The organism is Vibrio sp. Sgm 5, assembly GCF_026241575.1.
Classification (GTDB): domain Bacteria; phylum Pseudomonadota; class Gammaproteobacteria; order Enterobacterales; family Vibrionaceae; genus Vibrio; species Vibrio jasicida.
In genome coordinates this window covers 1-57671 of record NZ_JAPHPY010000004.1, presented here as the reverse complement: position 1 = coordinate 57671, position 57671 = coordinate 1, and the positions used below count along the sequence as shown (strand labels likewise).

51 protein-coding genes and 2 pseudogenes (1 of these 53 running past the window's edge) are annotated in these 57671 nt (G+C 45.0%); 31 read left to right on the top strand and 22 right to left on the bottom strand.

Going from position 1 to position 57671, the window contains the following annotated elements; all coding sequences use genetic code 11:
- The 3 genes from OQJ86_RS03520 to OQJ86_RS03510 form a co-directional block, all read right to left on the bottom strand.
- A protein-coding gene (locus OQJ86_RS03520) for a U32 family peptidase (protein WP_265986361.1) crosses the window boundary here: on the bottom strand, positions 1-242 show its 5' portion. The gene continues 637 nt to the left of window position 1, outside the view; only the first 242 of its 879 coding nucleotides appear in the window; it begins with the start codon at positions 240-242; the stop codon falls past the left edge of the window.
- A 20-nt stretch (positions 243-262) separates the two neighbouring features.
- A complete protein-coding gene (gene ubiU / locus OQJ86_RS03515) occupies positions 263-1276 on the bottom strand; it encodes a ubiquinone anaerobic biosynthesis protein UbiU (RefSeq protein WP_038865894.1) in 1014 nt (337 codons plus the stop codon).
- Positions 1277-1425: 149 nt separating this feature from the next.
- On the bottom strand, positions 1426-3465 hold the full coding sequence (locus OQJ86_RS03510) for an EAL domain-containing protein (protein ID WP_038865896.1): 2040 nt from the start codon (positions 3463-3465) through the stop codon (positions 1426-1428).
- Positions 3466-3731: 266 nt separating this feature from the next.
- Here OQJ86_RS03510 and ubiT point away from each other — a divergent pair, with 266 nt between their 5' ends.
- Together ubiT and OQJ86_RS03500 are read left to right on the top strand one after the other, a co-directional pair.
- Positions 3732-4259, top strand: a complete 528-nt coding sequence (ubiT, locus tag OQJ86_RS03505; RefSeq protein ID WP_005431915.1) for a ubiquinone anaerobic biosynthesis accessory factor UbiT — start codon at positions 3732-3734, stop codon at positions 4257-4259.
- Positions 4243-4746, top strand: a complete 504-nt coding sequence (locus OQJ86_RS03500; RefSeq protein ID WP_038865898.1) for a GNAT family N-acetyltransferase — start codon at positions 4243-4245, stop codon at positions 4744-4746. The genes ubiT and OQJ86_RS03500 overlap by 17 nt, the downstream gene beginning before the upstream one ends.
- Positions 4747-4832: 86 nt before the next feature.
- Here the strand turns inward: OQJ86_RS03500 and OQJ86_RS03495 are convergent, their stop codons facing one another.
- Positions 4833-5285 carry a hypothetical protein gene (locus OQJ86_RS03495; RefSeq protein WP_038865900.1) on the bottom strand — a complete coding sequence of 151 codons (453 nt, stop codon included), beginning with the start codon at positions 5283-5285 and terminating at the stop codon, positions 4833-4835.
- A 63-nt stretch (positions 5286-5348) separates the two neighbouring features.
- Here OQJ86_RS03495 and OQJ86_RS03490 point away from each other — a divergent pair, with 63 nt between their 5' ends.
- The 10 genes from OQJ86_RS03490 to deoD all read left to right on the top strand — a co-directional run bounded on the left by OQJ86_RS03490 (position 5349) and on the right by deoD (position 15583).
- On the top strand, positions 5349-5747 hold the full coding sequence (locus tag OQJ86_RS03490; RefSeq protein ID WP_039976184.1) for a DNA polymerase III subunit psi: 399 nt from the start codon (positions 5349-5351) through the stop codon (positions 5745-5747).
- Between the two features lie 12 nt (positions 5748-5759).
- On the top strand, positions 5760-6215 hold the full coding sequence (gene rimI, locus OQJ86_RS03485) for a ribosomal protein S18-alanine N-acetyltransferase (protein WP_038865902.1): 456 nt from the start codon (positions 5760-5762) through the stop codon (positions 6213-6215).
- A 303-nt stretch (positions 6216-6518) separates the two neighbouring features.
- Positions 6519-8108: a peptide chain release factor 3 gene (prfC, locus tag OQJ86_RS03480; RefSeq protein ID WP_038865904.1), complete on the top strand. Its 1590-nt coding sequence runs from the start codon at positions 6519-6521 to the stop codon at positions 8106-8108.
- A gap of 120 nt (positions 8109-8228) precedes the next feature.
- Positions 8229-8396, top strand: coding sequence for a DUF5363 family protein (locus OQJ86_RS03475; RefSeq protein WP_157939363.1), 168 nt, complete (start codon positions 8229-8231; stop codon positions 8394-8396).
- Complete coding sequence (locus OQJ86_RS03470) at positions 8383-9156, top strand: TatD family hydrolase (protein ID WP_038878976.1); 774 nt, start codon at positions 8383-8385, stop codon at positions 9154-9156. The genes OQJ86_RS03475 and OQJ86_RS03470 overlap by 14 nt, the downstream gene beginning before the upstream one ends.
- Positions 9157-9360: 204 nt before the next feature.
- The gene (locus tag OQJ86_RS03465; RefSeq protein WP_038865906.1) at positions 9361-10644 is read left to right on the top strand and encodes a NupC/NupG family nucleoside CNT transporter; all 1284 of its coding nucleotides are present in this window, start codon (positions 9361-9363) and stop codon (positions 10642-10644) included.
- A gap of 580 nt (positions 10645-11224) precedes the next feature.
- Positions 11225-12001: a deoxyribose-phosphate aldolase gene (deoC, locus tag OQJ86_RS03460; protein ID WP_038865907.1), complete on the top strand. Its 777-nt coding sequence runs from the start codon at positions 11225-11227 to the stop codon at positions 11999-12001.
- Positions 12002-12100: 99 nt separating this feature from the next.
- Positions 12101-13429 (top strand): thymidine phosphorylase, encoded by a 1329-nt coding sequence (gene deoA / locus OQJ86_RS03455; protein ID WP_265986344.1) that lies wholly within the window; start codon positions 12101-12103, stop codon positions 13427-13429.
- 68 nt (positions 13430-13497) lie between these two features.
- Positions 13498-14718, top strand: coding sequence for a phosphopentomutase (locus tag OQJ86_RS03450; protein WP_265986342.1), 1221 nt, complete (start codon positions 13498-13500; stop codon positions 14716-14718).
- 145 nt (positions 14719-14863) lie between these two features.
- Complete coding sequence (gene deoD, locus OQJ86_RS03445; RefSeq protein WP_038865914.1) at positions 14864-15583, top strand: purine-nucleoside phosphorylase; 720 nt, start codon at positions 14864-14866, stop codon at positions 15581-15583.
- A 90-nt stretch (positions 15584-15673) separates the two neighbouring features.
- Here the strand turns inward: deoD and OQJ86_RS03440 are convergent, their stop codons facing one another.
- Entirely contained in the window at positions 15674-16279 is a 606-nt protein-coding gene (locus OQJ86_RS03440; protein WP_038866054.1) for a YtjB family periplasmic protein, read from the bottom strand.
- Positions 16280-16370: 91 nt separating this feature from the next.
- Between OQJ86_RS03440 and serB the strand changes: the two genes are divergently transcribed.
- Entirely contained in the window at positions 16371-17351 is a 981-nt protein-coding gene (gene serB, locus OQJ86_RS03435; RefSeq protein WP_039976178.1) for a phosphoserine phosphatase, read from the top strand.
- A 56-nt stretch (positions 17352-17407) separates the two neighbouring features.
- Here serB and OQJ86_RS03430 read toward each other — a convergent pair whose 3' ends face one another.
- Positions 17408-19756 (bottom strand): PilZ domain-containing protein, encoded by a 2349-nt coding sequence (locus tag OQJ86_RS03430; protein WP_265986339.1) that lies wholly within the window; start codon positions 19754-19756, stop codon positions 17408-17410.
- Between the two features lie 151 nt (positions 19757-19907).
- On the opposite strand from OQJ86_RS03430, the gene radA reads away from it, so the two are divergent.
- Positions 19908-21287 carry a DNA repair protein RadA gene (radA, locus tag OQJ86_RS03425; RefSeq protein WP_038865921.1) on the top strand — a complete coding sequence of 460 codons (1380 nt, stop codon included), beginning with the start codon at positions 19908-19910 and terminating at the stop codon, positions 21285-21287.
- Positions 21288-21504: 217 nt separating this feature from the next.
- Complete coding sequence (gene fusA, locus OQJ86_RS03420) at positions 21505-23592, top strand: elongation factor G (RefSeq protein WP_038878985.1); 2088 nt, start codon at positions 21505-21507, stop codon at positions 23590-23592.
- Between the two features lie 117 nt (positions 23593-23709).
- Here fusA and OQJ86_RS26585 read toward each other — a convergent pair.
- From OQJ86_RS26585 to OQJ86_RS03380, 9 genes and pseudogenes are all read right to left on the bottom strand, one after another.
- Positions 23710-23856 (bottom strand): annotated as a pseudogene (locus OQJ86_RS26585) (transcriptional regulator); the annotation flags it as partial.
- A 128-nt stretch (positions 23857-23984) separates the two neighbouring features.
- A complete protein-coding gene (locus tag OQJ86_RS03415) occupies positions 23985-24836 on the bottom strand; it encodes a hypothetical protein (protein WP_265986335.1) in 852 nt (283 codons plus the stop codon).
- Positions 24837-24839: 3 nt separating this feature from the next.
- Positions 24840-27230: a fimbria/pilus outer membrane usher protein gene (locus tag OQJ86_RS03410; protein WP_265986333.1), complete on the bottom strand. Its 2391-nt coding sequence runs from the start codon at positions 27228-27230 to the stop codon at positions 24840-24842.
- 10 nt (positions 27231-27240) lie between these two features.
- Positions 27241-27924, bottom strand: coding sequence for a molecular chaperone (locus OQJ86_RS03405; RefSeq protein ID WP_038865930.1), 684 nt, complete (start codon positions 27922-27924; stop codon positions 27241-27243).
- A 95-nt stretch (positions 27925-28019) separates the two neighbouring features.
- The gene (locus OQJ86_RS03400) at positions 28020-28613 is read right to left on the bottom strand and encodes a hypothetical protein (protein ID WP_038865931.1); all 594 of its coding nucleotides are present in this window, start codon (positions 28611-28613) and stop codon (positions 28020-28022) included.
- A 206-nt stretch (positions 28614-28819) separates the two neighbouring features.
- On the bottom strand, positions 28820-29455 hold the full coding sequence (locus OQJ86_RS03395) for a response regulator transcription factor (RefSeq protein WP_038865932.1): 636 nt from the start codon (positions 29453-29455) through the stop codon (positions 28820-28822).
- Positions 29456-29787: 332 nt separating this feature from the next.
- Positions 29788-31479, bottom strand: coding sequence for an AMP-binding protein (locus OQJ86_RS03390; protein ID WP_038865934.1), 1692 nt, complete (start codon positions 31477-31479; stop codon positions 29788-29790).
- Between the two features lie 153 nt (positions 31480-31632).
- Positions 31633-32448, bottom strand: coding sequence for a transglycosylase SLT domain-containing protein (locus tag OQJ86_RS03385; protein WP_045420994.1), 816 nt, complete (start codon positions 32446-32448; stop codon positions 31633-31635).
- Between the two features lie 11 nt (positions 32449-32459).
- A complete protein-coding gene (locus OQJ86_RS03380) occupies positions 32460-33323 on the bottom strand; it encodes a LysR family transcriptional regulator (RefSeq protein ID WP_038865937.1) in 864 nt (287 codons plus the stop codon).
- Between the two features lie 332 nt (positions 33324-33655).
- Between OQJ86_RS03380 and OQJ86_RS03375 the strand changes: the two genes are divergently transcribed.
- The 14 genes from OQJ86_RS03375 to OQJ86_RS03310 are packed head-to-tail and all read left to right on the top strand — an operon-like array spanning position 33656 to position 45204.
- Positions 33656-33859 (top strand): Flp family type IVb pilin, encoded by a 204-nt coding sequence (locus tag OQJ86_RS03375; RefSeq protein WP_038865939.1) that lies wholly within the window; start codon positions 33656-33658, stop codon positions 33857-33859.
- A 27-nt stretch (positions 33860-33886) separates the two neighbouring features.
- The gene (locus OQJ86_RS03370) at positions 33887-34330 is read left to right on the top strand and encodes an A24 family peptidase (protein ID WP_038865941.1); all 444 of its coding nucleotides are present in this window, start codon (positions 33887-33889) and stop codon (positions 34328-34330) included.
- 16 nt (positions 34331-34346) lie between these two features.
- Positions 34347-35192, top strand: a complete 846-nt coding sequence (cpaB, locus tag OQJ86_RS03365) for a Flp pilus assembly protein CpaB (protein WP_265986324.1) — start codon at positions 34347-34349, stop codon at positions 35190-35192.
- The gene (locus OQJ86_RS03360) at positions 35192-36541 is read left to right on the top strand and encodes a type II and III secretion system protein family protein (RefSeq protein WP_050566679.1); all 1350 of its coding nucleotides are present in this window, start codon (positions 35192-35194) and stop codon (positions 36539-36541) included. The genes cpaB and OQJ86_RS03360 overlap by 1 nt, the downstream gene beginning before the upstream one ends.
- Positions 36538-37014: a hypothetical protein gene (locus tag OQJ86_RS03355; RefSeq protein ID WP_038865944.1), complete on the top strand. Its 477-nt coding sequence runs from the start codon at positions 36538-36540 to the stop codon at positions 37012-37014. The genes OQJ86_RS03360 and OQJ86_RS03355 overlap by 4 nt, the downstream gene beginning before the upstream one ends.
- The gene (locus OQJ86_RS03350; RefSeq protein WP_038865945.1) at positions 37014-38249 is read left to right on the top strand and encodes a chromosome partitioning protein ParA; all 1236 of its coding nucleotides are present in this window, start codon (positions 37014-37016) and stop codon (positions 38247-38249) included. Before OQJ86_RS03355 ends, OQJ86_RS03350 begins: the two co-directional genes overlap by 1 nt.
- The gene (locus tag OQJ86_RS03345) at positions 38246-39523 is read left to right on the top strand and encodes a CpaF family protein (RefSeq protein WP_038879009.1); all 1278 of its coding nucleotides are present in this window, start codon (positions 38246-38248) and stop codon (positions 39521-39523) included. The genes OQJ86_RS03350 and OQJ86_RS03345 overlap by 4 nt, the downstream gene beginning before the upstream one ends.
- Positions 39523-40425 (top strand): type II secretion system F family protein, encoded by a 903-nt coding sequence (locus tag OQJ86_RS03340; protein ID WP_265986589.1) that lies wholly within the window; start codon positions 39523-39525, stop codon positions 40423-40425. Before OQJ86_RS03345 ends, OQJ86_RS03340 begins: the two co-directional genes overlap by 1 nt.
- The gene (locus tag OQJ86_RS03335) at positions 40422-41282 is read left to right on the top strand and encodes a type II secretion system F family protein (protein ID WP_265986320.1); all 861 of its coding nucleotides are present in this window, start codon (positions 40422-40424) and stop codon (positions 41280-41282) included. The genes OQJ86_RS03340 and OQJ86_RS03335 overlap by 4 nt, the downstream gene beginning before the upstream one ends.
- The gene (locus OQJ86_RS03330; RefSeq protein WP_265986319.1) at positions 41282-41980 is read left to right on the top strand and encodes a tetratricopeptide repeat protein; all 699 of its coding nucleotides are present in this window, start codon (positions 41282-41284) and stop codon (positions 41978-41980) included. Before OQJ86_RS03335 ends, OQJ86_RS03330 begins: the two co-directional genes overlap by 1 nt.
- 14 nt (positions 41981-41994) lie before the next feature.
- Positions 41995-42480, top strand: a complete 486-nt coding sequence (locus tag OQJ86_RS03325; RefSeq protein WP_038865950.1) for a TadE family protein — start codon at positions 41995-41997, stop codon at positions 42478-42480.
- 2 nt (positions 42481-42482) lie between these two features.
- Positions 42483-43004, top strand: coding sequence for a tight adherence pilus pseudopilin TadF (tadF, locus tag OQJ86_RS03320; RefSeq protein WP_227740519.1), 522 nt, complete (start codon positions 42483-42485; stop codon positions 43002-43004).
- A gap of 2 nt (positions 43005-43006) precedes the next feature.
- Positions 43007-44515, top strand: a complete 1509-nt coding sequence (locus OQJ86_RS03315) for a pilus assembly protein (RefSeq protein WP_265986314.1) — start codon at positions 43007-43009, stop codon at positions 44513-44515.
- Between the two features lie 5 nt (positions 44516-44520).
- Entirely contained in the window at positions 44521-45204 is a 684-nt protein-coding gene (locus OQJ86_RS03310; protein WP_045405540.1) for an OmpA family protein, read from the top strand.
- Positions 45205-45322: 118 nt separating this feature from the next.
- Here OQJ86_RS03310 and chrA read toward each other — a convergent pair whose 3' ends face one another.
- Entirely contained in the window at positions 45323-46462 is a 1140-nt protein-coding gene (chrA, locus tag OQJ86_RS03305; RefSeq protein ID WP_265986310.1) for a chromate efflux transporter, read from the bottom strand.
- A 112-nt stretch (positions 46463-46574) separates the two neighbouring features.
- On the opposite strand from chrA, the gene OQJ86_RS03300 reads away from it, so the two are divergent.
- On the top strand, positions 46575-47492 hold the full coding sequence (locus tag OQJ86_RS03300; RefSeq protein ID WP_265986309.1) for a LysR family transcriptional regulator: 918 nt from the start codon (positions 46575-46577) through the stop codon (positions 47490-47492).
- A 52-nt stretch (positions 47493-47544) separates the two neighbouring features.
- Here OQJ86_RS03300 and OQJ86_RS03295 read toward each other — a convergent pair whose 3' ends face one another.
- From OQJ86_RS03295 to mrdA, 5 genes are all read right to left on the bottom strand, one after another.
- Complete coding sequence (locus tag OQJ86_RS03295; protein ID WP_021017996.1) at positions 47545-48987, bottom strand: amino acid permease; 1443 nt, start codon at positions 48985-48987, stop codon at positions 47545-47547.
- Positions 48988-49190: 203 nt separating this feature from the next.
- Positions 49191-49640: a beta-galactosidase subunit beta gene (locus OQJ86_RS03290; protein ID WP_265986305.1), complete on the bottom strand. Its 450-nt coding sequence runs from the start codon at positions 49638-49640 to the stop codon at positions 49191-49193.
- Positions 49641-49643: 3 nt separating this feature from the next.
- A complete protein-coding gene (gene ebgA / locus OQJ86_RS03285; protein ID WP_265986303.1) occupies positions 49644-52742 on the bottom strand; it encodes a beta-galactosidase subunit alpha in 3099 nt (1032 codons plus the stop codon).
- Between the two features lie 341 nt (positions 52743-53083).
- Complete coding sequence (ebgR, locus tag OQJ86_RS03280; protein WP_265986302.1) at positions 53084-54070, bottom strand: transcriptional regulator EbgR; 987 nt, start codon at positions 54068-54070, stop codon at positions 53084-53086.
- A 241-nt stretch (positions 54071-54311) separates the two neighbouring features.
- Entirely contained in the window at positions 54312-56210 is a 1899-nt protein-coding gene (gene mrdA / locus OQJ86_RS03275) for a penicillin-binding protein 2 (RefSeq protein WP_265986300.1), read from the bottom strand.
- A 456-nt stretch (positions 56211-56666) separates the two neighbouring features.
- Here mrdA and OQJ86_RS03270 point away from each other — a divergent pair.
- Positions 56667-57032, top strand: a pseudogene (locus tag OQJ86_RS03270) (SDR family NAD(P)-dependent oxidoreductase); the annotation flags it as partial.
- An 11-nt stretch (positions 57033-57043) separates the two neighbouring features.
- Here OQJ86_RS03270 and OQJ86_RS03265 read toward each other — a convergent pair.
- The coding region (locus OQJ86_RS03265) for an IS982 family transposase (RefSeq protein WP_265986299.1) at positions 57044-57671 on the bottom strand (628 nt) is incomplete at its 5' end.

Below are 57671 nucleotides of genomic sequence, written 5' to 3'. Positions count from 1 at the left end.
ATGATGTTGACTTCACTTGGCGCTTCTAATAGTGCCATCGTTGAAAGCACCACTTGTTTACCAGATGTAGACAGTTCTTTCGCAATATCAAACCAGTGCGCAGGTTTCATCTCTCGACGTTTTGAACACACGGTTTCACCTAGATAGATGATGTCCGCAGAACTTGATTTTGCTTGCTCATAAAACGCTTCAATATCTTGCTTTGGCCAGAAGTACAACAGCGGACCAAGTGCGTATTTCATTGAGTTATCCATCTTAACCTCTACTGCCATTTACGGTGGTAAGCACCAAGTGTGGTTTGCGTACCTTCCGATACGTTTGCCAACGCTGCATCCCAAGCCGCTTCTACTTGGTAAGCCTCTGGGTTTGCTTGGTAACGATCAATCGCTGCACGCCATGTGCGCGTTACTTGTTCTACGTACGCAGGGCTACGTTGGCGGCCTTCAATTTTTACTGAAGCCACATTTGCCGCAAACAGCTCAGGTATCATAGAAAGGGTGTTTAAACTGGTTGGCTCTTCCAGTGCGTGGTAGCGTTTCTTCTCGCCTTCAATTTCAGCGTCGAAACGACCTTTACACAAGGTTGGGTAGCCCGCGTTTTCACCGGCGCTGTAGCGATCGATCAGGATGTCGTTAAGACGAGATTCCAGACCGTTTTCTGTTTCTTGCCAGCGAACGTATTTCGCTGGAGAACACGCACCCACGGTGTTTGGTGACTCGCCGGTCATGTAAGACGACAAGTAACAACGACCTTCTGACATGATGCACAAACTACCAAAAGCAAAGACTTCCAGCTCGACATCGCTGGTGATGTTGCGAGAAAGCTGTTTTACCTGATGGATAGACAATACGCGAGGCAGTACAACGCGCTTCACGTTGAAGTTTTGTTTGTAGAAATCAACAGCCGCAACGTTGGTCGCTGAGGCTTGCACAGATAAGTGCAATTCTAGTTCAGGGTATTTGCGAGCAGCGTATTCCAGAACCGCAATGTCAGCGACAATCAAAGCATCAACACCAAGAGCCGCTGCGTTATCGACGGCATTTGTCCAGCGATCAAAGCCATTTGGATGGGCAAAGGTGTTGAGCGCAACGTGGATCTTTTTGTTGCGGTCATGAACGTATTGCACCGCTTTTTCTAGCTTTTTGCCGTTAAAGTTAAGACCAGCAAAGTGACGAGCGTTGGTGTCGTCTTTAAAGCCGATATAGACGGCGTCTGCACCGCAATCAATCGCGGTTTTTAGCGCAGGCAAGTTACCCGCAGGACACAAGAGTTCCATATGCTCACAATTTTAGAGAATAAAAAGGTGCCCGCATTTTATGAAGAATTATGAATAGCGAAATTGACCTAAGTTAGGTTTAGCTCAATAAAGTTGAGATTTACCCCTTGAGAGTAAGGGGTAACACTCAGATTTTGTTGCAGTTGAGATCAGTTCTTATGACGGCGGTTTTGCGCAAACAACTCTTCCACCTCGTGTTTAGGTTGAGGACGGTAAAAATGGAAGCCCTGAATCGAGTTACATTGCAGGTTCGATAGCAGTGTTGCTTGTTGGTGGGTTTCCACACCTTCGGCGACCACGGTCAAATCCAATGATTTACCAAGGTTGATGATGTTCTCAATCACTGTTACTTGTTTCGGGAGCGTATCGATGTCGTTGATAAACGCGCGGTCGATTTTTAGTTCATCGATAGGGAAGCGAGCTAAGTAGGAAAGGGAAGAGTAACCCGTACCGAAGTCATCAATAGACAATGCGAAACCCAGCTTCTTGATCGCATTAAGCATTTGCAGCGTGTGTTCGCTGTCGCTCATTACCGCACTTTCTGTTAGCTCGAAGGTAATGCAGCTTGGGTCAAGTTCGGTAGTACGCAGTAGCTTCTCCATGTAGTCGATCAGCTGTGGGTTCCCAAACTGTTCTGGAGAGAGGTTGATCGCCACGCGTCCCGGTAGAATACCTTGCAGTTTCCAGCGTTTTACTGTGTTAAACACATCACGCATGACCACGCGACCAAGGTGTTCAATCAAGCCTGCACGCTCAGCGACAGGGATAAATGCGCCCGGGCTAATGTAACCTTCAACCGGATGCTTCCAACGTACTAACGCTTCGGCTCCGTTAATGCTGAAGTCGCGGGCGTTAACTTTCGGTTGGTACCAGACTTCCAAGCCGTTTTGCTGCAACGCTTTTTGTAGCTCGATCTCTAACCACAAACGCATCCGCGCTTCTTTGTTCATCTGATCGTTAAATTTAATCAAGCGGTTACGACCACGGTCCTTTGCTTCGTACATCGCGGTATCAGCGTTTTGTAGCAGAATGCGCGCGTCTTGCCCGTCTTCTGGGTAACGCACACTACCAATAGAACACGCAAGGCGCTTACTGAAATGGTGCAGATCGAAAGGTTGGTTAATCAGAGAAATAATGCGCTCAGATAAAATCTCCGCCATGCGAGTGTTTTCAGGCTCAGGCAGGATGATGCCAAACTCGTCGCCGCCTAAATGGCCAATAATTGCTTGGTTTGGCAAAGAACGCTTTAGACGAGCGGAAACCTCTTGAATCACTTTATCACCGATGTGATGGCCAAGTGAGTCATTGATATTCTTAAAGTTATCGATGTCGAGGTAGAAAACCAGCAACGGCGTCTGGCTCTTAATCAGTTGCTCTAATCGTTTAGTAAAGCCGAAGCGATTGTACAACTTGGTCAGCGAATCAATGTGCGCGTCTTCATTGGTGGCAGAAGAGAGTAGTTTTGGCGCATCATCAGCGTCTTGGATCAATATGATTTGGGACTCGCTACCAAGAATTGCCGTAGTATCCGCATGCAATTGGACTTTACGTTCAAATCCACAACGTGCGCTGGTTAAACAAACAAAGGGCTTTTCTGATAACAGCGTGCTGATGCGATGGGTGAAAACCTTTTTGCTGTTTTCATCAATGAACAAGCGAGTCAGCTCTTCACCCAGTAATTCGTGGGGAGAGTTTAACCCCAGTAAGCGAGCTGAAGCAGGGTTTGCAGAGATGATAATGTCATCTTCAACAAGCAATAAACCGTCAGGTAAGAGCTGGGTGAGCTTGGCAAACTTGCTTTCAGATTCTTCTAAAGAGCGAACCAGAATTTGTTTTTCTGATGTATCGACGGCATGAAAAACCACAAAACGGATTTCGTTTTCTTCGTGAATCGGAGAAAGACTGAAGTGCAAACTGGTTTCGAGATCGGTTTCGTCGAGTGTGATTTCTGCTTCGACATGCTCGCCTTTGAAGGCACGCTGATAGTAGGGCGCGAGCTTTTTGTAGAACTGCTCTCCCAATACCTGACTGTCGTTAAGGCCGATGATTTCATCATGACCTAAGCCTGCAATGTCACAATAGCGATCACTTACCATTCGATAATTGTGTTTCTTATCAAGAATGGCAAAAAAGAAAGGGCTATTTGAGGTTAGCGTTGCAAACCAATGTTGTAATTGCTGGGAAGGCATTAAGGTGTTACCGATCTCCAATGAGCCTGATTATTCGTCCGTGTAATAAAAACGCTATTTTGATAACTATAACTTTGAACATACCGTTATTAAAGCGTTTATCCACGACTTAGCGTCAATAATACACGTAAGGTCAAAAAAACGACGCTAAGGTTGGTAAAACTGCCTACTTCTAAAACAAACAGTTTTATTGATACATAACAGGTACTGGTATTACTCTATTGCGTAATATAAACGACCTTATGACAAAGTAACGGATAATTAGCGTGTTAAACAAGATTCGCAGTCAACTAGTAAAGAACGCAGCATCAATTTTGCGATCTCCAGTCCAGTTATTGCCACAAACTGTTCAGAAAAAAGCCTTGTTAGAAGGCCTAAAAATGGTGTTCAAAGAAGCCCTAGAAGATGGCGATTTTGAGTTCCTTGAAGACAAGTGGCTAAAAGTTGCGATTAAAGACTTGAACTTAGCATGGTATATCAGCTACCAAGATGAAAAGTTAGTGGTAGCAGAGAAACCGGTTCAGGAAGATGTGAGTTTTAGTGGTAACCTTAACGACCTAGTACTTATTGCTGGTCGTAAAGAAGACCCTGACACGCTGTTCTTCCAACGTCGTCTTTCTATTGAAGGTGACACCGAGCTTGGCTTGGAAGTGAAAAACCTGATGGACAGTGTCGACTTAGAGCAGTTACCAAAAGCAATGCAGGTTGCACTGAACCAACTGGCTGACTTTGTTCAAAAAGGCGTTCAAGCACCAGCACAAGAAACCGGAGTAGCGAATGCTTATTCGAACTGAAGCCCCTGCGGACATTCTGACCATTGACCGCCTATTGAAACATGCTTTCCCCACTGAGGCGGAAGCCAATCTAGTGATGCGCCTGCGTGAAAACGGCAAGCTCACTTTGTCGTTGGTAGCATGTACAGATGAAGGTGAAGTCATTGGTCACGCATTGTTTAGTCCTGTGACGCTAAACGGTGAAGATTTGTCTTGGCAAGGGCTTGCACCACTGGCGGTACATGAAGACTACCGTCGTCAAGGTATTGCAGCTGAAATGATTAAAGAAGGTTTCGATTCTTTACGTGATTTTGGTTACCCAGTCTGTGTGGTATTAGGTGAGCCTGAATACTACGCTCGTCAAGGTTTTGAAGCTGGTGAAGAGATGGGTTTTGACTGTGCATGGGAAGTTCCACAAGGTGCATTCCGTGTCGCTGAATTAGTAGAAGGCCAGTGTGATGGTCGTTCAGGTCGTATTGATTACTCACCAGAGTTTTCTGAGTTGTAGTTTGCCGTCTATCTACTCGACTTAGAGAAACAAAGCCCGCATTAAAAAGCGGGCTTTGTTGTCGATGCGCAAAGAGAAAACGTGGATTAATCTTGCTCTTGGATACGTTTTTTGCCCCAAACCTCGATTTTGGCTTTTTTGCTCATACCTGCGGCATTCAGAGTCATGTTACCCCAGCTTTTGTATTCCATATCCAGACGCTTAAATTTAGCATCTTCAGAGCCTGGTAGAGTCCATGCGCGCGTCGACATGCCCTTGGTTAAAGTGCCGACCATGGTCTTGAGTTTTTTTTCACTGCCATCAGTCATGGTCACTTTCATGTTCTTGATGCTCATGGTGCCTTGAGTACACTTGATTTTAATCTTGCTGAATTTACGATTTTTGAAAAGACCATTTGGCTCAACCGTATCAGTTTCCGTTTGGAAGTTTACGGTTTTTTCAGCGATCAGCTCCCAACCATCGTTGCTATCCTTAGCAAAAGTAGTAAAGCTGGTGGTCGCGATGAGCAATGTGATTGCGAATGATTGGAAAAGCTTCATAACACCTCTGACTTTAAATGCGAAATTTTGGTAGGATTGCCTCGTTCAAATAGGTGACAAAAGATGTCAATTAACGAGAAACAATATTTACATGAAATGGGGATCAGCACATGGGAGCTGACTCACCCAGAAAGATTGGAAGGCTATCAGTCGCCATTATTGGATTTGCAAAGTTCTTGTAAACTCCTATTGGTATCGCCAATGTGTCCTGAAAACGAGACAGCTTTGATGTTTGAGCGTGTATTGAAGAGCATTAAACTCTCGCTCGACGATGCGCTGTATTTAGAACCGAGCCGAGTATCTTCTTTAGGCGAGCACGAGTTGGAGTGGGTATGGTTTGCTGGGTGTGAAGTAGATGCAAGCGTTAATGCAAAACAACTGACTTCCCCACTACTGAAAGATATTGATGGCAACAACGAACAACGTCGCGCCTTGTGGCAGCAGATCTGTTCGTATTCGTAACGGAGCAAAAGCGTGACGATTCAAATTACGCCGATGGAAGCTAAACACTCAGATCAAGTTTGGCAAATTGAGCAGCAAGCACATTCTCACCCTTGGGCTGAATCACTGGTTCGAGATTTATCGAGTCGAGGTGCTTGTCATCATGTGATGACGGAAGATCATCAAGTATTGGGTTACTTTTATGCGCAGAATATTGTGGGTGAAGTGACCTTACTCAATATCGCGATAGCACCGCACCAACAAGGAAAAGGCTTAGGTCAGAAGCTTTTGGATGCTTTCCTTGAATACTGTGAACAAGCAAAAGCAGAGAGCGCTTGGTTGGAAGTGCGTGAAAGTAACCATCCAGCTATTCATATTTATGAACAAGCGGGCTTTAATGAAGTGGATCGTCGTTACAACTATTACCCTGCTAAAACGGGCAATGGCAAAGAAGATGCCATCATTATGAGTTACTTATTTTTGATTTAGTTTTTAGTCATTACGAATTACCTCATCAACACTTATGCTATAAATGCGTATCTGACTTCGAGGCTATTGAATATGTAATAATAATTTTTTGAATTTTTTACATCTCTTTGTGTGGAGCTAGTTTTCCATTGTTGGCGCTAGGGAATGTGAGCCCTAGGGAAAGAGAGGATGAACCGAGCAAATTGAGTTCATGTCTTTCCAGTTTGCTAGCATAGCGATAATAAGCGAGAATACCGCACAATATCGAATAGTAGATATGCTTGCCCATTTTGTGAGCATGAAAGTAATTTAGAAGATTAACTAATGTCAAATCCCCTTTTTTTAGGCGAAGTTTCTAAGCGTAGAACGTTCGCTATTATTTCTCACCCGGATGCGGGTAAAACCACCATTACTGAAAAAGTACTGTTATTCGGAAACGCAATCCAAAAAGCAGGTACGGTTAAAGGTCGTGGTAACGCACAACACGCAAAATCAGACTGGATGGAAATGGAAAAGGAACGTGGTATCTCGGTAACCACGTCTGTCATGCAGTTTCCTTTCAACGATTGTCTGGTTAACCTACTTGATACTCCTGGACACGAAGACTTCTCGGAAGATACATACCGTACACTTACGGCGGTGGACTCGTGTTTGATGGTTATCGACGCAGCGAAAGGTGTCGAGGATCGTACTCGTAAGCTGATGGAAGTTACTCGTTTGCGCGACACACCAATCGTAACTTTTATGAACAAACTTGACCGTGACGTTCGTGACCCAATGGAAGTATTGGACGAGGTTGAAAACGAACTTGGCATGATGTGTGCGCCAATTACCTGGCCAATCGGCTGTGGTAAAGAGTTTAAAGGCGTTTACCATATTCACCGTGACGAAACGATTCTGTACGAATCTGGCCACGGTCATGAGATCCAAGAAGTTCGTATCATCAAAGGCCTAGATAACCCTGAGCTTGACGAGAAAGTGGGTGAAAGCTTGGCAGCAAGCGTTCGTGAAGAGCTTGAACTTGTAATGGGCGCTTGCCCTGAGTTTGACCAAGAAGCGTTCCTAACGGGTGAGTTAACGCCAGTTTACTTCGGTACAGCACTAGGTAACTTCGGTGTAGATCATATGCTAGAAGGTCTGACTGAATGGGCTCCAGCACCGAAGACTCGTCAAGCGGTTGAACGTGACGTTGAAGCGACAGAAGACAAGTTCTCAGGTTTTGTATTCAAAATTCAAGCAAACATGGATCCAAAACACCGCGACCGTATCGCATTTATGCGTATCGTTTCGGGTACTTACACACAAGGCATGAAGATGAACCACGTTCGTCTAGGCAAGCAAGTGAGTATCTCGGATGCGGTTACCTTCATGGCGGGTGACCGCTCTCGTGCAGAACACGCTTACGCGGGTGACATCATTGGTCTTCACAACCACGGTACGATTCAAATTGGTGATACGTTCACTCAAGGTGAAGCGTTGAAGTTCTCAGGTATCCCAAACTTTGCACCGGAACTGTTCCGTCGTATTCGTCTAAAAGATCCATTGAAGCAGAAGCAGCTACTAAAAGGTCTGGTTCAGCTTTCTGAAGAAGGTGCGGTACAGGTATTCCGTCCACTACAAAACAACGATTTGATCGTTGGTGCGGTTGGTGTACTTCAGTTTGACGTGGTTGTGGCTCGCTTGAAGTCAGAATACAACGTTGAGGCAATCTACGAAGGCGTTAACGTGGCAACGGCGCGTTGGGTTGAGTGTGGTGATGCGAAGAAATTGGATGAGTTCCAGCGTAAGAACCAAACTAACCTAGCGTTGGATGGTGGCGATAACCTAACGTATATCGCACCAACCATGGTTAACTTAAACCTAGCGCGTGAACGTTTCCCTGATATCGATTTCCGTGCGACTCGTGAGCACTAATCGAATCTAACTCGCTTTATATTGCGTACTAGATCATAAGCCGCCGTTAGCTATACACTTAGCTAACGGCGGCTTTTTATTTGGCGCAACGCGAATTCTATTAGCTAAAAAGGGAGTGTGATGGACTGGTTTAAGAAAGGGCTCAAACGCTATGACGATTGGTGCAAAGAGATGGGGCTGACGCCTGATCAAAAGCGCAGTTGTGTGCCGTATAAACAAGACCCAGTTCATGAAGACGAGCCTGCTAAAAAAGCAGAGCAAGGGAAAGCAAATAATGAAACTGTTTGATACCCACTGCCATTTTGACTTTGACGTCTTTCAACAGGATTTTGCTCACCAAGTCGACCTCGCTCGTGAGCAAGGGGTAGAGCGTATCTTGATTCCGTCTATCGGGCCGAGTAACTGGGCTCGTATTCAAGAGCTGGCCAATCAATACTCTCACCTTTATTACGCGCTGGGTTTTCATCCCTATTTTCTACAACAAGAGTTTGAGCAGTTTGTTCCTGAGCTCGAATCTCTGCTTTCCTCACGCAACCGACAATGCGTTGCGATAGGGGAGTGTGGTTTAGACTTTGCTATCAAGGTTCCCGCCGAGCTTCAAGAGCAGGCGCTCAAATTACAGTTCAAACTGGCAAAACGATTCGAACTACCCGTTATTTTACACAGCCGAAAAGCACACAATCGTCTCATCCAAATGGTCAAAGCCGCTAAGTTGCCGAAAGGTGGAGTGTTGCATGCTTTCTCTGGCAGTTATCAACAGGCGATGGAGTGGGTTCGATTAGGTTTTCTTATCGGAGTTGGGGGCACAATTACCTACCCAAGAGCGAACAAAACACGCGACGCGATTCAAAGGTTACCACTGCAACATCTTGTACTCGAAACCGATGCTCCAGATATGCCTATACTTGGCTATCAGGGCGAACCGAATCACCCTTCAAAACTCATTTACGTCTTAAATGAGCTGTCTGCGTTGCATATAGAAAACAAGCAATCGATTGCGTCTCAGCTATGGGAAAATAGCAATTCTGCCTTCTCTATATGTGAATAAAATCTAAAGATGGTGTTTAAAAGCGAAAACGTTTTCCTTCTTATTGTGAGATAACTCACAAACGAGAGTGAATCAATGATGAATCTTATAAGAAAGTGTGAGGGTGGCATTACTTTAATTGATTCGGGATGAGTATAATTGCCCCCGCTTTATAGCTCCATTTTGTAACACGCCAATAAATAACTTATAAGGAAGTCATAAACTATGAGCCTGTTTATGAGCCTAGTCGGTATGGTAGTGCTTCTTGCTATTGCATTTGCATTTTCTAATAACCGAAAAGCTATCAACTTTAGAACTGTGGGTGGCGCATTTGCTATCCAATTTATCCTAGGTGCATTTGTTCTTTACGTACCTTGGGGCCGTGATCTACTAAACGGTTTCTCTACTGGTGTATCTAACGTTATCAACTACGGTAACGATGGTTCATCTTTCCTATTCGGTGGTCTTGTTTCTGACAAGATGTTCGAAGTATTCGGCGGCGGCGGTTTCATCTTCGCATTCCGCGTTCTTCCTACACTGATCTTCTTCTCTGCACTGATTTCAGTTCTTTACTACATTGGCGTTATGCAGTGGGTTATCAAGATTCTTGGTGGTGCACTACAGAAAGCGCTTGGCACATCTCGTGCGGAATCAATGTCAGCAGCAGCTAACATTTTCGTAGGTCAAACAGAAGCGCCTCTAGTTGTTCGTCCGTTCGTTCCAAAAATGACTCAATCTGAGCTATTCGCGGTAATGTGTGGTGGTCTAGCGTCTGTTGCTGGTGGTGTACTAGCAGGTTACGCATCTATGGGTGTTCCACTAGAATACCTAGTAGCAGCATCATTCATGGCTGCACCAGGTGGTCTACTGTTCGCTAAGATTCTTCACCCAGAGACTGATAAGCCTCACGAAGATATCGAAGAAGCAATGGACGGTGGCGACGACAAACCAGCTAACGTAATCGACGCAGCAGCGGGCGGTGCGGCTTCTGGTCTACAACTTGCGCTAAACGTAGGTGCAATGCTAATCGCATTCGTTGGTTTGATTGCTCTAGTTAACGGTATGCTAGGTGGCATCGGTGGTTGGTTCGGTATGCCTGAACTAACACTAGAACTTATCCTAGGTTACGCGTTCTCTCCACTAGCATTCCTAATCGGTGTTCCATGGGACGAAGCAGTTGTTGCTGGTTCATTCATCGGTCAGAAACTAGTAATCAACGAATTTGTTGCATACTTGAACTTCACACCTTACCTAGGTGAAGGCGCTCAAGTTGTTGCAGCAACTGGTGAAGTAATGTCTGCTAAGACAACAGCTATCATCTCATTCGCACTATGTGGCTTCGCGAACCTTTCTTCTATCGCGATTCTACTTGGTGGTCTAGGTAGCCTTGCACCAAACCGTCGTTCAGATATCGCTCGCATGGGTATTAAAGCAGTTCTTGCTGGTACGTTGTCTAACCTAATGGCAGCGACTATTGCAGGCTTCTGCCTTAGCCTTGCAGCACTATAATTAGAATCGGTTCTTAATATATAGACGCCGTTTTAAATCATGCCCTGTAGCAAGAGATTGCTGCGGGGCATTTTTCGTTTTTCAGGCCTGAAAATTTTATCGTATGTAGGTCGATGCAATTCGCTTACGCAGTCGATGGAATAGGGGCTGGGAAATTTTGAGATACAAACCGTTTGCGCTCTATTTGGTGCTACAGTTTTGCGGTGAAACTCTATAATGTAGTAATCATGAAATGGTGGTTCTGACAACCACTTAATCACAGAGTGAATATTACATACTCGATGGGCAAATGAATTGCCCTTCAATATCAGTTCCCACAAGCGTTTTATTGTGTGATGTGATATTAAAGACACCGCAATCATAGATTGTTGTGCCATAGGCCAAACTGGTACTGTGCGGTGACAAGGATAGCAATTGGTATATGATTTTTCGCAGTATATGCCGAGTCTTCAGGGAACCAAGTCCGTTCATTAATAGACTGCTTAGCTAAAATCTCACGCTGTCTCTACTTGTTGATTATAGTTAGAGAAGTGATGTGAAGCTGAGTAGTGAATTTTTTGAATATTGATCGGAGATAGAAATGAGCGATTTAAAAGCAGCAGCGCTACGTGCACTGAAACTTATGGACCTTACTACGCTAAATGATGATGACACTGATGCAAAAGTGATCTCGCTATGTCATGACGCGAAAACTGCAGTAGGCAACACAGCTGCAATCTGTATTTACCCTCGCTTTATTCCTATTGCTAAGAAGACACTTCGTGAGCAAGGTACGCCAGAAGTTCGCATTGCGACTGTAACGAACTTCCCACACGGTAACGACGATATCGACATCGCTGTTGCTGAAACAAAAGCGGCGGTTGCTTACGGTGCAGACGAAGTAGACGTAGTTTTCCCATACCGCGCTCTAATGGCGGGTAACGAGAAAGTTGGCTTCGAACTAGTTAAGCAATGTAAAGAAGCTTGTGGTGATATCCTTCTTAAAGTGATCATCGAAACAGGTGAACTAAAAGAAGAAGCGCTAATCAAGAAAGCATCTCAAATCTGTATCGAAGCAGGTGCTGACTTCATTAAAACTTCAACTGGTAAAGTGCCAGTAAACGCAACACCAGAATACGCTCGTATGATGCTTGAAGTTATTCGTGATATGGGTGTTGCAGAATCTGTTGGTTTCAAACCAGCAGGTGGTGTGCGTACTGCTGAAGATGCAGCGGCATACCTAGCAATGGCTGATGAAATCCTTGGTGACAACTGGGTTGATGCTCGTCACTACCGTTTCGGTGCGTCTAGCCTGCTAACAAACCTACTAAATACATTAGAAGTATCGGACCAAGTCGCTGATCCAACAGCGTACTAATTCCAAAAAAAGCGTCTGAACGGTAGCACCAGCTTTGGTGCTACCAAACCTCTTCTATCCTACTTTTACCATGGCTCATTATGAGCTTGGGAGGCACTAATGTATTTACCACAAGAAATCATTCGTAAAAAACGTGACGGCGAAGTTCTAACAGCCGACGAAATCAACTTCTTTATTCAAGGCGTAGCAAACAACAGTGTATCTGAAGGCCAGATCGCCGCTTTTGCTATGACAATCTTCTTCAATGAAATGACGATGCCAGAGCGTATCGCACTAACCTGTGCAATGCGTGATTCAGGTATGGTTATCGATTGGAGCCACATGAATTTTGGTGGTCCAATTGTCGATAAGCACTCTACTGGTGGTGTGGGTGACGTGACTTCTCTAATGCTTGGTCCAATGGTGGCTGCATGCGGTGGTTTCGTACCTATGATCTCTGGTCGTGGTCTTGGCCATACGGGCGGTACGCTGGATAAGCTTGAGTCTATTCCTGGCTACAACATCACACCGACAAACGACGTATTTGGTCAAGTAACCAAAGACGCAGGTGTGGCAATTATCGGTCAAACGGGTGACCTAGCACCAGCGGATAAGCGCGTTTACGCGACTCGCGATATCACAGCGACAGTAGATAATATTTCACTGATCACGGCGTCGATTTTATCGAAGAAGCTTGCTGCAGGTCTTGAATCTCTAGTGATGGACGTAAAAGTAGGTTCTGGCGCATTCATGCCAACTTACGAAGCGTCTGAAGAGCTAGCAAAATCAATCGTAGCAGTAGCAAACGGTGCTGGTACTAAGACAACCGCTATCCTAACGGACATGAACCAAGTATTGGCGTCTTCTGCGGGTAACGCAGTGGAAGTACGCGAAGCGGTTCGTTTCCTAACAGGTGAATACCGTAACCCTCGTCTACTTGAAGTAACCATGGCTTCATGTGCTGAAATGTTAGTACTTGGCAAACTGGCTGAGAACACAGAAGACGCACGTGCGCAATTGATGGAAGCACTAGATAACGGCAAAGCGGCTGAGTGCTTCGGTAAGATGATTGCCGGTCTAGGTGGTCCAGCAGATTTCGTAGAAAACTACGATAATTACCTAGAGAAAGCGGAAATCATCAAACCAGTATACGCAACTGAAACGGGCGTTGTATCTGCGATGGATACTCGTGCAATCGGCATGGCTGTGGTTTCTATGGGCGGTGGTCGTCGTGTAGCAACAGACGAGATCGACTACGCGGTTGGTTTTGATAACTTCATTCGTTTAGGCGAAGTAGCGGACAGTGACAAGCCTTTAGCGGTTATCCATGCTCGCACAGAAGAGCAGTGGGAAGAAGCGGCAAAAGCGCTTCGCAGCGCAATTAAAGTAGGCGGTGAATACACACCAACGCCAGAGGTCTACCGCCAAATCCGTGCAGAAGATCTTTAATCGAACAAGTAATTACACAAGGCCTACTCAATCATAATTAGAAGCCGAGTGGGCCTAAGGAACGAGCAATGAAAAGAGCATTTATTTTAGTACTAGACTCATTCGGTATCGGCGAAACCGCTGATGCGAAGCAATTTGGTGACGTAGGTTCGGACACGCTTGGTCATATTGCTGACCAGTGTGAACAAGGCTTAGCAAACAACGATAAACGTGAAGGCGCGCTTCGTCTTCCAAACCTATCTAAACTGGGTTTGGCAATGGCACATAAAGAGTCAACAGGTCGTTTTGCTCCTGGTCTAGATGCAGACGCAGAGATCATCGGTGCGTACGGTCACGCAGCAGAGCTTTCTTCAGGTAAAGACACGCCGTCTGGTCACTGGGAAATCGCAGGTGTTCCTGTTCTGTTTGATTGGGGTTACTTCACTGACAAAGCGAACAGCTTCCCGAAAGAGCTGACTGACCGCATTCTTGAGCGTACTGGTCTGGACGGTTTCCTAGGTAACTGCCACGCATCGGGAACTCAAGTTCTTGACGATCTGGGTGAAGAGCATATGAAGACTGGCAAGCCAATCTTCTATACATCAGCTGACTCTGTATTCCAAATCGCATGTCATGAAGAGACATTCGGTCTAGACCGCCTACTAGAGCTTTGCCAAATTGCACGTGAAGAGCTAGAAGATTACAACATCGGTCGTGTTATCGCGCGTCCATTCGTTGGTGCAGGTAAAGGTCAATTCGAGCGTACAGGTAACCGTCGTGACCTTTCTGTTGAGCCACCATCAGCAACGGTTCTACAGAAACTCGTTGAAGAGAAGCAAGGCAAGGTGGTTTCTATCGGTAAGATTGCGGATATCTACGCAAACTGCGGTATCACGAAGAAAGTGAAAGCGACAGGTATCCCTGCCTTGTTCGAAGCAACACTAGAGCAAATCAAAGAAGCGGGTGACAATACGATCGTATTCACTAACTTCGTGGACTTCGATTCAGCTTACGGTCACCGTCGTGATGTTGCAGGTTACGCCGCGGCACTTGAGTACTTCGATGGTCGTATCAACGAAGTGCTAGATATTATGGAAGAAGACGATGTGCTTATCCTAACGGCGGATCACGGCTGTGACCCAACATGGCCAGGTACAGACCACACTCGTGAGCACATCCCAGTGATTGTTTACGGTAAGAAAGTACCAGCAGGTTCACTAGGCCGTCGTGACAGCTTTGCTGATATCGGTCAAACATTGGCAACGTACTTCGGTATTTCCCCAATGGATTACGGTAAGAACTTCCTATAATTATTTAGGTTTTGAAAACTAGGAGCTTCATGCTCCTAGTTTTATGTTCGCAGCATGAAAGTGCTGCTTGTCGGAAATGAGAATATTCTAGCCAAAACCGCCAACAGCAGCGCGGATCGCTAGAGACAGGTTAAGGAAAAGAAACATGGCAACTCCACATATCAACGCAGAAATGGGTGCTTTCGCAGACGTCGTTCTAATGCCGGGTGACCCACTACGTGCAAAATACATCGCAGAGACTTTCCTTGAAGATGTTGTTCAAGTGTGTGACGTTCGTAATATGTTTGGTTACACAGGCACTTACAAAGGCCGTAAGATCTCAGTAATGGGCCATGGTATGGGTATCCCATCTTGTTCAATCTACGTGACTGAGCTAATCAAAGACTTCGGCGTGAAGAAAGTGATCCGTGTAGGTAGCTGTGGCGCTGTGAACGAAGACATCAAAGTACGTGATGTTGTGATCGGTATGGGCGCATGTACAGACTCTAAAGTGAACCGCATTCGTTTCAAAGGTCATGACTTTGCCGCTATCGCTGACTACAAAATGGTTCGTGCAGCAGAAGAAGCAGCAAAAGCTCGCGGCGTAGATGTGAAAGTAGGTAACCTATTCTCTGCAGAGCTGTTCTACACGCCAGATCCAGAAATGTTCGACGTAATGGACAAGTACGGTATCGTAGGTGTGGAAATGGAAGCGGCAGGTATCTACGGCGTTGCAGCAGAGTACGGTGCGAAAGCTCTGACTATCTGTACTGTTTCTGACCACATCAAAACTGGCGAGCAAACCACATCTGAAGAGCGTCAAAATACGTTCAACGATATGATGTTGATTGCGCTTGATTCAGTACTACTAGGCGATGAAGAGTAAGACGAAGGGATAGCGTTCTTTTCGCTTTAAAGCATTACAAAAACAGCCCGCATTGTGCGGGCTGTTTTTTTATCCGAGATCGAATGAGAGCTACTTTGTCAGTAACAGGTTTTCACCTTTTTTACGGCGGATTGGTTGTCTGCGTAAAATCATAATGAACAGCATGCCGCACACAAAGCTCATCAGAACCATCATGTACATGTAGCGATCACTCTTGCGGTAATGGTGATCAGAAATCGCTGTTACACGACCTGTTTCAAAGGTCACGCGAACAAAGCCAATCACAGCGCCATCAGCCGATACGGGCTCGACCAATTGTTGGCGCCCGATAGAGGCTGTCGCCAGCGGTGTATCTAATCCTAGCACTTCACGTACCGAAAGCGCCTCTTCACTGGAAGCCAAACGTACACCTTGCGCATCATAGATGGTGGCATCAAATACTAAACGGTCTTGCGCAAGTTGGTTGGTTAACTTAAGTAGACTTTCTTGATCTTTATTTATGATCATTTCACTAGCGGATAACGACGCTTGCGAAATCAAAACTTTTGTCAGTGTTTCAAGCTGCTGTGCTTGAATCTTCTCGTTGCCCTTACTGATCACGACACTGTTTTTTATGGTGATAAATAGCATCACGCATAGCAGGATCAGCGCTAGGATTCGTAGGGCATTCCTCACTGAGAACAGGGATTCACTCATGCTGTTTACTCGTCCATTCAAAACAAAACAAAGACTTGCCTTTTTAGCTTGTTGAGGTAACGTTTTAGCAAAGTCACAAGGGATTATATACATGGACGCGTCAAAAAGCTTGCCTATCAGAAGGCATACGACTCTTTTAAAACGACTACCCGAAACTCGCTTTGCCACCCAGCTTGATAAAGCCAAGGCTAACTGGATTGTGTTTGGTGAACATCTTGAGCCCCGTAACTTCGAAGACATCGATTTTTTTACTGGTTTCTACAATCCAATCTTAGACACTTGGAAAGTTGGGCAGTATGAAGTTGCATTGATGGCTGGGCAACTCACTCCAGAGCACGAAATCATTTTGAAGAACCTTAACCTTGATTATGCGTCGCTTAATGAAGTGCCGGATCTCTCTACGCCAGGGCTGGTGGTTTTCGATATGGATTCGACGGCGATTCAAATCGAGTGTATTGATGAAATCGCTAAGCTGGCAGGCGTTGGTGAAGAAGTGGCAGAAGTCACCGAACGAGCCATGCAAGGGGAGTTGGATTTCGAACAAAGTTTGCGTCAGCGCGTGGGTAAACTGAAAGGTTCCGATGAAGCGATTTTGGAACAAGTACGTAGCCAACTGCCATTTATGCCTGACTTTGAAGCGCTGATTGCGACCTTTAAAGCATTAGGTTGGAAGACGGCGATTGCTTCCGGTGGCTTTACTTATTTTTCTGATTTCATCAAAGACAAAGTTGGCTTGGACTTTGCTCAATCGAACCAATTGGAAATTATCGATGGCAAGTTGACCGGTCAGGTACTTGGCGATGTTGTCTCTGCACAAACAAAAGCGGATATCTTGGTTGAACTTGCAGAAGAGTATGACATTGAACAACACAATACAGTGGCCGTAGGCGATGGAGCCAATGACTTGGTGATGATGTCTGCAGCAGGGCTAGGTATTGCTTATCATGCGAAACCAAAGGTAGAGCAACAAGCGCAGACATCAGTTCGATTTGCGGGGCTCGGTGGAGTGTTATGCATTCTGTCAGGCGCTTTGGTTAAGCAACAGAAAATCAGCTGGCAAGCAAAGCCATAAGCTCAAGGTTTAAGACCGACCAATAGAAAACACCGCCTATAGTTGGCGGTGTTTCTTTATTCGGTGAGTTCAAGCCTGACGACAACCTCTTCCGTGATGTCTTCAAACTCACTGTAACCGACGAGAGCAGTCAGTTCTTTTTCTAACTTGCTGGCTTGATGGACACCAAATTGAGTCAGGTCGCTCAAATCTTGGCGCAGCAAAGAGGTCATTGGATCAAAGATCGGCGCGGTTGAAATACGTGTGGCGTAGAACTCGCCCATCATGCGCGCTTTCTTAATAAATTGAATGCGCTCTTTCACACTGGTGAAATCTTGGTGCAATTTAGACTCGAGGCCCGTTATTTTACTGCCTACCTTCATCAGGCTGATATAAATGTCTTGATGCCTTGCTTGTGCGCCATCGATACGCTTGATGGGGTCGGCAATCAATGTGCTGGAGCGACCCTTAAACAGAGGTTCTAGCGAGAACAGTTGATTATGGCCCAAGCGAGCGTACAACTCGATGTGTTTTGGAAGTGGGAAGTTCACCCCTATCACTGGTGTTTTAACCGAAGAGGTGGCACTTTTACTAATAAAGATCGGAGTACTCAAGGTACGAGAAAGTAACACGCTGTGCAGCCTTTCTAGCAGTGGGTTACTTGGTAGCACCTCTTTTTGTTGAATGAGTTTGTCTTGGTTGTGTTCAATAATGCTATTAAAGAAAGCAATCACACGCATGGTTTTGCTGTCTTCGTCTATCACCATTTGCACACTACGGCCATCAGGACTCACTCGAATAATACGATAAGGTACCTCGGATAGGGGCAGTTTCTTATCGTAGAGCTGCAACTCACGGAAATTGATGTGAACCTCTTGCCCTGAACGCAGCGCAGTAGGTTCATCTAATCTGATGCCCAAGCCACGTTTGGAAATATCCATGGTGAAACCAGCGGCTTTTAGGTTGCCAGCATCCAATACCAACGGTGTTTTGAAACGGTAGCGAGGTTCCTTGCGACGTGATTGCGCATCGAAATAGATACCTTTAGGACTGCCAATGATCTTCCTCGGCTGACGAAATGAATTTAATGTGTTCGCAGGAACACGAGGTTTCTCCGTCAGTAGGTAATCTTGACCGGATTTATCATCAGCGATCTCTTGCAAAATACCGACATGTGTTAGTCTTTGTGAGCTTTCAGCAAGCTCAGAAGAGAACGCTGCAAGGTCATTTTTCTCTTGTTCAGAGAGTTCAAAAATTGAAATACGGAACGCACGCCAACTTGAACGTTTTGCACCTAAGTGCCAAAACAGTTGGCGTTGTTCTCTAGTCGCTTCTGGACGGAGCATTGAATAGAAGTAGGTTTTATTTTCATGCTCATGGGTAAAGGAATAAAGCACATTGGTTGTTCCTTTAACTCCTGGCGTAATAAGCGATGCCATTCTTTGCTCATGGAACAACGAACCAAATACTTGCTGATTACGTTCATCGTGCCAGTACTGCCATAACTTTTGGTTATTTGGCGTTAACATGGCCAACTTAAGTTCGCTACCTTCGAAGAACAGAGGTAGATTGCTCGTGTGCTTGAGAGCAATGTGTTCGTAACCACGAGTTCGAGCGCGAATGATTTTATCTTGGTTGTCATGACGAGCTCGTTTTGCTGCACTGTTTAGTGCTTCGTCAATCACACGAGCGATGATGTTGGTTTCCGTCAGGCGAATCGTTCTTAGGTAGCGAATCGAGTCATTTTCATAACAATCATCTACGGCCAGAACACGATAGGCCATTGGCTTTTCAATGCCAGCGACCTGAGACTTGCTCGCAAACTCAGTAAAACTCACCTGAATGACTTCTCCCAGACTGTATTTAAAAGCGCTAGGGACTTTGAATTTCGCCCCCGAACAAGAAAGGTCGATGCTCAACCCATGGATCACTTGCTCTTTTGAACGAACGATTTCCACTTGGGACTGTACTTTTAAACGCTTCTCTTGACGCTTTAGGTCATACCCAAGGTGCACAGGCTCTGCGAGAAAAGGGCTTTTCGGATCGGTCAGCGATCGTTCTTCACTCTTACCATTATTTTTGCTCATCACACGGAAGTTATTGCGTGTGTTGACCAAAGCCTCCCACATGCCCTCGGTGTAACCACCGTACTTTTTCAGGTTCTTGTGGTAAGCGTTAAAGGCGACATCATCCAGCCAATGTGGAATGCCATCTAATAAGTATTCACGACATTCACCTTTCACTCGACCTCGCAAATCAATGCTCTTTTTACAAGGAGCCATGACACGGTTGAGCTCCATCTTTACTAGAATTTTGGCCGATGGTGGCTCTCCTTCAGTCAATTGACCCAGGACGAAATCAAAGTCATCAGCGCCATAAACAGGGATGAGGCGTTCTGCGAGCGAGAGAATTTCAGATTGCTGCATTATTTCTGTTAAAGTATGTCGTTATTCGAATTATATCGGCTAAGCAAAGCAAAACTTGAGTATATCAATAGTTCTGCTCATATAAGGTCTGACATGGCTGTGCTTGGTCACATTTGTTGAAAAAACCGAGTGTTGAAAAAATCGAGGCATCATGGCGAAAGCAAAACGAGCGTATGTTTGTAATGATTGTGGCGCAGACTTCCCGCGTTGGCAGGGGCAATGTAACGCATGTGGCGCGTGGAATACGATTACTGAAGTTCGTATTGCAGCCTCTCCGACGGTTGCGCGCAATGAACGCTTGAGTGGTTATGCTGGTTCAGCAACAGAATCGAAAGTTCAAACCTTATCGGAAATCGATTTACAAGAAGTCCCAAGATTCACCAGTGGTTTTAAAGAACTAGACCGTGTTCTAGGCGGTGGTGTTGTTCCTGGCGCTGCGATTTTGATTGGTGGTAGCCCTGGTGCGGGTAAGTCGACCTTATTACTGCAAACCATGTGCTTACTCTCTTCTCAAATGCCAACCTTGTATGTGACGGGTGAAGAGTCTTTGCAGCAAGTCGCGATGCGAGCTTCTCGCCTTGGGCTGCCGAAAGACCATCTAAAGATGTTGTCGGAAACGAACGTCGATAAAATTTGCCAAATCGCCGAGAAAGAGCAACCTCGCATTATGGTTATCGACTCGATTCAAGTTATGCACGTGTCTGACGTTCAGTCGTCACCGGGCAGTGTAGCGCAAGTACGTGAATCAGCAACGGCATTAACGAGATACGCAAAGCAAAACAATGTCGCCGTCTTTATTGTTGGTCACGTAACAAAAGATGGTACCCTTGCCGGCCCGAAAGTACTTGAGCACATTATTGATTGTTCAGTTCTGCTCGATGGTGGCACTGACAGCCGCTTCCGTACTTTGCGTAGCCATAAAAACCGTTTCGGTGCTGTGAACGAGCTTGGCGTATTTGCTATGACGGGACAGGGACTGAAAGAGGTCAATAACCCTTCGGCGATTTTCCTATCCCGTGGTGAAGAGGAAACATCGGGTTCTTCCGTTATGGTGGTGTGGGAAGGTACGCGTCCTCTATTAGTAGAGATTCAAGCGCTAGTGGACTACTCACAACTGGCAAACCCACGTCGTGTTGCGGTTGGCCTAGAACAAAACCGCCTGTCTTTGTTATTAGCGGTACTGCATAAGCATGGTGGTCTTCAAATGGCAGACCAAGATGTGTTCGTGAATGTCGTCGGTGGTGTAAAAGTGACAGAAACCAGTGCTGACCTTGCGTTAGTTATGGCGCTTTTATCGAGTTTCCGCGATCGCCCGTTACCGAAAGATGTTGTCGTGTTTGGTGAGGTTGGCTTGGCGGGTGAGATTCGCCCAGTACCAAGTGGCCAAGAGCGTTTAAATGAAGCATTTAAACACGGCTTTAAGAAAGCGATAGTACCAGCAGCGAATATGCCTAAGGGCGGAATTCCTGGTATGCAAATCCATGGTGTGAAAAAACTCTCGGAGGCCATCGAAGCATTTGATGAGTTGTAAATGCCATCTTGTGCCCCAATTTAAGGGGTAACAATAATGTTGAACCCATCCTCATTATTCTTGAATTAAGCACACAAATTGCGAAGTTTGACTATTATTTGAGGGTGGAAAATCGACGTTAAAATTTTTTTTGTTCCAATGGCACGCAAAGGTATCCGTCTTGACAGATTGTGATATACTCTGCGCGCACTTTATACCTTATTAACAGAGTAAGACAATGACTGATTTATCAAAATACAGAAACATTGGTATTTTCGCGCACGTTGATGCGGGTAAAACTACCACAACTGAGCGTATCCTGAAGCTTACTGGTAAAATCCATAAGACTGGTGAAGTACACGACGGCGAGTCTACAACTGACTTCATGGAGCAAGAAGCTGAGCGTGGTATTACAATCCAGTCTGCAGCAGTAACTTGTGAGTGGAACGGTCACCGCCTGAACGTAATCGACACTCCTGGACACGTAGACTTTACAGTTGAAGTATACCGTTCACTTAAAGTTCTTGACGGTGGTATCGGTGTATTCTGTGGTTCTGGTGGTGTTGAGCCTCAGTCAGAAACAAACTGGCGTTACGCGAACGACTCAGAAGTTGCTCGTCTGATCTTCGTAAACAAACTAGACCGTATGGGTGCAGACTTCTTCAACGTTGTTGACCAAGTTAAGAACGTACTAGGTGCAAACCCACTAGTTATGACTCTACCAATCGGTCGTGAAGACGATTTCGTTGGTGTTGTAGACGTACTAAACCGTAAAGCTTACGTTTGGGATGACACAGGTCTACCAGAAAACTACGAAATCCAAGACGTTCCTGCGGACATGCTTGATGACCTAGAACAGTACCGTGAAGAGCTAGTTGAAACTGCTGTAGAGCAAGACGACGACCTAATGGAAGCTTACATGGAAGGCGAAGAGCCGACTATCGATCAACTAAAAGCTTGTATCCGTAAAGGTACTCGTGATCTAGCGTTCTTCCCAACGTTCTGTGGTTCTGCATTCAAAAACAAAGGCATGCAACTTATCCTTGACGCTGTTGTAGATTACCTACCAGCTCCAAACGAAGTTGATCCTCAGCCTCTAACAGATCCAGAAACTGGTGAAGCAACAGGTGAAGTAGCTACAGTAGACGCTGACGCGCCACTAAAAGCACTTGCGTTCAAGATCATGGACGACCGTTTTGGTGCACTAACATTTATCCGTATCTACTCTGGTCGCATGAAGAAGGGTGACACAATCCTTAACTCTGCAACTGGTAAGACTGAGCGTATCGGTCGTATGTGTGAGATGCAAGCTGACGAACGTAACGAACTTACTGAAGCTCAAGCTGGTGACATCATCGCTGTAGTAGGTATGAAGAACGTTCAAACTGGTCACACTCTATGTGATCCTAAGCACGAATGTACTCTAGAAGCTATGATCTTCCCAGAACCAGTAATCTCTATTGCTGTTTCTCCAAAAGACAAAGGTTCTACTGAGAAAATGGGTATCGCGATCGGTAAAATGGTTGCAGAAGATCCATCATTCCAAGTTGAGACTGATGAAGATTCAGGTGAAACTATCCTGAAAGGTATGGGTGAACTTCACCTAGACATCAAGGTAGACATCCTTAAGCGTACTTACGGCGTTGAGCTAGAAGTAGGTGCTCCACAGGTAGCTTACCGTGAAACTATCACTAAACCAGTTGAAGATAGCTACACGCACAAGAAACAGTCTGGTGGTTCTGGTCAGTTCGGTAAGATCGACTACCGTATCAAACCAGGTGAGCCAAACTCTGGCTTCACGTTCAAATCAACAGTTGTTGGTGGTAACGTACCTAAAGAATTCTGGCCTGCAGTTGAGAAAGGCTTTGCGTCAATGATGGATACTGGTGTTCTAGCTGGCTTCCCAACTCTAGACGTTGAAGTTGAACTATTCGACGGTGGTTTCCACGCAGTTGACTCATCAGCAATCGCTTACGAAATCGCAGCGAAAGGTGCATTCCGTCAGTCTATGCCTAAAGCAGGCGCGCAACTTCTTGAGCCAATCATGAACGTTGACGTGTTCACTCCAGAAGACAACGTTGGTGACGTAATCGGTGACCTTAACCGTCGTCGTGGTATGATCAAAGACCAACAAGCTGGTACTACAGGCGTTCGTATTAAAGCTGACGTTCCTCTATCAGAAATGTTCGGTTACATCGGTCACCTACGTACTATCACTTCTGGTCGTGGTCAGTTCTCTATGGAGTTCGCACACTACTCAGCATGTCCAGCAAACGTTGCTGAGCAAGTAATCGCAGAAGTTAAAGAGCGTGACGGTAAGAAGTAATTCTTAAGTTAACTCTTTAAAATCTCAAAGCCCCGCCTAGTGCGGGGCTTTTTACTATCTGTTCTCTCACTTTCTATCAACAGAACTTGTTGCAGGGCTCGTCGTTAAATCTTAGTTTTATTGAGCCAAGGTTATGGTCTCAAAGTCTCTAACCGTGGTCTTCTCAAATTCAGCAATCTCTTCTTTTATCCACTGGCTAAACGACAGTGATTTTTGTCGTTTCAGGTAACCAGTGTGAGCGCAAAGGTAATAAGCATCTTTTGGATGATATTGGTTACAACGAAAGTGAAGTACAAAAGGAAATTCAGAAACCGTTTTGGCGAGATTGAACGCTAGCTAAAGAAAAAGCCAACGGGCAATTCACCGCTGGCTTTGTACTTGGTGGTTTCACTTTAAGGCATCGCTTTCACTTCTACCGTAATCGTGTCCTGGTATCTTCCCGCACGGGCAAAATCAATGTTGCCTAGCGTTACTTCGAGAGGTAAACCCCACCGCTTAGTATCTTCATTATTAGAGAAGGTATAAACCGACTTCTGGTTTACCTGGGTATGGTTAAACTTGAGGGTATAGGGAATCGTAAAGTCTGGTTCTGACTTTTGTTTTAACTCACCATACTTTTGTTTAATGACTAAGCGAACGTTTGAATTAGACAGAAGATCAAAATCAGACCGGTAGGTTCGGTTGGATTCAAGTTCACCTAACTGGAAGCGATAACCTGAATTGCCGGAGCGCTGAAGGTTGGGAGTATTCGGTGCAGAGTTAAATGCGACAAAGGCGGGTACCTTTAGTTTTACTTTTGCATTCTTGGTCTCTTCTTTTCTATCTAGTGAAATGGAGGCTTCTAGCAGGCCGGTATAATTCCCAGAGGCAGATGTTTTGGCCTCTGGGACTTTAATCCAAAACTTGGTTCTCTGGCTATTATCAAGTGGAAGTTGGAACCCTTTATTAGGAAAGTGGCTTAATTGACGAAAGTTTTTGTCTAAGATCGTCAGGGGCAAGTTTCCACTTATTGAGCTCAAGTAGCTAGATTGTTTATTGTTAATCGAGACCATGGCCATCGGAAAGCGGCAGCGTTGGATGTCTCTTGAGAGTTCAAGATAGACGGGTATATAAGCGCCTAAATCGCGTTTAAATTCGACGTTACTTCTGTCGACATTGAGCGTCCATTTGCCACTGCATTCCGCCCAGACTGAATGGGAAAGTAGGGCAAAACCAAGCACTGAGAGTTTGATTCGGTGTTTCATTGTTTATCCCTCTTTAATAAGTAAAGTGGGTAGATAAATCAGATTTTCATTTGTATCAGGGACGTTCAGTTTCGTTGGGGAGAAGCCATCTATCATGATGGTGTAATCGCCCGGCGCAACGCCTTCTACAACAAATCTACCTGATCGGTTAGTGAAAAAATCATACGTTTTCTGTTGTCCAACTAACTGACCTTGGAATAGTTTTAATGGTTTATTCTGGCTAAGTTCAATCGTACCAATGATGGTTTTCGATGCTGCTGACCCTATTTTTATTAGATGACCAGTCTGTGACCCTGGCGTGATGTTGTACTCGTGGTCGCCAAAGTCATAGCCGACAGGAGCATCCGGTACGTTGATGTAAATGCTGGATAACTGATGCCCACCCGATAATTGAACGGCATTATTAATTGTAGAAGTTGATATGGCTTCTGCGGGATCATCCGCGACCGCATTTATTTCTACGTCTGCATCTAACGAGTCATGAACCGCGACGATGGCCACTGGACCATTGATCGGACGTGACCAAGCCAAGTTACCATCAGCTAAGGTCAGTGCTGTACTAGCTCGTAAAGACGCCGTTTGATAGCTGTCCGTATTATCAAACTCTAGGTGGGAGACCTTGGCATCGGCAATAAATCGGTTGGCAACATAATCGCCTTCAACGGAATAGGTTTGTGAATCTGCATCGCCTTCCGCGGTCATAGCATAGCCATAGCTGCCAGTGTAATCATCGGATGGACGTTGGAATTGTGCTCGATAAGTATCGGGCTCATTCGAATAGGAAACATTGGCGTTATATTCCCCAGAAACCGAATTCCAATCCCAATCCGCGGAGAAGGTGAAGCGCGTTTCATCAATATTGTCGTTTGGGTTCTCCTCTTTTTCTACACCAGCAGAGAGCGAGAGGCTATACCATTGCCACGCAATTTCTGACGAAACTAGCCATTCAATTTCCTCTTCTTCAAAATCACGATAGTCCCCAGTTAAGATGAGATTGAGATCATCCGTAATGGTAAATACATAGTTAGAGAACACTCGTACCCCTGTCGCTGAAGGGCCAATTTGCCAAGGCAGTGAAAAATACTGATCTTGATATTCAGCACCTAAGCGAAAGTTTGGTGAGCCATAACTGTCCGTTCCCCAAAGTTGATGAGAGTAATCCAGGCTGTAAATGCTGCCAGTTTCATCATTGGGTTTGTTGTTTTGAGCGGAGGCCCTTAACCCCAAATTCCCCCAATCTGAACCAATGGTAGCGATAACACCAAGTTGTTGCCCATCTGGGTGATACAAGCCGTTTACGCCAAGCGTTAAGGTATCGCTGATACCGTAATCGTAATACCCAGACGTTACCCATTGCTCATCATCGTATTTGAAGTTGTTGTCCTCAATCGTCGAAATCAGTCCTGAGTAAAATCCAAAATCAGAGATGCCTTCACGCAGTAGGCGAGAATTGAAAAATTGGCTATAAACAATGGTGTCTGTGCGGCCTGATTGATAACTGATGTCTAACCGAACATCATTAGTGCCAGAGACCAGCGGAAGGTCATCAAGGGTGTATCGGCCTGGTGGAAGTCGGATTTCGGTGAGGAAAATATCATTGATGTAAATCTCCACATCAGCACTTTCGTTAAGCACTAAAGGTTGTGTACCACCATTTTGAATATTGCGAGTTGGTTGAAGGTCTTGATACAAACGCTCAAATGCAACGCCGCCTAACGGTGTACTAGGTAAATGACCGGCACTGGTTTGAGTCACATCACCGAAGGTTAAACGCCAAGGCGTGCTCGGTTCATCGAAGAAGAGTCTTGCCTCCCCACGATAAACGTCAGAGTCAATATCGTCGCCATCAGTAATAAAACCCGAGACGTCGATATTGGCACCACGAACCCCACCTATGTTGGCCTTCACCAACCATTCTCCTAACCATGTCTGCGTATTTTCACTGTCTGAATCGCTAAACAAGGTGTAATCAGTACTGGCATTGAAGGTGTTTTGCATGGTCCAAAATGCACTCTCTGAATATTGCGCAGGCTCGTATTTACTGCCGAAAGAAAGCAGAAAATCAGCCGCTGCGGATTCATCAATCACGAGGTTGATGCTTTGATCTGATGAATTGAATTCTGCTGCTATTCCCATCTGCTTCAATTGCTCGACCGTGACATACTCATCTGGTAAGTTTCGGAGGGCGTCGAGCGTACCAGCATTGACTAATTGCTCAGTTGCTTGTGTCAATTGTTCTACATTGATGGAGCCAACTGTGATCCCATCCGAATACGCATCGATTTCCCCAAGGGTCCTTTCCCCCCATATCAACGGAAATGGAAATAACCAACTTTGAGCAGTTGCAGTTTGCAAGGTCAGCAAGAAGATAAGGCCTATAATGAGATTCTTCATGAAAACCTCATTAGTCTAATGTTTTTACGGTGACTTTCTTTGGTTGTCCTAACTTGCTAGGAAGGGCGTATTTCACCGTGCTACCCGGCATTAAATAAGCACTACTCTTATTGCTCAACACTTCCCAATCGATAGTCTCGTTTGACTTGCCTCCGGAGAAATTGAATTCCATCCCGTTCATATTCAGTACGCGTTTGCCATCGTTGGTTAACGCAACTTGGTTATTTTGAATCGACGCTTTTGGAATGGATTTACTGGATGCCGGTGAAACGAAGGCAAGGGTCGCAAACTCTAATAGCATTGAGATCGAACTGTCATCCGTCTCGTCTTCGACCTGATTTTCAAGTTCAATCTGAGTAAAGATAATTCGGTAGGTGACTGTCTGGCTGATGTTACCTTTCGGCATATGACGGACGCGGAATGTTTGTGATTTTTGTCCATCGATTTTGGCTTGAGGTGGGAGAACTAAGAAGTCCTCTTCTGATGGCGTTAAGATTTCCTCCCCACTAGAGAAATCAGCTTGATAGACACTCACTTCAAGCAGAATGGGCTCTTCTTCTACATTTGTTACTTTATAAAGCCCTTGGGAACCCCGTCCCACATCATCAAGCTCTAAGTAAATCGGACTTACCTCATAAGCAAATAAGACAGAACTGAACAATAAAGAAAAGAGAAGAGTGGTGATCCTAGCCATAGATTTATCTCCCTATAACAAACTTGGCTCGATAACCGAGCCAAGTTTTTTTGCCTTTACCTTTAAAAGATATTATCTATAAAGATGTCGTTCGGTTAAGGCATTACTGGACCTGATGCAGCAAGGCTTACTTTGATACGACCTTTATATTTACCAGCTCGTGCAAAGCCTGAATCTTCAGGTTTCACGTAAATTGGATGCTTGTTGATCTTGTTCACCAAGTGCTCACCAACTGATGGAAGCGGAGTTGCCATTTGCTCCATGCCATGGTGGTTTTTAGTGTTCGCAACGGTTTCAGAGCCAATTTTTACTTTATAGTTAATTTTCATGCCCATATTGTGTTTAGTAACACCGCGAAGTTTGTAAGCGGTTACTGAGAAGTCCAAATCAGTACCGTAGTTACACCAAGCGCGTAAGTTACCAACTAACACTTTCTTGTTGTTGAACCCGTTATCCCACGAATCTGAGTGCACTTTGTTTGCTTTACGCAGAACATTGTTTTTCACATCTTTCTTACCGATTCGTAGTAAACAACGTTTTGGCACACGACCTTCAATACGAATCGTTTTTTGGTCAGTTTTGCTCAGCGTTGTAAAGTCTACTGGGTTGTTAAACTGAACCGCAGAAGCGCCAAAAGAAAGTGAAGCAGCAGCTGCAGCTACAGCTGAAGCAAGAAGTAACTTTTTCATAACTCAATCCCTCGTTAGTAATGAATGCATATCGTTGCATCGCTCTACTAGCTTATGAGGGGAGGAGTCTCTCAACCTCACCGACAAAGGTGAGATGATGTTATTAGTTAGGGTGAAAAAGGGGTGAACTTGGTTCAACTCTATTTGATTACACCCTGACTAATGTTGAATTAATCAATAATCCTTTTTTATTTCTTATAGTTAGCTTAGAACTGATCTTTTGCCATCGCCATTAACTCGTAGCGAGAATGCACATCTAATTTATGCAATACGTTGGACGCATGAGTTTTGACCGTATTCACACTCACATTTGAGTGTCTTGCGATTTGCGTATTAGAGAGACCTTGAAGCATGAGTTTGCACACTTCACTCTCTCTTTTGGTAAGCAAGAATTTAGAGCTAAGCTCTTCGGCCGCGACGACAGGGTTTTCAGTCCCCTGTTGGTAGTGATGAATGGCTTTATTTAAGATGTGGCGCGGGAACCAAACATCGCCATTTGCGACCGCAGAGACGGCTTTGGGAAGCAGTTCCAGTCCATGGCAAATCTGCCCTGAGTAGCCTTTTTCTAGCCACTCTAATGAGGTTTGGGAGCTGACATTAACGGCGATCCACTTTTCATCTCGTTCGTTAGGCGCAATACCATATCGTTTAGGGCATGGCATGGTCTGTACGTCGAACAATATGATTGAGTTGAGACTGTTTTCATCCAACTGGGTGAAGCGGTCGCTATTGACGAAGTTGACGTATGGAAAGGAAACCTTAATTAAGTCGCGAATCACCCTAGAGTATGAATTATCTCGACTTAAAAGGTGTACAACAAAATGCTGAGTACTGAATTCCATGGCAAATATTCCTGTAGGTCTAGTCTTTGATTTTTTATTAACCTAGTTCTCAACGCGTTGATGTATAAAAGTATTTAACGAATAGACTGCGGCATATGATTCATGCATTTTCATATTGTTGTAAGCAAAACTACGCTAACAAATCATGTGCACCTGTATTAAAAAAGGTTAGTACCAAATGACTAGAATACAAATATCGATAAGACAATAAGTTAGGAAAATAAGCGGTGAAGCTAGAGCGGGCGGAGTATGAAAAGGTATGAAAAGAATCACCCCTGATGCGCAACTTTGTCAGCATCAGGGGTGATATTGGGGTGAGTTAGGAAGGATAATTACAAATCTTCTTCCCAAACAACGAGATCGCCTTTCGGCCAGTTGTGACCAATTTCATGATACTTTTGTTCAAGCACATGACGTTTTATCTTGAGTGTTGGTGTGAGCACGCCATTCTCTATACTCCACGGGTCTTGGATCATCAATACCCCTTTAATCTGTTCATGAGACTCTAAATCTTGGTTCATTCTCTCAATCACTTTACGAGTGGTACGAGCGTAGCGCTCTCGATCAAAGTTCGGGAAGTCATGTGGCACGACCAACAGAATCGGTGCAGGCAGACCTAAGCCGATCAAGCACATCATTTCTACACGGCTGTACTCAAAGAGCTTATTCTCAATTGGTACTGGAGCAACAAACTTACCCTTGGCGGTTTTAAAGGTGTCCTTTTTACGACCTTGAATGGTGAGGTAGCCTTCCGCATCAATAAAGCCGATATCGCCTGTATGCAGCCAACCATCGCTGTCAAATGACTCTTGAGTTGCGATGTCGTTTTTGTAATAACCCGAGAATAAGCCGTTACCACGAACCATGATTTCATCATCGTCAGCAATTTTGAGTTCAATACCTGGGCCTGCATTACCAACCGAACCAATTTTATCTGCTCGGAATGGGTAGTTGAGGGTGCTGTAAGCGAAAGATTCGGTCATGCCCCAAGCTTCGGTAATGTTGAGGCCGACACTGCGGTACCACTCCAATAAGGCAGGAGATACTGGCGCAGAGCCACATCCCAATACACGTGCTTGATCAAGGCCAAGGCCGTCAGCCAGCTTCTTCTTAATAAGAGAGTTGACGAAAGGAATCTTCAACAGAATATTGAGTTTTTTCTGTGGCAGTTTGTCTTGAATACGTTGTTGGAACAGTGTCCATAAGCGTGGCACGGAGATAAACAGCGTAGGGCGGTGCATCTTCACGTCTTCGATAAAAGTATCGAGTGACTCTGGGAAAGCAGTCGTTACGCCACCCATGACTGACGAGCCAAAGATGTATACCCGCTCAGTAATGTGCGCAAGCGGCAAGTAAGAGAACAAGCGATCGTTTTCTTGTATACCAATATGGTTGATCAGTTGTTGTACTGACCAACTGAACGCGCCATAGGTCAGCATTGCGCCTTTAGGCAGGCCAGAAGTACCAGATGTATAAACCAGAGACATTAGCTTATCATCGTAGTGCTGAGGACGCTCCTCACTCGGCTGCGCATTAGCGATCAATGCTTTAAATTGATGTTGGCACTTCGGCGCGGTATCGTAAGGTAAAGCAATGCTGATCACATCAGGCATGGCATCAATGACTTGTTGGGTCGCGGCCGGATCATCCAACTTACCGCCTATGATCGCTTTACTTTCACTGTGTGTGAGGCAGTACTCAATGGTATCTGCACCCGCAGTCGGGAAAATAGGTACGCTGACGTAATCGCCGAGCATCATGGCAAGGTCACAGATAAACCATTCGGCACAGTTTTTTGAAACCAGCGCGACTTTATCGCCCGGCTGAATCCCCAAATTGCGCAAAGCGGTAACCAATTTTAGTGCTTGGTCGGCCACTTCGGCGTAGGTGAACTCAACAAACTGTCGGTTGATGATTTGTTTTAAGTAGACTTCATCTGGGCGCTCCGCTGCCCATTTGAGAATCATTTCATTTGGTGGTGGGAGAGCGCAAGTCTGCTCACTTAACTCGTTAGGCTGAATCATTCTCTAACTCCATGTTAATCGCAGGTTTGTTGTTGTTAATGTAATGTTAACGATAGCATGAGTGTGATTATTTGGGGAGAGAAAAAACAGTAACTTGCTGTCAAGGATCACAGCTTATCGATTCTTTGGGCCAAAGTACGGTTAAGTCCATCATTAAGGTGTATTGGTGAGGTGCTTTTTATAGTGCTGATAAAGCTTCATCACTTTCGCGACATAGAGCCGAGTTTCCTCAATTGGCAGTGCTTGTGTCAGTCGAAAATAGACTTCTTCATCATTTAATTTATTCATTTCTTTAGTAAAATTTGGAATGGACTGTGTATAAGACAAGTAGCGCATTAAATTCGATAAACCGCAGTTGTAGGCCGCAATTGCGAGTAAGGTTCGACTCTTTTCTGAGTGAATAGCGTGTAAATACTCCGTTTCGAGAATATGTAAATATGCCGTGCCTATATCGATATTAAACTCAGGCTCAAACAATGCTTCTCTTTCTATCCTTCGGCCAAAATAGAGCTGCTGAGAGACTTCTAATGCTCCACCGTTTTCCATTACCTGCATCAAGCCAATTGCATCGGCATGAGATACCGCATTGGGGTTAAATGCGCTTTCCGTATGAATGACAGCAAGAATAAGAGCAGGATCAATCTGCCATTGTTTTGATGCTGCGACGATGGTGGGTAAATACTGTAACGCCGCAGGCGATGTTGGCTTTTTGATGAACGAATAAACGGTTTGGGAAGAAGGCGTATTTTTTCCTCGAAGTTCAATAACGTGATTTCTTGAACTGGTAGAGGCGGTTGGAGCAGGTTTTAGCCTGAGCTTCTTATTGTTCAATGATTGCCGATTTTGTTGAGCAACGGAGTTTTTGTCTACCGCAGTCATTTTTGCTTGAATTGGGTAAGAGGCATAAAGCAAAACACTGCTCAAGACGATGAGAAGGTGGTTTTTGAATAATGGAGAGTAGAAAGACATCTCGACTCCGGTTAAAAGTGTTTGTGCCCTTTTCTTAATTTATCGTGCAACCATTGATGGTATTTGCCGTAGTCAGAGTGTATTGGCCAAATCAACGAGGCGTACAGCTGCTTCCCAAATAACGCACTTTCGCTGGGGGCCTTTGCTAACACCCCCTGATGCATGGAGTTATCAATCGTATGTTGCGGAAGGAACGCCATGCCTTTTTTAGCAATACACAATTCCATGATGGTACTGATGTCATCGAGTATCCACATGTTGTTTTTGGCTACATTCGAAAGGTCGATCAAATCTTCGCACCCATCCAATAAGAGTAGTCGAGACTCAGTGGGCTTACCCTCTTGAATTAACTCTCGATGCACAATCCAATTGCAGTTGACGGTAAAAAGCTCATCAATATTAAAGTCTAATTTGGTGCGGTGATAAGGGTTGCAGATGGCAATATCGATTTGGTTATTATTGACGTATTGACCCAGAATTCGACTTGGTTTAGTGACGACAGTAAGTTCAATTTCAGGAAAGGCTTCTGAGAACTCAATGAGTGCACTTTTGACTTCGTTGTTAAACACCAGAGAATCAATGCCGACTCGCATATGGTATAGATCAGTTCTCAACAGGGATTCGGCGATTTGGCTCAGTTCGTTGTACTTGTTGATGATGGGCGTTGCCAGCTGATAGATCTTCTTTCCCCGTTCTGTTGGTTCAACTTGTTTGTTGCTTCTGTCTATTAGCAGATAGCCTAGCTCCTCTTCTAAGCTCTTCACCGCACCACTTACCGTCGATTGAGACTTACCTAACTTTCTCGCTCCACTGCTGAAAGAACCATAAGTGATCACGGCATGAAAAGAGATCAGATTGTCGAAGGGCAGTTTCATCGAGGTGCTTCCTCTTTCCTCTAGTCCTTAAGTTTTAGCTTAATGGGTATGAAGAAGGCTTAACTAACAATTTAGCTAAGTGTGACATGTGTCACAGTTTGGGTTTGTGGTACAAAATCTTATTTTTGCCAGTCAAAGAAGAAGAGTGATAGCTAATTGACTGAACTGTAGATAGAAGTTTTTTCTGATACCTCTAAAGAATAAGGACAATTGGAATACAGAGTATTGGCAGAATCGGTCACACCGATGTTGTTCATTTTTGAGACAGTGATCCGGTGTCTACGATCAAAGTGCTAAGCAATTAGTACGAAACAAGGAAAGAGGGACAAACCATGATTACTAAACTTTATGTAGACATTACAAACTACCTAAATGAACTTAAAAATGATGAGCAAGGTGTAACTGCTATTGAGTACGGATTAATCGGTGTTGCAATGGCGGCATTCTTGATTCTTACCTTCGCTTCTGATGGATCTCTTATTACGGCATTGGATGGAGCGTTTGATGACATTGCTGCTGACTTGGATGCATTCTGAAACTAAAACAGGTTTTCCAAATATTGAATGTTGTTTTTATACATCACGTTAGCAACAGTCTGTCTTGTTGTGTCGCTTTCTGATATCAGAGAGCGAACCATCAAAAACAGTCACGTATTGGTGATTGCCGTTTTAGCGATTGCGATTGGCATTGCAGACTTTTCACTATCAAGTCTTTGGGTTTTAGGTATTTGTTGGTCTGCTTTGCTTTTCCTCCATGTAATTAGGGTACTTGGAGGAGGGGACGTAAAACTTATTGCTGCTTTTTCTTTCTCACTCCCAACTCAAAGCCTTTTAGAGGCATTGATTTTCGTTGGGATATACGGAGGGATATTGGCAGTAACCTACCTGATACTACCGCGACCATCTCACGTTACTGGAGAGGGTAAGAAATCTCAGATCGGGCTCCCCTACGGTGTTGCAATTTGTTGTGGGTTTTATACGGCACTTCTTTTGAAAACATCCGTTTAAAAAACGGGAGGGGCGTATGCGATCTCGTATAGGGATGGTTTTTGCACTGTTAGCATTACTGTTTGGAGGCATCGGACTTTACAACCATATGACTGCCCAGCCTCAACAGCAAAATCCAACCGTATCCCAACCAAGCAATTCAGATGAGCCACAGGCTCATTATGTTCAGGTCTGGCGTGCGAAGAGCAATCTAGAGCGCGGAACACCTATTGAAATCGATGATGTTCAAAAAGAGCAGATGTTGCTTAATATCGCTTTAGAAGAGGGGATTAACTCCGATATAAAGCTGGATTTCTCACCGTCTACTCTCCTTTCAAAAAACATTGAAGCTGGAAAAATCGTCTTCTCTGAATATCAAGTTAAAGAAAACGATCCTCGTTATATCGACCTTCTCATTACCGAAGGGAAAGAGCCGTATTCTTTACTGGTGAGTACTCGTAACTTGGTCAAAGGTTATATCCGTCCAGGTACTAGTGTTGATGTGCTTTCCGTGGGCTCCCCAAAAGAAAACTTATCCGATGAAGATACCGACGCAATTGATTTTAGTGGCGTGAATGCACAATTGATTTTGAGAAACGTCAAAGTGCTCAGTGTCGGTAATACCAAAGAGCCAGTGGACTCCCGAGTTAAATCAAATGTCTCAAGTGAAGATGATCATCAAATAGTCATCGTTGTTGAAGTCGAGCCCAGTGAGATCGCCAAGTTATCTATCGCGCAGAAAACGATGCATCTAGAGGTATATCGAAGCCATCGCTATAAAGATCCTGTTTTCGCGGAAGTTCGTGATGTGATCGGCAATTATAGTGGCGTGACCGAGTTAAGAGGATCTTCTCGTCAATCTGCCCAAGGAGAGGAGCTGTGATGAAAACAAAAAGGATATTCTCATACGCTTGGTTTTTGGTGTTTTTATTTAGTTTTTCCGCTTTCTCTGGTGATCGTTATATCACGGTCAGTGATGGTCAACACATTGAGGTGAAAGAACCGATCTCGACCGTATTTGTCAGTGACCCTGAAATCGTCGACTACAACGTTGTAAATGAAAATACCGTCGTTGTTTTTGCCAAGGATGTCGGGCAAGCCAGATTCATCATTTACGGTAAATCGAAGAAAGTGCTGCTCTCTGACCGAATTATTGTCGATATTGATCTGTCGTTGGTCCGACGTCAAATCAAGCTTCACTACCCTGAACTCAACATCAAAGTGGAATCGGTGGGTAATCAGGTCGCAGTGAGTGGGGTTGTTGAATCTGAACAGCAACGTGATGATATTTATCGAATGGTCGCTACTTTGCTCGGAAGAGACAAAACGGAGAAGTGGGAAGAGACCCAAGTCTTGGAGTTTGAAAGTGATGCTTACGATGTTGAAGAACCTCAAAGCATGATCTTTGCTCGCAATATGACGTGGGAAGGCATATTAGAACTTATTGAGGTCGCGACGGATCAACAGGTCAATGTGAAAATATCGGTCGCTCAAGTGACAGAAACGTTCGCTCAAACTGTAGGTGTGGATTGGTCTTCTGTTGGCGCGGATGTCGGTGAGTTTTTATTCCAACAATTTGATGCTGCCGATCTCACCACTTTGATCACTGCACTTGGTAATGAAAACGTTGCCCAAGTCCTCGCCGAGCCAAACCTTACCGTTATCTCAGGAGAGTCTGCCAGCTTCTTAGTTGGTGGTGAAGTCCCTGTGATTGTTACCACCAATAATAATATCAACATTACCTTTCGAGAGTTTGGTATCAAACTCGACCTTACCGCGAAAGTCCTTCATGAGGGCAAAATTCGAATGCGTCTCATGCCTGAAGTTAGCGAAGTAGAAAGATACATTCGCTCTGCTGGGCTGGAAGTACCCCAATTTGCGACTCGAAGAGCGATGACCACGATTGAACTTGGTGATGGCGATAGTTTTGTACTTGGTGGGCTGATGAGTAGTGCCGATTTAGAAGAGCTGCAAAAAATTCCACTTCTTGGCGATATTCCTGTTCTCGGCGCTGCGTTTCGCAAAGCCTCTACAGATAGACGACGCACGGAGCTGATCATTGTTGCGACCGTTAATCTTGTCAAACCAATGAAGAAGAAAGACATCCAAATGCCCTACATGAGCAAAACGTCGACACTTCGCCGTTGGTTGAAAATTTCGGATAGTGAAGAAGGCAACAAAGGCAATGACCCAACCATTCAATTGCTGTCTCAGGGAGGTTTTATTCAATGAAAACTTTATTTGTGGCAGTGCTAAGCGCGTTATTACTTTCTGGGTGTGCTGAGCGTTATTTCAATGGACCAGGAGCGGAAGCGCTTATTTACCCTGAAACCCATATCTATCAGTTTACGGTGAAATCTACTCAACAAACGGAAGAAAAGTTGAACATGATTTTTGACACGGTTGACGAGATAGATTCAGGGGCGAGTTACCTTGTTGAATATCGGAGCAATAAGGGTAAAAAAGTGGTTTATAAATCACTTAAAGACAAGACGGCGTTGCGTTTGAGAGCGGATGAGTTTGTTGTGCGCCAAAACAGTTCGCTGTCGAATGACATCCAACTGACGATTACTTACCACGCATTAGTGACGCACCAGTGCGCACCTTCTGAGATAGAAGAGGTGAATGTCAGTCGGAATTGCTTTTCTGAAGTAGCTCGGATGAAGCAAGTCTCACACAAGGAACGTATCGTGGAGGGATTGTGATGTTTGACTTAGGAAAATCTCTCAAAGAGAGCAAACCGCAAATCATAGAAAGTGCACATGGGCCAACAGGGTGTGTACTGCTTTACCAGAGCTTAGAGTGTATGTCTCTGGTTCAAGAAATGTTCGAGTTTGAGGGGTGGAGTGCACCAACGTGCGTAAAACAGAGTTCGGTTCCTAAAGGTTTTTACTCTGAGCAAAGTGGGAATATTGTCATTCTTGAACTCACGGAGTCATCTGACATTGTCACGGATGCTCAAGCGTTAACCAACCAAATGCCGACCCACAAAGGTATTATTGTCATCGGTACAGAAGACTCCATCTGCGTCTTACGTCAGCTCAAAGAGTTAGGGTTCTATTATCTTTATTGGCCAATCAACAAGCACGAGTTTGCTGATTTCGTCATGAATGTACATCGTAATTTGCAGACTTACACAGGGGTAAGTAAACAGCGAAAAGCAAAGCGTGTTGCAGTTGTCGGAAGCAAAGGTGGGATAGGGACGTCGTTTATTGCCACTGAAATTAGCTCGAAGTTAGCCGCCAATAATATCGATAATGTGTTGGTCGACCATCAATACAATGACAGCAATATTGATGTGCTCCTTGCGTTAGATGACTTCAAATCTCGCTCCATCGACGAATACTCTGTCCCTATCCATGAGTTAGATACGGAAGGGGCATTAAGTCATCTGACCAAAGTGCGTAAAAACCTACGTTTACTTTCACTTAATAGTGACCGATCTCAGTCAGACATTTTCAGTTATAGCCAGACACTTTGCGAATTATTGAGTCGAAACACCAACTTTATGATCGAAGACTTCTCGGGAAGCGTCGACTTTCGTGTTGACCCCAATATGTTGATTGAAAATTACGACGTGGTCGTGGTGGTTTTTGAGCCTTCGGTTTCTTCCGTCCGCAATGCCAAAGCGTTACTTGAACAGCTTGAGAATAAGCAGCTTTCAATGAGCAAGCGGATCCGGATTATTACACTTGCAAATCACCACCGACCAGAGAACACGTTTGTTATCGAACAAAATGATCTCCAGAAATATCTTGGTTCTGAAGTCAATCTTGATATGGGGTATTGTCGCTCACTGGCTCACCTTCTTATTGAGGGCAAGCGCGCGCACAAACACGATCGAAATATCAATCATGCTATCGATGATCTTACTCGTTTGATCAATGGACAATCCACTCAACATGCTAGCGGTTGGCTCGCTAGATTGGGGGTAAGATGAGTTCAAATAAAGAGATCTACACGGCTTTTCGGTCACAGATTTTTGAGGCTCTAGATGTTGAAGCAATACAAAGCCTTTCTCGTTTGGAAATTGAAGGGCAAATCCGAAACGCTGTCGATGTTTTAGCGACGAACTTTGATCGTCCAGTCACGACCATGATGAAGTCAAGTTTGGTCAAAAGCATGCTGGATGAACTCTTTGGTCTTGGGCCGATTCAATCGCTGGTTGATGACCGAGCGATAACCGACATCATGGTAAATGGCCCCAATAACGTCTTTTTTGAGAAGCATGGCAAATTAGAAAAGTCGGACATTACCTTCATCGATGAAGAGCAAGTCCTGACGATAGCAAAACAAATTGCTGCGCGGATCGGACGTCGTGTGGATGAGCTTTCTCCTACCGTAGATGCGCGTCTTGAGGACGGTAGTCGTGTCAACATCGTTATCCCACCCATTGCCTTAGATGGTACCTCAATTTCGATACGTAAATTCCGCGAACAAAATATCGGGCTAGAAGAGCTTGTTGATTTTGGTTCACTGTCGATGGACATGGCGAGATTGTTATCAATTGCTTCCCGTTGCCGAATGAACATTCTGATCTCGGGTGGTACGGGTTCAGGTAAAACCACCTTATTGAATTCGCTTTCACAATACATCAGTGAAGACGAGCGTATTGTGACAATTGAGGATGCGGCAGAGCTTCGTTTAGAGCAACCCAACCTAGTTCGCCTAGAAACGAGAGCGGAGAGTGTGGAACACACGGGCTTAGTGACTCAGCGTGATTTGGTTATTAATGCGCTTCGTATGCGCCCTGATCGAATCATCCTCGGTGAGTGTCGCGGCTCAGAAGCATTTGAGATGCTCCAAGCAATGAATACGGGTCACGAAGGCTCCATGTCGACACTGCATGCTAACTCGCCACGAGATGCAATATCACGCGTGGAATCCATGGTAATGATGGCGAACTTAAATCAGCCTCTCGATGCTATTCGACGCGCGATTGTGAGTGCTATTGAGCTGGTGGTTCAAGTGAACCGACTGCGTGATGGTTCAAGGAAAATAACCAGCATCTCTGAAATCGTAGGGCTCGAAGGCGATAGCGTGGTGATGGAGGAAATCTTCCGTTTTCAATACGACGAAGTGGGTTATGGTGAAGCAGTAAGAGGACGCTTTATGACCGAGGGCCTTATGCAGCGCTCCGAGCTTGTTAAAAAAGCACATTTTTACGGCTTGTATGAAGAGCTGATGCAAGCCTTCCAAGGAGCAAGATCATGATGTTATGGATTGCTTTTATCTTATTTGGTATTGCCGTTTTGCTTTTAACGAGCCATCGAAGAAGCAAAATAGGGAATTATTTTCCAGAGACTGAAGTCGACGAAGATATTATTGCGGCGATTAATTTGAACGCATTGATGGAACAAAAGCGTTGGCAGAGATTCAAAAATAATTTATCTCCCGCAATAAAGGTTTTAGGACCAAGAGCAAACTTTATTATTTTTGTGTTTATCGTTCTTTCTGCTTATTTAAGTTATTACGTCATTTATGAAGTTCTCAATATTAAATCAATGCTACTTTCTATTGGTATTTTTACATTTTCAGTAGTTTGGGCCTATTACTGGTTGAAAAATAAACGTCGCTTAGATTTCGAGAAGAAGTTTCCGGACGCATTGAACATTTTGATGAGTGCCGTAACCGCGGGTGAGAGTTTAATGCATGCTTTTTCTTTTGTTGGCGAAAACATGGAAGGAGAAGTCGGGCGAGAATTTAAAGAAATGGGGGATCGACTTAAGCTGGGGGAAAATGCAGAAAAGGTGTTACTTCGCTCTTGTAAAGCATTTCCTTACCCTGAATACATCTTCTTTACCATTACGATACGCGCCAATATTAACCGTGGTGGACAACTAAAAAATGTATTGGCAAGGCTAATTCGCATTTTGGTTGATGCCAGAACGTTAGAGTCGAAAAAAATGGCGATGACCTCTGAGGCTCGTATCTCCGCTAAAGTAGTCGCTGCAATACCGATCGCATTTGCATTCATGGTCAATCAAATTGATCCGAGCCACATCGACTTTATTCTTAATGACCCTCAAGGGCGGATGGTACTTTACTATGTTGTAGGTAGTGAGGTGTTAGGTTTATTCGTTGTTTGGCTTCTTGTAAAAGGAGTAAGACGATGATTTTATCACTGAGTATTTTATTGATTATTTTTTCGTTGTCATTTTTGATTTATGACTATTATTTCACTCGTAAAAAAGAGTTGGTACTGAGCAAGTATCTTAAATATGGCCAAAAACAACCAACAAAGAAAAAAATCGATTCCTTCATTGTTAAATTTGGTGAAGGAAACAAAAAAGATTTAGAGCAAAAACTTATTAACGCCGGATACTACAATAAAGATTTAGCGAAATATTACTTCCCTTTAAAAGCAGTTGTTTTTCTTTTAGTAACCGTATTTATATGGTTGTTAGACATGGCATTAATTAATAAGTTATTAGTTTCAATCATTGCTGTTATTAGTATCATCATTGTTCCAGATCTGTTACTCGAGATGCGAAAGCGCATGTTAGTGCGAAAGGTTTCGAAAAACCTTCCTTATGTCCTCGATATTATGTCTGTTTGCGTGCAAACCGGTATGACAATTGAAGCGTCGTTTGCGTATTTAGCACAAGAGCTAAAAATCTTCGATAAAGATTTATGTTATCAAATCAATAAAACATCAGAAGCCGGCAAAGTACATGGGATAGAAAAAGCATTGCATGATCTTTCCGTTCGCTTGCCTGCACCAGAAATCAACAGCTTTGTCTTAACGATTATTCAAAACCTTCACTATGGTGCATCCGTTGCGAATGTTTTAAGTGATTTAGCCGAAGATATGCGTCGGATTCAATTACTCGAAATTGAAGAGAAAATGGGTAAATTGTCAGCCAAAATGAGTGTGCCTTTGATCTTGCTGATCATGTTTCCAATCGTCATTTTTATTCTTGCTCCTGGCTTTTTACAAATCGACTTTACGAGCTTTAGGGGGGGTAAATAATGAATAAGGCGACTTTTTTGAGTATTCCACTACTTTTGCTGTTTGGTTGCTCTTCCACAATAGAGAGTGAAGAGAGTGTGGTGCAAAACATGGAGCGTGTTGATAACCATACAGGCCTGATTAATCACTATAAAGGGCATCTAGAAAAGCGACCTGAAGACGTCCAGATCATGCAGGAACTTGCAAAAGTGTATTTTGATAAGGGCGATATCGAGTCGGCTAAGTTTTATGCTGACCATTTGCTCAATCAAGGGGGGAAGAATAGTGAGCTCCTGCAATTAAGAGGTCAGATTCATAGCCAAGATGGTGAAGATTCTTTGGCTCTGAAACGCTATAAAAGCTCGATCGAAATGGGCAACAACAGCGGAGAAATCTATGTTTTATCGGGCATCTCCTATTGCAATACCGACCAGTTCTCTCAAGCAAAAAATGCGTTCAATCAAGCTCGTCTAAAAGGCTATAACGACGTGGCGGTGAAAAACAATTTAGCCGTAGTTTATCTTGCACAACGACAGTATGACGACGTGATATCGCTATTGGTTCCTGTTTATCAAGAGAACCCAAGTAACCAGAAAGTGCGAGCGAATTTGGCTATCGCACTGTTCAAAGTAGGGGATGTCTATCAAGCGAGAGATTTACTTGAAGGAGCATTTACCGATTCTCAAGTAGCGCAAATCTCGAGGAAGTTACACCGGTAATAAGGGTGGACGGTATGGAGTATTCTCGAAGAAAGGTAAAGGGCGTAACCGTAGTTGAATTTGCATTAGGGGCCGGGGTTCTTGCTCTTGCTCTCGTCATGCTTTTTGAAATGGGATTTAGAATTTACGTAACCAACTTGGTTGAGTATGCGTTGAGGGAGTCAGTCAGAAACACAAAGGTGTTTGAAGGCGGAAACTCCTACGATAACTACAACCTAACATTGGATTCGGCGATGAAGGACGGAGGGGCATTATGGACGTCACTCGTTCCTGCTGAAAACTTTGAAGTGTCTGGTCGGTACTATTTAACATACGCCGATCTAATTTCAGGTACCAGTTATTCTGATGCCGAGATGGGAGAAGACGATCAAGGGTATGCTATTGCTGAAATTACGTTGACCTATAACTACACACCAATTTTGAACGTATTTTCCAACGATGTTATCCCGATTACCAAAAGCACACTGATTAACCTAGAACATGAAGGTTGGGAGGAGTGATGATGAAAATACGATCCCGACAAAAAGGTGTTTTTGCGATTGAGCTGTTTTTTGTTTTGATTGCTCTCATCAGCATCTTTTATTTCATGACGGACATTAGTGACAAGTTATTAGCTCGTGCTCAACTTGATCGTGGGAGTTTTGCGCTAGCTAATATCCTTAAAGAGCGAAGTCGTTATTACGACGAAAGATTACCTTTAAACGCAAGTGATGAAACGGACATGCAGACACTTGCGTCACGTCTACTTGATACGACACCAGGCAGCGTCGCTATCAAAATTGAAGCATTGCACAATAAGGCGACGTTAAATGCTTTTGAAAGTAACGAGTACAAAAATCTCGGCTGTGAGGCAGCGGGTTTAGATACGAAGTCAGAGTTAGCACCCGTTGAGAATGGCGTGATTTTCTCTTTGTATCAAGTAACGCTTTGTCAGCAAGAAAACTCTTGGTTTACCCAGCTTTGGGGGAATTCAGGCGCATCCACGATGACAATCACATCCAGTTCTGTTGTGGTGGGGAGGTAACGATGAATTTCACTATTAAACAACGAGCTCCAATTCATTCAGGTCGCAGTCAAAAAGGGATTGCGGCAATTTGGTTCGCACTGAGTTTAGTGCCTGTTTTTGGTATGACATTTTTCGCTGTAGAGGGGACGCGTTATATCCAAGAGACAAGTCGACTGAGAGACGCAGCGCAAACTGCTGCATTAGCCATTACGATAGACGACAAATCGAACCAAGCGGATGCATTGGCGACGATGTACATCAATGACTATGTGCGTGATATTTCCCATGTTGATATTCAAACGGTGAGGACGTACGAAGAGCCAACAGAAGACAACGATAATACGGAAAAAATTCAGTATTCCGTGCAAGCGGTTACCACTCACAACTCTTGGTTTGCCAGTAACTTAATTCCATCTTTTGAGGCTCAAGAGAAACTCGCTGGGCAAGCTGTCGCGGCGAAATATCCTTTTTACTTAGGGGATAAAATCATTGATTTGGTTTTGGTGACTGACTTTTCTGGGTCGATGAACAACAGCTGGGATGGCGAAATTAAAATTGATCTCCTCAAAGATGCGGTTAAGCAAATTTCAAATCGTATCTTAGTTCCGCGAGAAGGCGAGAGTGAGGTACTGAATCGTATTGCCATCATTCCATTTAACCTTCGGGTGCAAGAGAAGATAAATGACAACCTCTACTCTACCAGCCAGTTAAGGTACAAAGGTAGTTATCGTCAAAGCGTGTCTAATGTGAAATACGAACAAGTAAACTGGAATTACTGGTCTCCTTACACAGAAGAAGCTGTTGAAGAGTGTGCCAACAAACGTACTGATTGCCCCAACAAGAAAAGTTGGGAGCGTGAACAAGCGAAACGAGTGGCTGATGTAGTGAATACTAACAATAACCGTTTGGAGATTCCTGACTATGTCGGTTACTCAAAATCGGTTAGACACATGTTTGACGATAAAGTCGCGAATAATAATTTGACGTTTCATTTTAGATCGAACAACAACAAGCTTTATAACTCCAGTATGACGCGGACTGGTCATTCGGGCTTTTATACCATTCCACTAACTGCCAACAAAACAAACCTCGACAAGGTACAAACCATGAGCTCGGGTGGGAATACTGCTGCCTATCAAGGCATGCTGCGTGGCTTGCAAATCATGGAAGATGGACGTCCAAACGGCAGTAACGAAGAAGAAACAGAGCAATACAATGACCGTCTTAAAATGCTGATAGTAATCAGTGATGGTATGGAGTATCCATACACAGAAATCTTGCCCGGTTTAGTGAACAAAGGTATGTGTGATAAAGCGCGTGAGCACTTCCAAACCGAGAACGGCAATTTGTACATTGGCGTCATTGGCGTGAATTTCAGTGCATCTTCGCAAAGCGGTTTCCAAGATTGTGTGTTGAATCCGGATGAAGACATCATCGATGTAACAGAGACGGAAGACTTCATTAAGAAAATCGAAGAACTAATTCAGAAAGGATCTCGTGGTAATGGTGTATCGAGACTATATGGGTGAGAGATATGACCAAAACAATGCTAATTACAGGGATGCTGGTGGCCGGTTTTACGACCGTTAGTGCGAATGCCAGTGAAGTCAGTTCAAAAGTGACCGAATACTGTGGGACGTCATATTATGAATACTCGCACTCGATTCAGGTTGGCGACGTGACGGGTGTGGCATCGCATCGTGATGGCTATTTGCAGGTAACGGATGTGAGTAATGACCCCGCACTGAAGTGGGCGCTGATGAAGAACTCATCACTGCTCACTAACCCGAATGATTGCCTGACGTATATCTCCAATTTAGGTATTGCTCAGTTTAGCGGAGAGGTCAGCGATAAAGGTAAATTGATTGCGCGAGTGCACTTCGCCTTTGACAAGTTTAACCTTACCCCGTTGGCCAGAAATGTATTGAGCGATGTGGCTCGTCAACTTGCTCAAACGAACTATCAAGTAACAGTAGAAGGGCACACCGATTGGATTGGCACCAAAGCGTATAACCAAACCTTGGGTCATAACCGAGCCAAAAGCACCGCTGGTGAACTGCACTATTATGGGGTGAGTGAGCAGAAAACCACGCTTAAATCCTTTGGTGAATCTGAACCGATAGCAACCAATAATACCTCTTCGGGTCGTTCTAAAAACCGTAGAGCAGATGTTTACATTCCAGCGGATGAACAGGAAAAACCACCAGCAACGGAATAGGTGTTAACTACTGACTCGATGGAATTAAAAACGCCCGCCTTCAATTGGAAGCGGGCGTTGTACTCTTGTCTTTGTCTTTGTCTTTGTCTTTGTCTTTGTCTTTGTCTTAGCGATGCGCTTACATCATGCCTGTTACGATGCCTGCTGTGACAAAGAACACAATCATCCAAAGCACCGACAAGTTAAGTTTCTTATGTAAGTAGAAACCAGCTATCACAAGAGCGATGTCGATTGGAGCAACGACAGCGCTGCTGAATACTGGTTGGTAAAGTGCTGCCAATAGCAAACCAACGACCGATGCGTTTACGCCGTTGATTGCACCTGACACTGCCGGTTTACCAGCCAGCGCTTGCCAGTTCTTTAGCACGCCAAGTAGCAATAAGAAGCCCGGTAAGAACACACCTAATGTTGCGACTAGCGCGCCTAGGATAGGGGTATCAGACAGCTCGTAACCAATGTAAGTCGCGAAGGTAAACATTGGCCCCGGTACCGCCTGCGCTGCGGCGTAGCCCGTTAGGAACGCGTCTTGACTTAATTGATCGCCAACGATGTTTTGCAGTAGGGGAAGTACCACGTGACCGCCACCGAACACTAAGCTACCTGCTTGGAAGAAGTCGCTAAACAATCCAAGCATTGGCAGGGAATGAGCCACAAACGGTAAACCAACTAAAAGTACTGCGAACAGTGCCAATGGTGCAATGGTTGGTTTAAATGGTTCGGCAGGTGTTGCGGATTCTTTCTTTAGATATTGAGTACCAATCAAACCCGCCACCACAAGCACCAGCATTTGAGTTGCGATGCTCGGTGCAACCAATAACGCAATCGCGGTTGCCACACACAAGCCGGCTGTTAGTTTGCTTTGGCAGAAGTTTTTGTACATTCCCCAAGTCGCATCCGCCACCACCACGACCGCAAGTAACTTCAAGCCGTGAACGATGTTTTGGAACAGCGCGGTATCAGTGATCTGGCTGCTTACCATAGCAAGCGCCAACATGATGATCACGGAAGGCAGTGTGAAGCCAAGAAAAGCCATGCATGCGCCGCCTAAGCCTCCGCGTTTGTAACCCAGAGCAAAGCCAACTTGGCTAGAACCAGGGCCCGGTAAGAATTGGCTCAAAGCCACGATCTGTGCGTATTCGCTGTCATCAATCCATTTGAGCTTTTCAACGAACGTTTGGCGGAAGTAACCGATGTGCGCCGCAGGGCCACCGAAACTGATCCAACCAAGCCAAAAAAAGGTTTTAAAAATGGTAAACATGTTGAGCCTGTTAAATCTCCAATAAAACTGCATCTACTGTAAGAAATGTACTAAGATGATTCAAATTAATAGTTTTAATTTCATCTATGAATAAAATGGGATGAGGTGTTTTGTGAAAGATGATGTTCAGTGGCGCAATATCGACTTAAATCTATTGGTGACCTTTTCTTACCTATATCGCTATCGCAGAGTGAGCTTGGCGGCCGAGAAAAGCTTTGTCAGTCAGTCTGCCATGAGCCACAGCTTGTCGCGTTTGCGCGTGCTGTTTGATGACCCATTGTTTGAGCGTAAAGGCCATAAGATGGACCCAACCGAGCACGCGCATCATATCGCGCCGACGGTGCATCATTTATTGGATTCGATTGCCAAAGACTTACTGACGAAGTCCGCTTTCCTGCCAGAAAACTACGCCGGCGTGTGTCGCATTGGTTTAACCGACTACGCCGAATTCATCTTCGCCCCATTGCTTTATGATGAAATCCGTAAGCGTGCGCCAGAAGCACAAATCAGTTTTATTAACGTCAACCGCAGTAATTACGTGGCGATCACGGAACACGATAAGTTAGATGTCATCATCGGCAGTATGCCTGTGCTCGATGATAACTTTGAGAGCCAGTACCTCTACACAGAAAAGCACGTATGTCTGTGTGATAAGCGAGTGTTGAAAGGTGAAACACAATTGTCGATTCACGCTTTTGCCAATATCGAGCAAGCCCTCGTGAGTCCTGATGGCAGCTTGAGTACACAAGTAGACAAAAAGCTTGCTGAGCATGGCTTGAGCCGAAAAGTCACCGTCGCTTCACGTAACTTCCTAACGATTCGAAACTTACTTAAACAGCGAGAGTTGGTTGCGATTGTGCCGGAGAAAATGGCGCAAGCGGAAAGATTCTCGGACGACTTGGTGAGCGTCCAGCCGCCGATTGCGGTGGCGGATTTTGATATCGCCATGTTGTGGCATACCAGTCGTAATAACGAGGATAAAGGGATTTGGCTGCGTCAGCTAGTGGCAGAATTGATCACAGGTAATTGATCTTATAAGGGCACCACGAGGGTGCCCTTTAAGTAACCGAGCTATAGGTCGTTTATACTTGCGTTACTGGTTCTTGCGCCTTTTCTTGCGTTGCTTGTTGTTTGATAGCTTGCTTCTTTTCAAAGCGAGAGATCCACCACCAAGCCAGAGCAGAGAAGACGGCCGTCATAAACACGTTGATGAAGAACGCACGTACCAAATCAACACCTGTTGGGAATGCCGATGCGGTCATGCTCACCACGAAGATGACAATCAATACCGACACCACACTCATGCCCACTTTGCGTGAACCCATACGGAAGTCGCGCGGTGTATCGTCGTGTTTTAGACGGAACACAAAGTACGCAATCATGATGAAGATTGGCGGTAGCATCGCCGTACCTGCGGTTAGGTTGATCGCTTGGTTCATCATGTCTTGCACGGATTCTGAACCAAAGCCGTTGACGATCAGCATCACCACAACGAACGCGAATTGCCACCATGCTGCACGTACTGGTACACCGTGTTCGTTTAGCTCTGTGGTTTTCTCGCCGTACACGCCTTTTGGAATTTCAGAGAAGTGAATTTTTACTGGTGCTGCAGTCCACATCATCATTGAGCCAAACATCGCGATGAACAAGATGATACCAACGAAGCGGCCAACCAATACTGTTGAAATGTCGAAGTATTGAGCCATACCGGTAAAGATTTCTACCATGCCGCCTGCGTATGTTAGGTCTTCACGCGGAACGAACACGTTCACCAAAAGTGAGCCAATAGCGTACATCGCACCAATCAAGACGCCCGCCATAATGATCACTTTGATGAAGGCTTTTTGACCGCCTTTTACGTCTTTCAGGTAAGCCGCTGCGGTTTCTGCACCGCCTGCTGCTTGGAAGATCCAACACATAATGCCTAGCGTCGCCCAGTTAATGGTTGGACTCATTGCTTCTAGCGTGATTGGTTCTGCTGGTGTGTAAGTGTCGCCGCCTAATGCCATTAGCGCGCCGAGAACGTAAATGCCGAATAGGGCAAACACACCGTAAGCAACCAGCTCAGAAATTTTGCCCAACCAAGATGCGCCTTTGGTTGAAATGTGGGTCGCCGCTGCGAACAGAACGATCGAAATAATCGATGTCACCATTGGTGAGAAGGTGTACTCGTAACCAAGCATTGCGTAAGACGCGTAAGCAATCACGTTTGGTAGCAGAGACACAAACCAGAATAGGTTCACGAACCAGTAGAGGAACGAACCTAGGTAAGCGGCTTTAGAACCAAGCGGTTGTTTAAGCCAGTCGTACATGCCTGACTCAGAGTTTTTGTTCGCCGAAACGAACTCTGCAATGATGAATACAAATGGAATGAAGTAAACGATCGTCGCGAAAAGGAAGATAGGGGCAGAGCTAAGGCCAAGCTCAATGTTGTTGTTCACGATGTTACGGACGTTAAATACCGCCGCAAATGTCATCGACAGCAAGGCGAATTTGCCAATGGTGCCGCGCATAGATTCAGACATAGAGTCCTCCGATGAATCACGTCAATTCCCTTCGTAACTCAGTGATAGTGCTATTGACCGTTTTATCATCCTTGGGCGAATACTATTCGTAATCGCGTTGGATTGCTGAGGTCGACAACTGATCTGTGATCTGAATTACTTTGGGTTTATTTAATTATTTTGTTGTTAGGCCAGACGCGTTGTCTGGCCTTGCCTGTAAGCCATTATTTATTTAGGAAATAGCCATCTTCGATGGTCACTTTGAGCACCACTTTTCTTACTCGGTTGTCACCGTGGAAGCGGTACGCTTTATCGTTATCAAAAATTGCCACTTGGCCTTCGCAAAGCTCACGAGTCTCACCTTGACCAGAGAGAAATTCGCGGTCAGTTTCATCTCGATATGCTTGCTCTAGGCGTAAACCGGATTTGTCGGCGAACTCCACAGTTTCGCGACCTTCTAGGTAGTAATGCACGTCGAAGTAGCGGCGGTTCCCTTCAAACAGGTCGGTTTGTTTTGTGCCGTCTTCAATCATGTAAACCAAAGAGTCACCAATCGAATACATCACGCCGTCTTTGATGTTGGCGATGTTCTCAATCGCTTCCACGCAGCGGTTCCATTTACGACCGTCGCGGTACACGACTTTGAATTGTTCTAAGTTGTCTAACACGATCATGGATTACGCCTCGTTTGCTGTTTGAGTATTAGGTTGAGTGAAGAACGCATTGTCGAAATCATGGTTTGCCATGGTTTGTGCACTGCAATCGCCCGCTTGAAGTGGCATCAGCGTTAAGCCATAACGGAATTCATCCATGTACACGCGGTATGAGTCGAGCACTTCGCTTCCCCATGAGTTCGAGCCCAGTCCCATCACTTGATGGTCAAGGTTGAGCGTGATGTAGCCGCTCTTCTCTAGCTCAATGGTGTGTTGCGCTTCGTGCAGGTTTTGATTGGTGTAGAACCAAGCACTGAAGTTGATTTCTTGCTGTGGTTTCACCAACAACCCCGTGCCGTGGCGATTCGTCAGTGATGCCCAACGAACGTGTTGGCGGTTGCCGTTGTTTTGTGGGAACGGGTAGTTCTCAAACATGTCGGCTACTGTGCTGTGGTAGACATCAATCAAGTTCGCTTGGCGGCTGTCTTGGTAGTTTTCTTCAGGGCCACGACCGTAGTAACTCACTTGGTCAAAGTTGCCGTTGATGCCCAAATCCAAGCCAATTACAGGGATAACGTGCGGGTAATCGCCATAGCGTTCACCGCTCAGTTCCACATTCAAGTGACCTTGTGCGTTGATTTGGTAGCGGTAGGTACAGCGCATGCCAAAGTCGAACACCGGTGGCGCGATGATGCTGGTGGTCGTAATCGAAACCGAATCATCCGTTGCTTCGACTTGTAGCGTGCGGAAGTGCTCCTGCATGATTTGTAAGTGCGCTGGGTGCCACAAACCTTCGTACTCTTGTTTGTGGTTATCAATCATTGGCTTGAAGAAGTTCAGTCTAGGCTCAGATTGAATCAGCTCTTCACCATTGACGCGCCAAGAGGTCAGCTTGCCGTTGACTTTAGAGAAGGTCAGAGTGAAGTTGTGGCCTTCAATCACGTGCTCTAAGCGGCTTTCTGTTGTGACCAACGCTTGTGCATTGTGGCTAACAAATTCGGCTTCGCTTGCTGTGTTCTCTTTCAGTTGGAATTGGTACACCGCGATGTCGTGGTTCGCTTCGCTGTACAAAGTGCGGCTGTCTTTACGCACGGTGAAGTTAATAAAGGCTTCACGCTCGTCCAGTTCAGGCAGATTAATTGTGATTTCACGCGCGCTGTTTGCAGCAAGCTCTTCGACCTTAAACTGCACGCTGCGCAGCGTTTCACCTTCCGCTCGGATATCCGCCGTGATGGTGTAATCATCAAGGTTGGTAAACCACAATTTGTTCTCTACGGTGAAGGTGTTTGTCGTCCCTTCTACTGCTTGAATTTTTACTGGAGCGATGACTTGTTTGTACTCTTTCAAGCCCGGTCCAGGTGTTTGGTCTGGGTAAATCAAACCATCCATACAGAAGTTGTAGTTATTCGGGTAATCGCCGTAATCACCGCCGTATTTGTAAAACTCTTGGCCGTTTTCATCACGTGCTAATACACCGTGATCACACCATTCCCATACGTAGTGACCTTGAATGTGGTCGTGCGCATAGAACACGTTTTGGTATTCCGTTAGGCCGCCAGGGCCGTTACCCATCGCGTGTGCGTATTCACAAATGATGCGTGGTTTCTCGTGTGGGTGCTCCCCAAAGTGATTCATGAGCTGCGCACGTGAGTACATGGTTGAAATCACGTCGACAACTTCTGCATCGCGGTCTTCTTCGTAATGCACCAAGCGGGTGTCATCAATAGCTTTGGTTGCGTCGTACATAGCGCGGATATTGCAGCCGTAACCAGACTCGTTACCCAGTGACCACATGATGATGGAAGGGTGGTTCTTTTGGGCATGAACGTGGCGTTCTGCGCGGTCTACAAACACACTTTCCCATGCTGCATCGTTGGTGATGCGGCTTAGATCGCCAACGTTCGCGAAGCCGTGGGTTTCTACGTCGGTCTCTGCCATTACGAACAAGCCGTAAATGTCACACAATTCGTAAAAGCGTGGGTCGTTAGGGTAGTGCGCGGTGCGAACTGAGTTGATGTTGTGTTGCTTCATCAAAATCAGATCTTTCTCGACACGCTCCATGCCAACTGCACGACCTTTTAGATGGTCGTTGTCGTGGCGGTTTACACCGTGCAGCATCACGTATTGGTTGTTGATGTAGAACAGACCATCACGCACTTTAATGTCTCGGAAGCCAACACGTTGCGGAATCACTTCGACAATATTGCCTTGTGCGTCTTTTAGCGTAATGAACAGTTGGTATAGGTATGGATTTTCCGCTGTCCAATGGGTTGGGTTCACTACATCAATGACAAAGCTTGTTTGGCTGTTGTCTTGGATAGTCAATGCATCGCATTGGCCACTAGCAATCACTTTACCTTTGTCTTGGAGCGAGTATTCCAGCGTGTAACCAGATACAGCCGTAGTAGACAGGTTTTCTAGCTCAACTTGGCAGCTGCAAGTAGCACTTTGGTAATCGTCGGCGAAATCAGTACGAACAGTCAGATCTTGGACGTGAACGTGCTCTTTTCCGACAAGGTAAACATCACGGAAGATACCCGCCGTCCACCACATGTCTTGGTCTTCAATGTAAGTCGAATCTGCCCATTGCATGACGCGCACAGACAATAAGTTCTCGCCTTGTTGAACGTAAGAAGAAATGTCGAACTCAGCGGTTAAGCGACTGCCTTTGCTAAAGCCAACGTAATGACCGTTTACGTAAACTTCGAAGTAAGTTTCAACGCCATCAAATTTGATGATGGTTTGTTTGTTGTCCCATTGCTGGCCAAGCGTGAAAGTGCGTTGGTATGCGCCAGTTGGGTTGTCGGTTGGGACAAACGGTACGTCGATAGGGAATGGGAAACCTTCGTCAGTGTATTGAAGGTCACCGTGGCCTTCCATTTGCCACATGTTCGGAACGGTAATGCGTCCCCAATCTTCCATTTTTTGAGAGTAAAACGCTTCAGGCACCAAAAGCGGGTTAGTGAAATAGTTGAATGTCCATTGACCACTCAGCAGTTTAAAGCGGCTGCTCAGCTCGCGTTGGAACGTTTGTGCGTTTTTAACTGAATCGTATGAGAAGAAGTAAGCACGTGGTGCCATACGGTTCTCATGTAGGTGAAGGAAGTTTTCCCAGTTGTTCACGTTTGTTCTCCCCTCGGCTTAGCTTGGTCATTTCGACGCGGTATCGTCAGCGTCGAATCTGCCCAAAAGAAATGCAGCCGATGTATTGTGAAAAGGCTTATGAGTTATCTGGGAAAGATATTAGTAAAAGTTTTACTAAAATAAATTAGTGAAAACGTTTAACTTTAACTCGAACACGTTTTGATACGTGATTGGTGAGCAAGATGTGATCAGCGTAAAGGAATAGCATCCCAAGCTTATTTGCTGGGTAAAATGAGTAAAAAATGATGGGGGTTTAGATAAGGGAAATAAAAAAGCACTGAGGATTCAGTGCTTTATAAAATAAGAATGAAGAGGGAGAGTTACTTAGTCGTGCCGCGCAGTTTGAGTTTGCTTGGTACGTGAACTTGCAATGGCAGCGCACGGCCATCGCGGTATTTTTCTACCAATAAGTTTACCCCTTGTATGCCCATCATCTCTGAGTGAATTCGCACTGTAGAGAGCGGTGGGAAGGTAAAGCGAGCGGTTGGAATGTCATTCACACTGATCAGAGCAATGTCTTGTGGAATGTTCAAACCGAACTCATGGATGGCACGTAAAACCCCAATCGCTATCGAGTCTGATGCGATAAAGAGTGCTGTTGGAAAGTCGCCTTTTGCCAACATTGCTTTGGCTAAGTCATAACCCGATAGGCTAGAAAAATCGCCGCGGTAAATGTCGTTCTCTGATACAACACCTTTTAGGTTGCCGTATTCCACAAACGCGTTTTCACGAATGTCCGCGGTGTTTGGTTCGTCTTGTCCACCAATGAAACCAATGCGCTGGTAACCTTGTTCGACGAAGAAGTCGACGACTTGCTTACTGATGCGAGCAAGATCGATATCAACGCTGTCGTACATGCTTTCGCTGTCTGAGAAGTCGATATAACAAATGCTGTCTGCGAGGCGCTTAGGTAGTTTATTGATGATCGCTTTATCGGTTTTACCAACCAAAAGGATGCCGGTGATCTTTTGTGTTTCGACGTCAATTTCGCTGTTGTAGCAATTGGTTAGCGTAATGCCCAATCTATCACATTGGGTTTCAATCCCGTGGCGAATGGATAAATAGTAAGGATCATTCACTTCTGCTTCTTGCTTGTAGTTGTACAAGGCTAAAAAGTGATGTTTTTGTTTAGCCTCTTTCGTAGCCTTTTTTGAACTGCTGGTGCGGTATTCCAACTTTTCAGCAATTTCTAAGATGCGGTGTTTGGTTTCTTCTTTTACGCTCAGAGTCGGATCGTCATTCAACACGCGTGATACGGTTGCAAGTGAGACGCCCGCTTCTGTAGCGATATCTTTTAGTGTTGCCATGTTCACTTCCCGTTGGCAAAGCTCACTGTCCCAGTGAGATAAGCAATAATCCCACTATTGTAAACAGCTACTTATGGATGCACAAATTTTTAGTAAAACTGTGCGAGTGGGTGAAATAAAGTGATTACATGGAAAAGCGGTTTTTTAAGCAAACAAAAGCCCGAGCGGCTAGGACTCTCCGGTCGGGCTTTGTTGTTCACTATTGCTACTTAACATGAGTGGCAAGGCGATAAGGTTAAACCTAAGACTTTTTACCTTTGGTTTTATCTGGTTCGACAAGCAAGTGGTCAAATACATGGCGAATGAACGGTGCCCCGACTTTTGAACCACCGTTTCCGTGCTCAATCACCACTGTCGCCACATATTTTGGATGGTCATACGGAGCAAACGCAGTGAACAACGCGTGGTCAAGTAGGTGGTTCGCGAGCTTTTTCGAGTTATAGACCTCGTCTTTGCGCAGGCCAAATACCTGGGCGGTACCGGATTTGCCACCACTGCTGTATTCCGCGCCTTTAAATGCGCGACGACCAGAGCCATGTGCGCCATTGTTTACCAAGCGCATCGCATTGATTGGAATGTCCCAGTATTTATCTGGCACACCTTCAATTGGTGGTAGATCTTTCGGTGCGACTTCGACTTGGTTTTCAAAATCTTCGCCGTGCTCAATCACCGCTCTTAGCAGATGTGGTGCTTTCATCTCACCATGATTGATAAGGAATGAAGTGGCTTTGGCGATCTGCATCGGAGTGGCTGTCCAGTAACCTTGCCCAATACCAATCGGAACGGTATCCCCTTGATACCAAGGCGTACGGTGACGGGCAATTTTCCATTCTCGTGTCGGCATGTTGGCACTGCTCTCTTCATAGATATCAATGCCTGTCGGCAATCCGAAGCCGAATTTGTTCATCCATTTAGAGATGCGGTCAATACCCAAATCAAATGCGGTTTGGTAGAAGAACGAGTCAACCGATTCCTCGATTGCCTTGGTAACATCCACGTTGCCGTGACCCCAACGTTTCCAATCTCGCCAAGCTTTTGAATTCGGTTTTGAACCTGGAATACGCCAAGAACCGTGATCGTTACGCACCGTACTTGGCGTGATCACATGTTCTTCAAGCCCAGCGACTGCCATAAAGGGTTTGACGGTTGAAGCGGGTGGATAGACACCTAGCGTGGTTCGGTTTACGAGCGGGTGGGCTGGATCGTTCAACAATGCGCTGTAGGCTTTGCTGGAAATGCCGTTCACAAATGGGTTTGGGTCATAGCTTGGGCTAGATGCCATCGCAAGGACGCTATTATCTCTTGGATCGAGTACAACAGCGCTGCCCTGACGATTATCCAATTGCTGATAAACATACTCTTGTAGTTCGATATCGAGGTTTAAAACGATGTCTTTCCCTGCAATTGGCGGCACGTACTTAATGGTACGAATCACGCGCCCGCGACTGTTTACTTCGACTTCTTCATAGCCTTTGGTGCCATGCAAAATGTCTTCGTAGTAACGCTCCACGCCCAGTTTTCCGATGTTCTGAGTCGCTTGGTAGTTTTGTGCTTTGCCTTCTTTGTCTAAGCGTCGTAGATCGCGGTCATTAATATGAGAAACATAGCCTAGAACGTGTGTTAATTCCTTCCCGTAAGGGTAGTTACGTTTAAGATCTGCAGTTACAAATACGCCATCAAATTCATGTTGATGCACCGAAAAACGCGCAACTTGTTTGTCGTTGAGTTCGTTCAAAATGGTGACAGAACGAAAACGGCGAGTGTGCTTGTAGCGTTTTTTGAATGACTCAATTTGTTCTGGTGTGATGTCGATGTAATGAGCGAGTTTCTCAAGCAAAGCATCGGGGTCGCCTGCTTGCTCAGGGATCATATCGAGGTTGTAAACTGGGCGATTTTCAGCAATCAAAACGCCATTGCGGTCATAGATAAGACCGCGAGTGGGCGCGATAGGAAGAATCTTAATGCGATTGTCATTAGAGCGAGTTTGGTAATCTTTGAAATGATTAACTTGCAAGTTGTAGAGGTTCGCGACCAATCCTCCCAGCAAAATAACCATGCCGAGAAAGGCAACGACGGCACGGTTTTTAAATAACCTTACTTCTTGATTATGATCTCGAAATTCATTTCGCTTGCGTAGCATGAGGGCCCTTCAGATTTGTTTTTGTTCTCTGCATGCCCCGATAAAAGGAAAAAGACGCAGATTTGAGTCTTGTTACAAAAGGTTACATTTGGGGCGAGGCTACTGTAGCGGGCTTTATCTCTTGCTTTGTAAGAGCAATGTCAGGTATCGATTGCGGAAAATCATCTTTCTTGTTTGCGTGAATTACCGTGTTTTTCTTACATTGTGTAAACGTTTATACATGTAAGTATCATAAATCTTTCCCATTTTTCTTATCTAACTCAGTTTCCTTTATTTTTATTGATTTTAAGTCGTGATGTAATTTTGTGGAAACGTTTACATTATTTTGAGTTTGATCACGGATCTGGATCGGTTTTGATTGGTAGACTTTTAGCCAGTTAAGAGATAAGCGAATTTGCTTGATGAGCAGGCTCAACCAATTTCCAAGCATCGAGCAGCAAAAGTGGAGAAGCAAAAGTGAAAGTTCTTGTCACAGGCGGTATGGGGTACATCGGCAGTCACACATGTGTCCAGATGATTGAAGCAGGTATGGAGCCAATCATTGTCGACAACTTGTGTAATGCCAAAGTGGAAGTGTTAAGCCGCATTGAAGCGCTAACCGGTAAGCAACCGGCTTTCTACCAAGGCGACATTCGCGATGAAGCCTTTTTAGACTCAGTGTTTGCCAAGCATGACATTCAAGCTGTGATTCACTTTGCTGGCCTGAAAGCGGTGGGCGAATCTGTCGCGAAACCATTGGAATACTACGACAACAATGTAAATGGCTCATTGGTGTTGGCGCGCAGCATGCGTAAGGCGGGCGTGAAAAGCATTGTATTTAACCTGAGATCGGTTTAAGCCATCGCCATCAGCCCAGACTTTTCAGCATTGGTGATGTTGAGTGATGGCTTCTCTGGTTTTAAGCAATAAGCGATTAAGCCTCCAAGTAAATTCAACATGAACCCATGTAAGCTACGATGACGAGAATGCTCTATCTGAGATATATTCTTCAACTGGTCATTTATCGTTTCAATAATGAATCGCTTCGATAACATTGCACGATCCCAAGCGGCTAGCACTTTGGGTTTCATGTTTTTTCGGTGTGTTGTTATCAGCGTAATACCATCTTCTTTTAAGTCTTCAGTCAGCGCTTTACTGATATAGCCTTTGTCTGCATAAAGCTTGTCGAGCAGCCCTTTTGATAACTCACGGACAGGTTGTCTATCATCAGTATTTGCTGGCGTAAGTTTGGCCGCAACAATGTCACCAAGATGATTTGTAATGATGTGAAGTTTAAAACCGTAGAACCAACCCATGGTACCTTTGCCTCGTGCAGCTGTTCCTTTGAACACCTTATGCCTTGGGATGCGTAAGTTGTGGCAGACTTTGATGCTAGTAGAGTCAATAAATTCAATACCTGTAGGCTCTCCTTTTACATGAGTAAAGAAAGAGCTTAAAGGAACAAGCATCGACGGCATCACC

What these genes read in the sequence shown, in the direction of transcription:
- ubiU (WP_038865894.1), bottom strand. Translation starts at nt 1,276, where the DNA reads ATGGAACTCTTGTGTCCTGCGGGTAACTTGCCTGCGCTAAAAACCGCG.
- OQJ86_RS03510 (WP_038865896.1), bottom strand. Translation starts at nt 3,465, where the DNA reads ATGCCTTCCCAGCAATTACAACATTGGTTTGCAACGCTAACCTCAAAT.
- OQJ86_RS03500 (WP_038865898.1), top strand. Translation starts at nt 4,243, where the DNA reads ATGCTTATTCGAACTGAAGCCCCTGCGGACATTCTGACCATTGACCGC.
- OQJ86_RS03495 (WP_038865900.1), bottom strand. Translation starts at nt 5,285, where the DNA reads ATGAAGCTTTTCCAATCATTCGCAATCACATTGCTCATCGCGACCACC.
- OQJ86_RS03490 (WP_039976184.1), top strand. Translation starts at nt 5,349, where the DNA reads ATGTCAATTAACGAGAAACAATATTTACATGAAATGGGGATCAGCACA.
- prfC (WP_038865904.1), top strand. Translation starts at nt 6,519, where the DNA reads ATGTCAAATCCCCTTTTTTTAGGCGAAGTTTCTAAGCGTAGAACGTTC.
- OQJ86_RS03475 (WP_157939363.1), top strand. Translation starts at nt 8,229, where the DNA reads ATGGACTGGTTTAAGAAAGGGCTCAAACGCTATGACGATTGGTGCAAA.
- OQJ86_RS03470 (WP_038878976.1), top strand. Translation starts at nt 8,383, where the DNA reads ATGAAACTGTTTGATACCCACTGCCATTTTGACTTTGACGTCTTTCAA.
- OQJ86_RS03465 (WP_038865906.1), top strand. Translation starts at nt 9,361, where the DNA reads ATGAGCCTGTTTATGAGCCTAGTCGGTATGGTAGTGCTTCTTGCTATT.
- deoC (WP_038865907.1), top strand. Translation starts at nt 11,225, where the DNA reads ATGAGCGATTTAAAAGCAGCAGCGCTACGTGCACTGAAACTTATGGAC.
- deoA (WP_265986344.1), top strand. Translation starts at nt 12,101, where the DNA reads ATGTATTTACCACAAGAAATCATTCGTAAAAAACGTGACGGCGAAGTT.
- OQJ86_RS03450 (WP_265986342.1), top strand. Translation starts at nt 13,498, where the DNA reads ATGAAAAGAGCATTTATTTTAGTACTAGACTCATTCGGTATCGGCGAA.
- deoD (WP_038865914.1), top strand. Translation starts at nt 14,864, where the DNA reads ATGGCAACTCCACATATCAACGCAGAAATGGGTGCTTTCGCAGACGTC.
- OQJ86_RS03440 (WP_038866054.1), bottom strand. Translation starts at nt 16,279, where the DNA reads ATGAGTGAATCCCTGTTCTCAGTGAGGAATGCCCTACGAATCCTAGCG.
- serB (WP_039976178.1), top strand. Translation starts at nt 16,371, where the DNA reads ATGGACGCGTCAAAAAGCTTGCCTATCAGAAGGCATACGACTCTTTTA.
- OQJ86_RS03430 (WP_265986339.1), bottom strand. Translation starts at nt 19,756, where the DNA reads ATGCAGCAATCTGAAATTCTCTCGCTCGCAGAACGCCTCATCCCTGTT.
- radA (WP_038865921.1), top strand. Translation starts at nt 19,908, where the DNA reads ATGGCGAAAGCAAAACGAGCGTATGTTTGTAATGATTGTGGCGCAGAC.
- fusA (WP_038878985.1), top strand. Translation starts at nt 21,505, where the DNA reads ATGACTGATTTATCAAAATACAGAAACATTGGTATTTTCGCGCACGTT.
- OQJ86_RS03415 (WP_265986335.1), bottom strand. Translation starts at nt 24,836, where the DNA reads ATGAAACACCGAATCAAACTCTCAGTGCTTGGTTTTGCCCTACTTTCC.
- OQJ86_RS03410 (WP_265986333.1), bottom strand. Translation starts at nt 27,230, where the DNA reads ATGAAGAATCTCATTATAGGCCTTATCTTCTTGCTGACCTTGCAAACT.
- OQJ86_RS03405 (WP_038865930.1), bottom strand. Translation starts at nt 27,924, where the DNA reads ATGGCTAGGATCACCACTCTTCTCTTTTCTTTATTGTTCAGTTCTGTC.
- OQJ86_RS03400 (WP_038865931.1), bottom strand. Translation starts at nt 28,613, where the DNA reads ATGAAAAAGTTACTTCTTGCTTCAGCTGTAGCTGCAGCTGCTGCTTCA.
- OQJ86_RS03395 (WP_038865932.1), bottom strand. Translation starts at nt 29,455, where the DNA reads ATGGAATTCAGTACTCAGCATTTTGTTGTACACCTTTTAAGTCGAGAT.
- OQJ86_RS03390 (WP_038865934.1), bottom strand. Translation starts at nt 31,479, where the DNA reads ATGATTCAGCCTAACGAGTTAAGTGAGCAGACTTGCGCTCTCCCACCA.
- OQJ86_RS03385 (WP_045420994.1), bottom strand. Translation starts at nt 32,448, where the DNA reads ATGTCTTTCTACTCTCCATTATTCAAAAACCACCTTCTCATCGTCTTG.
- OQJ86_RS03380 (WP_038865937.1), bottom strand. Translation starts at nt 33,323, where the DNA reads ATGAAACTGCCCTTCGACAATCTGATCTCTTTTCATGCCGTGATCACT.
- OQJ86_RS03375 (WP_038865939.1), top strand. Translation starts at nt 33,656, where the DNA reads ATGATTACTAAACTTTATGTAGACATTACAAACTACCTAAATGAACTT.
- OQJ86_RS03370 (WP_038865941.1), top strand. Translation starts at nt 33,887, where the DNA reads ATGTTGTTTTTATACATCACGTTAGCAACAGTCTGTCTTGTTGTGTCG.
- cpaB (WP_265986324.1), top strand. Translation starts at nt 34,347, where the DNA reads ATGCGATCTCGTATAGGGATGGTTTTTGCACTGTTAGCATTACTGTTT.
- OQJ86_RS03360 (WP_050566679.1), top strand. Translation starts at nt 35,192, where the DNA reads ATGAAAACAAAAAGGATATTCTCATACGCTTGGTTTTTGGTGTTTTTA.
- OQJ86_RS03355 (WP_038865944.1), top strand. Translation starts at nt 36,538, where the DNA reads ATGAAAACTTTATTTGTGGCAGTGCTAAGCGCGTTATTACTTTCTGGG.
- OQJ86_RS03350 (WP_038865945.1), top strand. Translation starts at nt 37,014, where the DNA reads ATGTTTGACTTAGGAAAATCTCTCAAAGAGAGCAAACCGCAAATCATA.
- OQJ86_RS03345 (WP_038879009.1), top strand. Translation starts at nt 38,246, where the DNA reads ATGAGTTCAAATAAAGAGATCTACACGGCTTTTCGGTCACAGATTTTT.
- OQJ86_RS03340 (WP_265986589.1), top strand. Translation starts at nt 39,523, where the DNA reads ATGTTATGGATTGCTTTTATCTTATTTGGTATTGCCGTTTTGCTTTTA.
- OQJ86_RS03335 (WP_265986320.1), top strand. Translation starts at nt 40,422, where the DNA reads ATGATTTTATCACTGAGTATTTTATTGATTATTTTTTCGTTGTCATTT.
- OQJ86_RS03330 (WP_265986319.1), top strand. Translation starts at nt 41,282, where the DNA reads ATGAATAAGGCGACTTTTTTGAGTATTCCACTACTTTTGCTGTTTGGT.
- OQJ86_RS03325 (WP_038865950.1), top strand. Translation starts at nt 41,995, where the DNA reads ATGGAGTATTCTCGAAGAAAGGTAAAGGGCGTAACCGTAGTTGAATTT.
- tadF (WP_227740519.1), top strand. Translation starts at nt 42,483, where the DNA reads ATGAAAATACGATCCCGACAAAAAGGTGTTTTTGCGATTGAGCTGTTT.
- OQJ86_RS03315 (WP_265986314.1), top strand. Translation starts at nt 43,007, where the DNA reads ATGAATTTCACTATTAAACAACGAGCTCCAATTCATTCAGGTCGCAGT.
- OQJ86_RS03310 (WP_045405540.1), top strand. Translation starts at nt 44,521, where the DNA reads ATGACCAAAACAATGCTAATTACAGGGATGCTGGTGGCCGGTTTTACG.
- chrA (WP_265986310.1), bottom strand. Translation starts at nt 46,462, where the DNA reads ATGTTTACCATTTTTAAAACCTTTTTTTGGCTTGGTTGGATCAGTTTC.
- OQJ86_RS03295 (WP_021017996.1), bottom strand. Translation starts at nt 48,987, where the DNA reads ATGTCTGAATCTATGCGCGGCACCATTGGCAAATTCGCCTTGCTGTCG.
- OQJ86_RS03290 (WP_265986305.1), bottom strand. Translation starts at nt 49,640, where the DNA reads ATGATCGTGTTAGACAACTTAGAACAATTCAAAGTCGTGTACCGCGAC.
- ebgR (WP_265986302.1), bottom strand. Translation starts at nt 54,070, where the DNA reads ATGGCAACACTAAAAGATATCGCTACAGAAGCGGGCGTCTCACTTGCA.
- mrdA (WP_265986300.1), bottom strand. Translation starts at nt 56,210, where the DNA reads ATGCTACGCAAGCGAAATGAATTTCGAGATCATAATCAAGAAGTAAGG.